50 protein-coding genes and 3 tRNA genes (1 of these 53 running past the window's edge) are annotated in these 56,984 nt (G+C 70.0%); 34 read left to right on the top strand and 19 right to left on the bottom strand.

Going from position 1 to position 56,984, the window contains the following annotated elements; translation table 11 throughout:
* Positions 1-907, bottom strand: partial view of an aspartate aminotransferase family protein gene (locus EDJALFJO_RS20575; RefSeq protein WP_198950494.1) — the 5' portion only. The gene continues 368 nt to the left of window position 1, outside the view; 907 of the gene's 1,275 nt are visible here — the first part of the coding sequence; the start codon lies at positions 905-907; its stop codon lies beyond the left edge, outside the window.
* Between the two features lie 258 nt (positions 908-1,165).
* Here EDJALFJO_RS20575 and EDJALFJO_RS20570 point away from each other — a divergent pair, with 258 nt between their 5' ends.
* From EDJALFJO_RS20570 to EDJALFJO_RS20540, 7 genes are all read left to right on the top strand, one after another.
* Positions 1,166-2,338: a PotD/PotF family extracellular solute-binding protein gene (locus EDJALFJO_RS20570; RefSeq protein WP_088288183.1), complete on the top strand. Its 1,173-nt coding sequence runs from the start codon at positions 1,166-1,168 to the stop codon at positions 2,336-2,338.
* Positions 2,339-3,415 carry an ABC transporter ATP-binding protein gene (locus tag EDJALFJO_RS36130; protein WP_088288182.1) on the top strand — a complete coding sequence of 359 codons (1,077 nt, stop codon included), beginning with the start codon at positions 2,339-2,341 and terminating at the stop codon, positions 3,413-3,415. It begins immediately after the preceding gene.
* Positions 3,408-4,310 (top strand): ABC transporter permease, encoded by a 903-nt coding sequence (locus EDJALFJO_RS20560; protein ID WP_143448683.1) that lies wholly within the window; start codon positions 3,408-3,410, stop codon positions 4,308-4,310. Before EDJALFJO_RS36130 ends, EDJALFJO_RS20560 begins: the two co-directional genes overlap by 8 nt.
* Positions 4,303-5,163 (top strand): ABC transporter permease, encoded by an 861-nt coding sequence (locus EDJALFJO_RS20555; RefSeq protein WP_088288180.1) that lies wholly within the window; start codon positions 4,303-4,305, stop codon positions 5,161-5,163. The genes EDJALFJO_RS20560 and EDJALFJO_RS20555 overlap by 8 nt, the downstream gene beginning before the upstream one ends.
* A 70-nt stretch (positions 5,164-5,233) precedes the next feature.
* Positions 5,234-5,968: an SDR family NAD(P)-dependent oxidoreductase gene (locus tag EDJALFJO_RS20550; protein ID WP_088288179.1), complete on the top strand. Its 735-nt coding sequence runs from the start codon at positions 5,234-5,236 to the stop codon at positions 5,966-5,968.
* A 47-nt stretch (positions 5,969-6,015) separates the two neighbouring features.
* Positions 6,016-6,783 (top strand): SDR family NAD(P)-dependent oxidoreductase, encoded by a 768-nt coding sequence (locus tag EDJALFJO_RS20545; protein ID WP_088288178.1) that lies wholly within the window; start codon positions 6,016-6,018, stop codon positions 6,781-6,783.
* A gap of 10 nt (positions 6,784-6,793) precedes the next feature.
* Positions 6,794-8,500 carry an NAD(P)/FAD-dependent oxidoreductase gene (locus tag EDJALFJO_RS20540; RefSeq protein ID WP_088288177.1) on the top strand — a complete coding sequence of 569 codons (1,707 nt, stop codon included), beginning with the start codon at positions 6,794-6,796 and terminating at the stop codon, positions 8,498-8,500.
* 30 nt (positions 8,501-8,530) lie between these two features.
* Here the strand turns inward: EDJALFJO_RS20540 and EDJALFJO_RS20535 are convergent, their stop codons facing one another.
* The 5 genes from EDJALFJO_RS20535 to EDJALFJO_RS20515 all read right to left on the bottom strand — a co-directional run bounded on the left by EDJALFJO_RS20535 (position 8,531) and on the right by EDJALFJO_RS20515 (position 14,596).
* Positions 8,531-10,264, bottom strand: coding sequence for an IlvD/Edd family dehydratase (locus tag EDJALFJO_RS20535; RefSeq protein WP_088288176.1), 1,734 nt, complete (start codon positions 10,262-10,264; stop codon positions 8,531-8,533).
* On the bottom strand, positions 10,261-11,226 hold the full coding sequence (locus EDJALFJO_RS20530) for an acetylxylan esterase (protein WP_088288175.1): 966 nt from the start codon (positions 11,224-11,226) through the stop codon (positions 10,261-10,263). The genes EDJALFJO_RS20535 and EDJALFJO_RS20530 overlap by 4 nt, the downstream gene beginning before the upstream one ends.
* A gap of 62 nt (positions 11,227-11,288) precedes the next feature.
* Positions 11,289-12,491: a LacI family DNA-binding transcriptional regulator gene (locus tag EDJALFJO_RS20525; RefSeq protein WP_233149971.1), complete on the bottom strand. Its 1,203-nt coding sequence runs from the start codon at positions 12,489-12,491 to the stop codon at positions 11,289-11,291.
* 69 nt (positions 12,492-12,560) lie between these two features.
* Positions 12,561-13,622, bottom strand: a complete 1,062-nt coding sequence (locus EDJALFJO_RS20520) for a serine hydrolase (RefSeq protein ID WP_088288173.1) — start codon at positions 13,620-13,622, stop codon at positions 12,561-12,563.
* A 230-nt stretch (positions 13,623-13,852) separates the two neighbouring features.
* Positions 13,853-14,596 (bottom strand): FadR/GntR family transcriptional regulator, encoded by a 744-nt coding sequence (locus EDJALFJO_RS20515; protein WP_158220504.1) that lies wholly within the window; start codon positions 14,594-14,596, stop codon positions 13,853-13,855.
* 136 nt (positions 14,597-14,732) lie between these two features.
* Between EDJALFJO_RS20515 and EDJALFJO_RS20510 the strand changes: the two genes are divergently transcribed.
* The 4 genes from EDJALFJO_RS20510 to EDJALFJO_RS20495 are packed head-to-tail and all read left to right on the top strand — an operon-like array spanning position 14,733 to position 18,637.
* Positions 14,733-15,371, top strand: coding sequence for a bifunctional 4-hydroxy-2-oxoglutarate aldolase/2-dehydro-3-deoxy-phosphogluconate aldolase (locus EDJALFJO_RS20510; RefSeq protein ID WP_198950493.1), 639 nt, complete (start codon positions 14,733-14,735; stop codon positions 15,369-15,371).
* Complete coding sequence (locus EDJALFJO_RS20505; RefSeq protein WP_088288170.1) at positions 15,368-16,468, top strand: sugar kinase; 1,101 nt, start codon at positions 15,368-15,370, stop codon at positions 16,466-16,468. The genes EDJALFJO_RS20510 and EDJALFJO_RS20505 overlap by 4 nt, the downstream gene beginning before the upstream one ends.
* Positions 16,465-17,361: an SMP-30/gluconolactonase/LRE family protein gene (locus EDJALFJO_RS20500; protein WP_088288169.1), complete on the top strand. Its 897-nt coding sequence runs from the start codon at positions 16,465-16,467 to the stop codon at positions 17,359-17,361. The genes EDJALFJO_RS20505 and EDJALFJO_RS20500 overlap by 4 nt, the downstream gene beginning before the upstream one ends.
* On the top strand, positions 17,351-18,637 hold the full coding sequence (locus tag EDJALFJO_RS20495; protein WP_369812561.1) for an MFS transporter: 1,287 nt from the start codon (positions 17,351-17,353) through the stop codon (positions 18,635-18,637). Before EDJALFJO_RS20500 ends, EDJALFJO_RS20495 begins: the two co-directional genes overlap by 11 nt.
* On the opposite strand, the gene EDJALFJO_RS20490 is transcribed toward EDJALFJO_RS20495, so the two are convergent.
* Together EDJALFJO_RS20490 and EDJALFJO_RS20485 are read right to left on the bottom strand one after the other, a co-directional pair.
* The gene (locus tag EDJALFJO_RS20490; protein WP_088288167.1) at positions 18,638-20,650 is read right to left on the bottom strand and encodes a TIM-barrel domain-containing protein; all 2,013 of its coding nucleotides are present in this window, start codon (positions 20,648-20,650) and stop codon (positions 18,638-18,640) included.
* Positions 20,651-20,731: 81 nt separating this feature from the next.
* On the bottom strand, positions 20,732-21,766 hold the full coding sequence (locus tag EDJALFJO_RS20485; protein ID WP_088288166.1) for a LacI family DNA-binding transcriptional regulator: 1,035 nt from the start codon (positions 21,764-21,766) through the stop codon (positions 20,732-20,734).
* Between the two features lie 238 nt (positions 21,767-22,004).
* On the opposite strand from EDJALFJO_RS20485, the gene EDJALFJO_RS20480 reads away from it, so the two are divergent.
* The 6 genes from EDJALFJO_RS20480 to EDJALFJO_RS20455 all read left to right on the top strand — a co-directional run bounded on the left by EDJALFJO_RS20480 (position 22,005) and on the right by EDJALFJO_RS20455 (position 30,427).
* Positions 22,005-22,388 carry a hypothetical protein gene (locus EDJALFJO_RS20480; RefSeq protein WP_088288165.1) on the top strand — a complete coding sequence of 128 codons (384 nt, stop codon included), beginning with the start codon at positions 22,005-22,007 and terminating at the stop codon, positions 22,386-22,388.
* Positions 22,389-22,390: 2 nt separating this feature from the next.
* Positions 22,391-24,163: an amylo-alpha-1,6-glucosidase gene (locus EDJALFJO_RS20475; RefSeq protein WP_088288164.1), complete on the top strand. Its 1,773-nt coding sequence runs from the start codon at positions 22,391-22,393 to the stop codon at positions 24,161-24,163.
* Positions 24,160-26,304 (top strand): DUF6259 domain-containing protein, encoded by a 2,145-nt coding sequence (locus EDJALFJO_RS20470; RefSeq protein WP_088288163.1) that lies wholly within the window; start codon positions 24,160-24,162, stop codon positions 26,302-26,304. The genes EDJALFJO_RS20475 and EDJALFJO_RS20470 overlap by 4 nt, the downstream gene beginning before the upstream one ends.
* A gap of 215 nt (positions 26,305-26,519) precedes the next feature.
* Positions 26,520-27,809, top strand: a complete 1,290-nt coding sequence (locus EDJALFJO_RS20465) for an extracellular solute-binding protein (protein ID WP_088288162.1) — start codon at positions 26,520-26,522, stop codon at positions 27,807-27,809.
* A gap of 210 nt (positions 27,810-28,019) precedes the next feature.
* Positions 28,020-29,501: an ABC transporter permease subunit gene (locus EDJALFJO_RS20460; protein ID WP_158220502.1), complete on the top strand. Its 1,482-nt coding sequence runs from the start codon at positions 28,020-28,022 to the stop codon at positions 29,499-29,501.
* Positions 29,501-30,427 carry a sugar ABC transporter permease gene (locus EDJALFJO_RS20455; RefSeq protein ID WP_088288160.1) on the top strand — a complete coding sequence of 309 codons (927 nt, stop codon included), beginning with the start codon at positions 29,501-29,503 and terminating at the stop codon, positions 30,425-30,427. Before EDJALFJO_RS20460 ends, EDJALFJO_RS20455 begins: the two co-directional genes overlap by 1 nt.
* A gap of 3 nt (positions 30,428-30,430) precedes the next feature.
* On the opposite strand, the gene EDJALFJO_RS20450 is transcribed toward EDJALFJO_RS20455, so the two are convergent.
* From EDJALFJO_RS20450 to EDJALFJO_RS20435, 4 genes are all read right to left on the bottom strand, one after another.
* Complete coding sequence (locus EDJALFJO_RS20450; protein WP_088288159.1) at positions 30,431-31,177, bottom strand: FadR/GntR family transcriptional regulator; 747 nt, start codon at positions 31,175-31,177, stop codon at positions 30,431-30,433.
* Between the two features lie 115 nt (positions 31,178-31,292).
* The gene (locus EDJALFJO_RS20445; protein WP_088288158.1) at positions 31,293-32,495 is read right to left on the bottom strand and encodes a mandelate racemase/muconate lactonizing enzyme family protein; all 1,203 of its coding nucleotides are present in this window, start codon (positions 32,493-32,495) and stop codon (positions 31,293-31,295) included.
* Positions 32,492-33,307 carry a FadR/GntR family transcriptional regulator gene (locus tag EDJALFJO_RS20440; protein ID WP_088288157.1) on the bottom strand — a complete coding sequence of 272 codons (816 nt, stop codon included), beginning with the start codon at positions 33,305-33,307 and terminating at the stop codon, positions 32,492-32,494. The genes EDJALFJO_RS20445 and EDJALFJO_RS20440 overlap by 4 nt, the downstream gene beginning before the upstream one ends.
* Positions 33,291-34,073 (bottom strand): SDR family NAD(P)-dependent oxidoreductase, encoded by a 783-nt coding sequence (locus EDJALFJO_RS20435; RefSeq protein WP_088288156.1) that lies wholly within the window; start codon positions 34,071-34,073, stop codon positions 33,291-33,293. The genes EDJALFJO_RS20440 and EDJALFJO_RS20435 overlap by 17 nt, the downstream gene beginning before the upstream one ends.
* A 111-nt stretch (positions 34,074-34,184) precedes the next feature.
* On the opposite strand from EDJALFJO_RS20435, the gene EDJALFJO_RS20430 reads away from it, so the two are divergent.
* The 3 genes from EDJALFJO_RS20430 to EDJALFJO_RS20420 all read left to right on the top strand — a co-directional run bounded on the left by EDJALFJO_RS20430 (position 34,185) and on the right by EDJALFJO_RS20420 (position 37,743).
* The gene (locus EDJALFJO_RS20430; RefSeq protein WP_088288155.1) at positions 34,185-36,488 is read left to right on the top strand and encodes an alpha-amylase family glycosyl hydrolase; all 2,304 of its coding nucleotides are present in this window, start codon (positions 34,185-34,187) and stop codon (positions 36,486-36,488) included.
* A gap of 31 nt (positions 36,489-36,519) precedes the next feature.
* Positions 36,520-37,371 carry a fumarylacetoacetate hydrolase family protein gene (locus tag EDJALFJO_RS20425; protein ID WP_088288154.1) on the top strand — a complete coding sequence of 284 codons (852 nt, stop codon included), beginning with the start codon at positions 36,520-36,522 and terminating at the stop codon, positions 37,369-37,371.
* A 153-nt stretch (positions 37,372-37,524) separates the two neighbouring features.
* Complete coding sequence (locus tag EDJALFJO_RS20420) at positions 37,525-37,743, top strand: hypothetical protein (RefSeq protein ID WP_088288153.1); 219 nt, start codon at positions 37,525-37,527, stop codon at positions 37,741-37,743.
* A 695-nt stretch (positions 37,744-38,438) separates the two neighbouring features.
* On the opposite strand, the gene EDJALFJO_RS20415 is transcribed toward EDJALFJO_RS20420, so the two are convergent.
* Positions 38,439-39,059: a TetR/AcrR family transcriptional regulator gene (locus EDJALFJO_RS20415; protein WP_198950492.1), complete on the bottom strand. Its 621-nt coding sequence runs from the start codon at positions 39,057-39,059 to the stop codon at positions 38,439-38,441.
* 183 nt (positions 39,060-39,242) lie between these two features.
* Between EDJALFJO_RS20415 and EDJALFJO_RS20410 the strand changes: the two genes are divergently transcribed.
* From EDJALFJO_RS20410 to EDJALFJO_RS20380, 7 genes are all read left to right on the top strand, one after another.
* Entirely contained in the window at positions 39,243-40,712 is a 1,470-nt protein-coding gene (locus EDJALFJO_RS20410) for an APC family permease (protein WP_158220501.1), read from the top strand.
* Between the two features lie 143 nt (positions 40,713-40,855).
* The gene (locus EDJALFJO_RS20405; RefSeq protein ID WP_088288151.1) at positions 40,856-42,997 is read left to right on the top strand and encodes an FAD-dependent oxidoreductase; all 2,142 of its coding nucleotides are present in this window, start codon (positions 40,856-40,858) and stop codon (positions 42,995-42,997) included.
* A 46-nt stretch (positions 42,998-43,043) separates the two neighbouring features.
* Positions 43,044-44,174: an aminomethyltransferase family protein gene (locus tag EDJALFJO_RS20400; protein WP_088288150.1), complete on the top strand. Its 1,131-nt coding sequence runs from the start codon at positions 43,044-43,046 to the stop codon at positions 44,172-44,174.
* Positions 44,175-44,293: 119 nt separating this feature from the next.
* On the top strand, positions 44,294-45,154 hold the full coding sequence (purU, locus tag EDJALFJO_RS20395; protein WP_088288149.1) for a formyltetrahydrofolate deformylase: 861 nt from the start codon (positions 44,294-44,296) through the stop codon (positions 45,152-45,154).
* Positions 45,155-45,181: 27 nt separating this feature from the next.
* Positions 45,182-46,057, top strand: coding sequence for a bifunctional methylenetetrahydrofolate dehydrogenase/methenyltetrahydrofolate cyclohydrolase (locus tag EDJALFJO_RS20390; protein WP_088288148.1), 876 nt, complete (start codon positions 45,182-45,184; stop codon positions 46,055-46,057).
* An 11-nt stretch (positions 46,058-46,068) separates the two neighbouring features.
* Complete coding sequence (locus EDJALFJO_RS20385; protein ID WP_088288147.1) at positions 46,069-46,860, top strand: electron transfer flavoprotein subunit beta/FixA family protein; 792 nt, start codon at positions 46,069-46,071, stop codon at positions 46,858-46,860.
* A gap of 38 nt (positions 46,861-46,898) precedes the next feature.
* Positions 46,899-47,870, top strand: coding sequence for an electron transfer flavoprotein subunit alpha/FixB family protein (locus EDJALFJO_RS20380; RefSeq protein WP_088288146.1), 972 nt, complete (start codon positions 46,899-46,901; stop codon positions 47,868-47,870).
* 580 nt (positions 47,871-48,450) lie between these two features.
* Here EDJALFJO_RS20380 and EDJALFJO_RS20375 read toward each other — a convergent pair.
* The gene (locus tag EDJALFJO_RS20375) at positions 48,451-49,104 is read right to left on the bottom strand and encodes a TetR/AcrR family transcriptional regulator (protein WP_198950491.1); all 654 of its coding nucleotides are present in this window, start codon (positions 49,102-49,104) and stop codon (positions 48,451-48,453) included.
* Between the two features lie 160 nt (positions 49,105-49,264).
* On the opposite strand from EDJALFJO_RS20375, the gene EDJALFJO_RS20370 reads away from it, so the two are divergent.
* On the top strand, positions 49,265-49,585 hold the full coding sequence (locus EDJALFJO_RS20370; protein WP_088288145.1) for a putative quinol monooxygenase: 321 nt from the start codon (positions 49,265-49,267) through the stop codon (positions 49,583-49,585).
* Between the two features lie 146 nt (positions 49,586-49,731).
* Positions 49,732-50,970 carry an NAD(P)/FAD-dependent oxidoreductase gene (locus EDJALFJO_RS20365; RefSeq protein ID WP_088288144.1) on the top strand — a complete coding sequence of 413 codons (1,239 nt, stop codon included), beginning with the start codon at positions 49,732-49,734 and terminating at the stop codon, positions 50,968-50,970.
* A 573-nt stretch (positions 50,971-51,543) separates the two neighbouring features.
* On the opposite strand, the gene EDJALFJO_RS20360 is transcribed toward EDJALFJO_RS20365, so the two are convergent.
* The 3 genes from EDJALFJO_RS20360 to EDJALFJO_RS20350 all read right to left on the bottom strand — a co-directional run bounded on the left by EDJALFJO_RS20360 (position 51,544) and on the right by EDJALFJO_RS20350 (position 51,818).
* Positions 51,544-51,617: transfer RNA gene (locus tag EDJALFJO_RS20360), tRNA-Phe, on the bottom strand.
* Between the two features lie 24 nt (positions 51,618-51,641).
* A tRNA-Asp gene (locus EDJALFJO_RS20355) sits at positions 51,642-51,715 on the bottom strand.
* 30 nt (positions 51,716-51,745) lie between these two features.
* Positions 51,746-51,818: transfer RNA gene (locus EDJALFJO_RS20350), tRNA-Glu, on the bottom strand.
* A 219-nt stretch (positions 51,819-52,037) separates the two neighbouring features.
* On the opposite strand from EDJALFJO_RS20350, the gene EDJALFJO_RS20345 reads away from it, so the two are divergent.
* Both EDJALFJO_RS20345 and EDJALFJO_RS20340 read left to right on the top strand, forming a co-directional pair.
* Positions 52,038-52,904 (top strand): aldo/keto reductase, encoded by an 867-nt coding sequence (locus EDJALFJO_RS20345; RefSeq protein ID WP_088288143.1) that lies wholly within the window; start codon positions 52,038-52,040, stop codon positions 52,902-52,904.
* Positions 52,905-52,933: 29 nt separating this feature from the next.
* Positions 52,934-53,284 carry a metallopeptidase family protein gene (locus EDJALFJO_RS20340; RefSeq protein WP_198950490.1) on the top strand — a complete coding sequence of 117 codons (351 nt, stop codon included), beginning with the start codon at positions 52,934-52,936 and terminating at the stop codon, positions 53,282-53,284.
* A 63-nt stretch (positions 53,285-53,347) separates the two neighbouring features.
* Here the strand turns inward: EDJALFJO_RS20340 and EDJALFJO_RS20335 are convergent, their stop codons facing one another.
* Entirely contained in the window at positions 53,348-53,710 is a 363-nt protein-coding gene (locus EDJALFJO_RS20335) for a DoxX family protein (RefSeq protein ID WP_088288142.1), read from the bottom strand.
* A gap of 116 nt (positions 53,711-53,826) precedes the next feature.
* Here EDJALFJO_RS20335 and EDJALFJO_RS20330 point away from each other — a divergent pair, with 116 nt between their 5' ends.
* Positions 53,827-54,360 carry a MarR family winged helix-turn-helix transcriptional regulator gene (locus EDJALFJO_RS20330; protein ID WP_088288141.1) on the top strand — a complete coding sequence of 178 codons (534 nt, stop codon included), beginning with the start codon at positions 53,827-53,829 and terminating at the stop codon, positions 54,358-54,360.
* Here EDJALFJO_RS20330 and EDJALFJO_RS20325 read toward each other — a convergent pair whose 3' ends face one another.
* On the bottom strand, positions 54,361-55,191 hold the full coding sequence (locus EDJALFJO_RS20325) for an oxidoreductase (RefSeq protein ID WP_088288140.1): 831 nt from the start codon (positions 55,189-55,191) through the stop codon (positions 54,361-54,363).
* Positions 55,192-55,331: 140 nt separating this feature from the next.
* On the opposite strand from EDJALFJO_RS20325, the gene EDJALFJO_RS20320 reads away from it, so the two are divergent.
* Complete coding sequence (locus tag EDJALFJO_RS20320) at positions 55,332-55,949, top strand: TetR/AcrR family transcriptional regulator (RefSeq protein WP_088288139.1); 618 nt, start codon at positions 55,332-55,334, stop codon at positions 55,947-55,949.
* Positions 55,950-55,997: 48 nt separating this feature from the next.
* The coding region (locus EDJALFJO_RS20315) for a DUF2157 domain-containing protein (RefSeq protein WP_088288138.1) at positions 55,998-56,984 on the top strand (987 nt) is incomplete at its 3' end.

Here is a 56,984-nt window from a genome sequence, read left to right as displayed (position 1 = left end):
CCACGATGGCGGCGCACGCGAGGACGTTGGCGTTGAACGTGCCGGAGTGGTTCGTGCCGGAGGCGAACTCGGACATGAGCTCGGCGCTGCCCGCGAGGACGCTGGCAGGGAAGCCGCCCGCGACCGCCTTGCCGTAGATCGCGAGATCGGGGACGACACCGAACCTGCCGACCGCCCCTCGCGGGCCCAGCCGGAAGCCGGTGATCGTCTCGTCCAGGATCAGGAGGATCCCTCGGGCCGAGCACTCGGCGCGGATCGTCTCGAGGAATCCGGCCTCGGGCAGGATCGCACCGGCGTTGAGCATCATCGGCTCGGTGATGACGGCGGCGATGCGGTCGCCGTGCCGGTCGAGCGTGCCGCGGAGCGAGGCGACATCGTTCCACTCGATGGTGATGCTCTGGTCGAGAGCCTCCGGGAGCTGGCCTCTGCTCGCAGGGGCAGGGGTCGGCTCCGCCGGGCTGATCAGGACGTTGTCGAGCCAGCCGTGGTACTGCCCGCGGAAGCGCAGGAACAGCGGCCGCCCGGTGCGGGTGCGGGCCAGGCGGAAGGCCGCCTGCACCGTCTCGGTGGAGGTCATGCCGATACGCACCATCTCGGCCCAACCGAGCGCGTCGATCAGTGCCTCGGCGGCAAGGAGCTCGACCTCGCTCTGCGCGCCGAACGTCATGCCGTGCGCGATCTCGGCCTGGACGCGCGCCAGGATCCGCGGGTGCGCGTGGCCCAGGAAGGCAGGGCCCTGCCCCAACACGTAGTCGACGTAGTCGTTGCCGTCGACGTCCCAGATGCGTGCCCCGAGCCCGCGGGCGACGAAGCGGTCCGCGACCTCGAGGCGCACGTTGGAGTTCACACCACCGGGGACGACCCGGGCCATACGTTCGGCCATCGACGCCTGGACGGATCCTGCCACCACGGTCACCTCTCTCACTTCAACGTTCGAGCACCGTAGGAGCCCGCGTCGAAGGCGGTCAACGCGATGGCTCCGGATGCACGGACGCGACTTGGTTGACGGTCAACCAAGTCGTGAGAACCGTTCCAGCTCAAAGTCTTGAACGAGTCAAGGCGTCACTGCGACAGTCCCGGCATCCGGGTCCGGCGCGTATCGCGAGCCGGCATCGCAGGGATCGCCGACGACGGCCAAGTCGTCAGGCCGAGCGAGAGGCTGAGCATGCGAACTGGGTCCATCGGCTACTCGACATCGACGTCCGCAGCGCTCGACCGCCGCAGCTTCCTGCGTGGTGCCGCGCTGGTGAGCGGCGCGGCTGCCCTGTCGGCGTGCGGGCTCTCCTCCGGTGACGGCGGGACGAGCGCCCCGGCGAGCGCCGGCGGCACCGCGGCCCTCGAGGCCGACACGGGAACCGTCAGGGTCCTGACCTTCGAGGGCTACACGCAACCCGAGTGGCTCGACGAGTACAAGGCGAAGTCGGGTGTCGAGGTCGTCGTGACGACAGCCGGCTCCGTCGACGAGATGTTCGCCAAGGCCAGGACCGCAGGGAACGGGCTCGATCTGGTGCAGTTCGACCTCGGTTCGATCCCGCGGTACATCGAAGCCGGCCTTCTCGTCCCGTTCGACCGATCGCAGGTCGCCAACGTTGCCAACATCTCGCCGGGGCTTCCGTGGGAGCCGGGCCTGACGATCGACGGCAAGCTCTGGGGCCTACCGTACAACTGGGGCACCGAGCCCCTGATGTGGAACGCGGACGTGGTCACGAAGGCACCGACGAGCTGGCGCGTGCTGTGGGACCGGACCTTCCGAGGAAAGGTCACGCTGCCGGACGACTCGTACATCGGGATGCCGATGATCGGTTTCGCCTGGGGCGTCAAGGACCCGTACAACATGAACGACCAGGACTTCGACACCGTGAAGAAGGCGCTGTCCGACCTCCGGCCGCAGCTGAAGACGCTGACCACCGGCTTCAACGACGCCGTCAACCTCTACGGTGCGGGCGACTGCGTGATCGGCTACTGCCAGAACGTGTCGGTGGTCAACGACCTGACCACCCAGGGGAAGAACTTCGCCTACGGCTACCCGGACGAGGGCACGCCGTTCTGGATCGACAACTCGCTGCTGCTGCAGGGCGGGAACCGCAAGGAGGTCTACGACTACGTCAACGCGACGATGGACAAGGCCTGGCAGGGTCGTTTCATCGAGGCGTCTGGCAACGCGGGCATCATCAGCTACGACGACGCCAAGGCGATCGTGGCGGCCGACAAGCTCGCTGCGACCGAGGTGAAGAACCAGACGGGCAGCACCTTCTGGGCGAAGATGCGCCCGATGGTCCCGCCGAACCGTCTCGACGACCGTCTGGCCCTCTGGAACGAGTTCAAGGCGGGCCTGTAGGTGTCGGCAACTCAGCAGCGCGCGGCCGTCGTCTCCCTGGACGACGTCACGAAGGGCTACCCGGGAACGGATACGAAGGCCGTCGACCGGGTGTCGCTCGACATCCGCGAGGGCGAGTTCTTCTCGCTGCTGGGCCCGAGCGGCTCCGGCAAGACCTCCACCCTCCGGATGATCGCCGGATTCGAGGAGCCGACCCAGGGCCGCGTCCTCCTCGACGGCCTGGACGTGAGCGGGCTCCCGCCATATCACCGGGACGTCAACACGGTGTTCCAGAACTACGCGCTCTTCCCCCACATGACCATCCAGCGCAATGTCGAGTTCCCGATGCGGATGAAGGGCGTCCCGAGCCGCGAGGCAGGGGCGAGGTCGACCGAGGCCCTGGAGTCCGTCGAGATGGCGGAGTACGGCGGACGCCTCCCTCACCAGCTCTCGGGTGGGCAGCGGCAGCGGGTCGCCCTCGCACGCGCTCTCGTGGGCCGGCCCCGTGTCCTGCTGCTGGACGAGCCTCTTGGTGCTCTCGACCTCCGCTTGCGTCAGCAGATGCAGCTCGTGCTGAAGCGGCTCCAGCGCGAGGTGGGCATCTCCTTCGTGTACGTCACCCACGATCAGGGCGAGGCCCTGTCGATGTCCGACCGCATTGCGGTGATGAACAAGGGCAGGGTCGAGCAGCTCGGGTCGCCGGCCGAGATCTACCACCGCCCGTCCACGCGCTTCGTCGCCTCGTTCATCGGCCGGTCCAACCTCCTCCCGTGCGCAGTGGAGGCCCTGGGCGACTCGTCGTTGGCGCACTGCGGTGACGGCATCACCGTGATGCTCCCCGCCGGCACGCCGGCCGGCCAGGCGCTGCTGTCGGTGCGGTACGAGTCGGTCGCGCTGACGGAAGGCGGAGCATCGGGAGGCTTCCCGGTGACCGTCGACGAGGTCGTCTTCCTCGGCGACGCCGTCGAGATCATCGGCCGGACGGGCGCGACGGTGCTGGTCGCCCGGACCGGCGGTCAGCGTGGGCTCCGGGTCCAGCGCGGTGACTCGGTCGAGTTCGCGATCCACCCGACCGGAGCGGTGATCCTGCGTGACTGACGTCGACGTGCGCGTCGAGGCGGACCAGCCTCCTGCAGTGGGTCGGCACCATGCCCAGCGCCGGCCGTCGGTGTCTTTCGTGGCAGTCCTCGCCTGGGTGGCCGTCCTGGTCGTCGCACCGAACATGCTCCTACTGTTCTACAGCGTTCTCACCAACCGGTCGGGCAGGGCCACGACCCAGCTGACACTCGACAACTACGTCTCGGTCGTCACGTCGGATGTCACGCCGCTCCTGCTCGGTCGCACGCTCGTGACCGCGGTCGCTGCGGCCGCCCTCGCCACGGTGATCGCCTATCCTGCGGCGCTGTTCGCCCTGCGCAACCTCGGGCGTCACCGCACGCTGGCCGTGCTGCTGATGGTCGTGCCGCTCTGGATCAGCTACCTCGTGCGCGTCTACGCCTGGAAGATCATCCTGGGCGACAGCGGTGTCATCAACTCGACCCTCGCGGCGGTGGGACTGACCGACGAGCCGTTGTCGTTCCTCCTCTACTCGCGCTTCGCGGTCCTCATCACACTGACCTACGTGTCGATCCCGTTCGTCTTCGTCACCTCGTACACGGCATTGGAGCGCATCCCCCCGTCGCTCCTCGAGGCCGCCGAGGACTCCGGCGCGTCGCCGTTCCGAGTGGTACGCCACGTGATCTGGCCGCTGTCACGGCAGAGCGCGGCTATCGGCTTCTCGCTCGCGCTGCTCATCGCCGTCGGTGACTACCTGACGCCGTCACTGGTCGGTGGGCTGCGGGGGACCATGTACGGCTCGCTCGTCGTGTCCCAGTTCGGCATCGCCAACAACTGGCCCTTGGGTGCAGCGCTGTCCGTCGTGCTGATGGTCGTGGTCGGCGCCCTGCTCCTGGCCGTCGCGAGGCTCACCCGGACGGAGGGCCACCTTGAGTGAGACCTCGGTCGTGAGGCCGGTCCACCGTCGCTCACCTGCCGCGATCCTCGGGCGAGGCGCATCCTGGGCAGGCTTCGGCGCCGTATACCTGTTCCTCTACGCGCCACTGGTCGCGATCACCGTCTTCGCGTTCAACGACTCCACCATTCAGGCGCTCCCGTGGGCAGGATTCACGACGCGCTGGTTCGAGGCGATCCCGAAGGACCGGCTCCTGATCTCGGCGCTCGTGTTCAGCTTCACCGTCGCGATTGCCGCTGTGGCGATCGCATCCCTGCTCGGCACGTGGTTCGCGTTCGCCCTGCACGAGCGGACCGGCCGGGTGGCACGCGCGGCGCGGGGCCTGATGGTGGTCCCGGTGGTGGTTCCGGGGATGGTGCTCGGTCTCAGCCTCGCCATCACCTTCCGCTCGTTGGGGCTGACGCCCGGCTATGCCACCGTCGTCCTCGGCCACCTGGTCTTCGACGTTCCGGTGGTCACCCTCCTGGTCCTGAGCCGGCTGCAGCGTCTCGACCCGTCGCAGGCGCAGGCGGCGATGGATCTCGGCGCGGGTCCGTGGCGGACACGAATTCTCGTTGTCCTGCCGCAGGTGCGCACGGCGATCCTCGCCGCGGCCCTGCTCACCTTCACGTTGAGCTTCGACGAGGTCATCGTGACGTTCTTCCTCGTCGGGGCCCAGCAGACCCTCCCGATCTTCATCTGGAGCCAGACACGGTTCGGCTTCACACCCGAGATCAATGCCGTGGTCACGATCATCGGGCTCGTGTCGATGGTCCTGATCGTCGTCGCGACGCGAGTCATCACACGTGACATCGAGCCCGACAACTACGACCGCCCCGACGGGGGTGGTGCATGAGAACCCCTCTGCCTGAACGGATCCCTAGGACAGCCGACGACCGAGTCGGCTCCACCACCGAAGGAGCGTCATGACCGCGTACAAGGCCATCGTCACGGGAGCGTCGTCCGGCATCGGGCTCGCGACGGCGCGACGCATCCACGCGGACGGCGGGACCGTCGCCCTGCTCGCTACGCGCGCAGGGCTCCTCGAGGACATCGCGGGTGAGCTGGGGGAGCGTGCGTTCGCCGTGCCGACCGACGTCTCGGACCCGGCGCAGGTATCAGCATCGATCGAGAGGTGCTTCGACCTTCTCGGCGACGTCGACCTGGTCGTGAACGCGGCGGGTGTTGACGGTCCCTCGCACCTCCTGGAGATGAGCGACGAGAAATGGGGCCGGACCATCAGTGTCAACCTGTCGGGCCCGTTCTACGTGAGCCGTGAGAGCGCCCGGCGGCTGAAGGCCGGCAGCTCGATCGTCAACATCGGCTCCGAGCTGTCCTTCATGGGCATGGGCCTCTACGTGGACTACTGCGCCTCCAAGGCCGGCCTCATCGGGCTCACCAGGGCGATGTCGGCCGAGCTGGCCGAACGGAACATCCGGGTGAACGCCATCTGCCCCGGTCCCGTGGACACGCCGATGATGGAGGCGGAGATCCAGTGGTTCCCGGACCCCGAGGCGATCCGCGTGCTGGCGGTCGACCGCGTTCCGCTGAAGCGGTGGGCGAGCCCGGAGGAGATCGCCGACGCCGTCGTGTACATGGCAGGCAGCACGTTCGCGACCGGCGCCGCCTGGTCCATCGACGGCGGCACCACGGCCATCTGACGCACCCGTACCGCCAACCACGATCGAGACGAGAGAAGGACTTAGTCATGCGCGTTCAGGGAAAGATGGGCCTCGTCACCGGAGCGTCCTCGGGCCTCGGCTACGAGACGGCGAAGCTGCTCGCGGCGGAGGGGGCGCACGTGCTCTTGGTGGACGTCGACGTCGAGGGTGGCGAGCGTGCCGCCGCGGAGATCCGCGATGCAGGTGGGGACGCCGTGTTCCGCAAGGTCGACGTGACCGTGGAGCAGGACATCATCGACGCCATCGCCGAGGTGCGGGAGCGCTGGGGTGGCTTCAACTTCATGCACAACAACGCCGGCACCCAGCTCGAGGTGCCTCTGCACGAGACGACGAACGAGGGCTGGGACCGCATCAACGACGTCAACCTCAAGGGCGTCTTCTGGGGCCTGAAGCACGGCGTCATCGCGATGCGTGAGACGGGCGGCGGCTCGATCGTGAACACGGCGTCGGCGCTGTCCCTGGTCGGTGACCCGTTCCTTCCCGCATACACCGCTACCAAGCACGGCGTCCTCGGGCTCACCCGTGCCGCAGGTGCGGCGTACGCGCTCGACGGGATCCGCGTGAACTGCGTCTGCCCCGGCGACATGGAGACGCCGATGATCATCAAGTACTGGGAGGCCACCGGTGACCCCGAGCAGGCCAAGATTGACATGGGTGCGGCGTACCCGGCGAAGAAGATCGGCCACCCGCGCGAGGTCGCGCAGATGATCCTGTTCCTCGTCTCGGACGAGTCGTCCTACGTCAACGCCTCCTACATGGTGGTCGACGGCGGTCTTCTCTCGAAGTGCTACTGAGGGCTGACGCATGAGCCAGTACGACGCGATCGTCATCGGGTCGGGGCACAACGGCCTGATCGCAGCCAACTACCTGGCTGACGCCGGGAAGAAGGTTCTCGTCGTCGAGCGGCGCAGCCGCATAGGCGGCGCAACGGTGACCGAGGAGTTCCTGCCCGGGTTCCGTGCGTCGTCCTGCTCGTACGTCTCGGGCCTGCTGCACCGCAAGATCCTCAAGGATCTCGAGCTGCATCGCTCGGGCCTTCGTCTCTACCAGACCGACGTGGGCGCGTCGAACGTGCTCCGGGATGGTCGGCACCTGTTCCTGTTCAACGAGCTCGGTCGCACCCTCCGGGAGATGGATCGCGTGGCCCCCGGAGAGGCCGATCGACTCACTGCTTTCGGACTGCGTCTCGAGCGCTTCGCGCAGATCTTCAACCAGTGGCTGCTGGTCGACGAGCCGCCGTCGCTCGACGAGGTCGTCGCGACCTTCATCGACTCTGGTGAGCAGGACCTGTTCACCGAGTTCTTCACCTACAGCGGACTCGACCTCGTCGACCGCTACTTCGAGAGCGACATCGTCAAGGGACTGCTCATGTTCACCGCGATGGTGAGCGTCTGGGGCGGTCCGCGAACCCCGGGCTGGGCCTACGTCTACGGCCACCATGCGATCGGCGAGTACGACGGTCACATGGGCCAGTTCGCCTTCCCCCGCGGCGGTATGGGCTCCATCGCCGAGTCGCTGGCCACCCGGGGGCGGGCCCGTGGTGTCGAGGTGCTCACCGACGCCGCGGTGCAGAGGATCACCACCACCAAGGGCGCGGTCGCCGGTCTCGTCCTCGCCGACGGCCGCGAGTTCACGGCACCGTTCGTGCTGTCCAACGCCGATCCGCAGCGCACGCTGCTGGGGATGGTGGACGGCGCGGACCTGCCCGACGAGTACCGGGTGGGGGCCGAGCGTTTCGACGCGCGCGGCTCGATGGCTCGGGTGCTCCTCGCGCTCGACGCGCTCCCCGACTTCGTCGGTCTTCCGCCGGGCGAGGGCCCGCAGCACCGCGGGCTCACGATCCTCGGCGCGGAGGTGGAGGCCTTCGAGCGTGTGTCGGACGCGCAGCGGTACGGCCGGATCCCCGACGACTTCCCGATCGAGTTCATCATCCAGTCCGTGCACGACGACACGATGGCCCCGCCGGGCAAGCATGTGCTCAGCACCGGGATCCAGCAGCTCCCGTTCGAGCTCGCCGAGGGCACATGGGACACCGAGAAGGGCCGGTTCACGGCGCGGGTGCTCGACGTCCTGGAGACCTACTCGCCCGGCATCAAGGACCGCGTCATCGGCACCCACACCATCACGCCGCTCGACCTCGACCGCGAGTACGGACTGCCGCAGGGCAACATCTTCCACGGGGCGATGACGCTCGGGCAGATGTTCGACGCGCGACCGGTGCCGGGCTGGGGGTCCTACCGCACTCCCGTCGCCGGCCTCTACCTCTGCGGCGCAGGAACGCACCCGGGTGGTGGCGTGATCGGCGCGCCAGGTCACAACGCGGCCCACGCCCTGCTGCGCGATGAGGCGGCGGGAGGGTGGTCGCCGTCGCGTGAGCCGAGCGGCCGCGCCGTCGGTCGTGCGCCGCTCCTGCAACGCCTCATGTCGAGGCCCGCGGTCCGCAAGGTGGGCCTCACGCTCGCCAAGCAGCCCGGCATCGGCAAGGCGGCCGACAGGTTCTCCAAGCGCTGACGCGACCATCGCGCCGGCGATCGGCGACCCTCAGTGCGACTCGCGGCTCACGACCGACCCGCTGGACCCGAGGAGGAAGTCGAGGTCGGCACCGGTGTCGGCCTGCAGCACGTGGTCGACGTAGAGCTTCTCCCACCCGCGCAGGGGTCGTGCGTACGCCGCGAGCGCCTCCGCCGACGGCTCCCGCGCGGCCAGCTCGTCGTCGCCGAGCTCGATGTCGATGCGGCGTCGCGCCACGTCGAGCACCACGACGTCGCCGGTGCGGATGCGGGCGAGCGGCCCGCCCGCCGCTGCCTCCGGAGCGACGTGGAGCACGACCGTCCCGTACGCCGTGCCGCTCATCCGGCCGTCGCAGACCCGCACCATGTCGCGGACCCCCTGCTCGAGCAGCTTGGCCGGCAGGGGCATGTTGGCCACCTCGGGCATCCCGGGGTAGCCGCGCGGCCCGCATCCGCGCAGCACCAGCACCGTGTCCGCGTCCACGTCCAGGTCCGGGTCGTCGATGCGTGTGTGGAAGTCCTCGACGGAGTCGAACACCAGCGCCCGCCCGCGGTGCTGGAGCAGGTGCGGGGAGGCCGCGGCGGGCTTGATGATCGCGCCGTCCGGGGCGAGGTTTCCGCGCAGCACCGCGAGGCCGGCATCGGCGAGCACGGGTTCGCCGCAGCTGCGGATCACATCTGCGTCCCACACGCGGGCGTCGTCGAGGTGTTCCACGAGCGGACGGCCGTCGATGCACATCGCCGTGGGGTCGAGCAGGTCGCGGACCTCGCGGAGCACGGCGAGCAGGCCGCCCGCGCGGTGGAGGTCGTCCATGAGGAAGCGCCCAGCCGGCTGCAGGTCGACCAGGCACGGGACGCCACGACCGATCCGGTCGAGATCGTCGAGCGTCAGCGGCACACCGAGACGACCGGCGATGGCGAGCAGGTGCACCACGGCGTTCGAGGAGCCGCCGATCGCGGCCAGCGTGACGATCGCGTTGTGGAACGACGCACGGGTGAGTACCTGGCTCGGTGTGCGACGGCGCTTCACCAGCTCGACCGACAGGCGCCCCGTGGCGTTGGCGGCGACGAGCAGCCTCGAGTCCGGCGCCGGAGTGCCGGCGACGCCGGGGATCGTCATGCCGAGCGCCTCGGCGAGAAGACCCATCGTCGACGCCGTGCCCATGGTGTTGCAGTGGCCGCGGCTGCGGATCATCGACGACTCGGACGACCGGAACTCCGCGGCGCTCATCGTCCCGGCACGCACCTCTTCCGACAGCCGCCAGACGTCCGTGCCGCAACCGATGTCGTCGCCACGGAACGACCCTGTGATCATCGGCCCGCCCGGTACGACCGCGGCCGGCAGGTCGACCGACCCGGCTGCCATGAGCAGCGAGGGGATCGTCTTGTCGCACCCGCCGAGCAGCACGACTCCGTCGATCGGGTTGGCGCGCAGGAGCTCCTCGGTCGCCATCGCAGCCATGTTCCGCCACAGCATCGCGGTCGGCCTGACCTGCGTCTCGCCGAGCGAGACCACGGGCAGCTCGAGGGGGATCCCGCCTGCCTCGAGGATGCCGTCGCGGACCGAGGCTGCGACGTCGGACAGGTGACGGTTGCACGGTGTGAGATCAGACGCGGTGTTCGCGATGGCGATGTGCGGGCGGTCCTCGAAGGCGTCGTCCGGGAGCCCGCGTCGCATCCAGGCACGATGGATGTAGGCGTTGCGGTCGTCGCCGCCGTACCACTGGGCGGAGCGCAGACCGTCCGCGGACGTCTGCTGCGTCATCCCGCGCGCCCGGCCAGCTCGTCGAGCCACCGCAGCGCCACCAGAGTGTGGTGGGAGTCGCCGCCCTCGTGGCCGCTCCAGTGGTACTCGCGCACCTCCTTCGGCCCCGCCCACGCGTTGTACGCCGCGTAGCAGGTGGACGGTGGGCAGATGTCGTCCATCAGGCCGATCTCGAACAGCGCAGGGCTGGTCGCCAGACCGGCGAGGACGACGCCGTCGACGTACGACAGCGTCCGACGGACCGCGTCGAGGTCGTAAGGCCGAGCCTTGAGGTAGAACGCCAGCTCGTTGTACGGGTCGCCCGCAACGAGGGTCGAGGCGCGTTCGACGTCGCACCAGAACGGCACGCCCACGAGCGAGCCGAGCACGTCCGGCACCAGCGCCGACGCCCCGATCGTGATGGCCCCGCCCTGGCTCCCGCCGCCGACTGCGACGCGCGCGGCGTCGATGCCGGGCAGCTCGCGGGCGACGTCGACGGCGCGCGCCGCGTCGACGAATACGCGCGCGTAGTACTGCGTGGACGGGTCGAGGATGCCGCGCGTCACGAAGCCCGAGGTCTGCGGGTTCGCGGCATATCCGGGGTCCGGGGTGTCGGCCCATCCCTGCCCGCGTGTGTCCATGACCAGCGTCGCCCACCCGGCCGATGGCCAGAGCGTCCACTCGTGGGCGAGGCTTCGGCCTCCGCCGTACCCGATGTACTGGACCAGGCAAGGCAACGGTGCCTCGACGCCCACGGGGGTCAGCAGCCACGCCTTGATCCGATGGCCCTCGGCTCCGCTGAACTCGAGGTCCTGGACCGAGATCCTGGTGAGCGGCGAGTCGACGGGAGCCGATGTCACCGGCGTCGCGGCCGCCCTGGCGGTGGCCAGACGATCCGCCCAGAACTCCTGGACGTCGGCCGCAGGGGCCACGGCGCTGCGGAACTCACGCAGCTCGTCGAGCGGTAGGTCGGTCCAGGGCATGGAGTCTCCTCAGGGTGGGTCGCGATCGATTGTGCCGACAGCCGGGGTCGAGCCGAAGCAGGTCAGGCCGATCCGCGCAGTCGCAGCTCGACGGGCAGCAGGACCTCTCGCTGGGCGATGCGACGTCCCGACAGTGCGGTCAGCAGGAGGCCTGCTGCGGCCCGCCCCATCTCCCACGCGGGTACGGCCACGGTGGTGAGCGGCGGATCCATGTGCGGCGCGAACACGAAGTCGTCGAAGCCGCACACCGCGACATCGCGGGGCACGCGCAGCCCGCGGTCGAGCAGGTGGCGAACGACTCCCAGCGCCATGAGGTCGCTGCCGCACACGACCGCCGTCGGAGGGTCGCTCAGCCCGAGAAGCGCCTCGACGTGAACACCGATCCCCGTTGGCTCCCAGCCGCCCTCGAACACGATCAGCCGCGAGTCGGCGACGAGGGAGGACTCGGTGAGACCGATGCGGTAGCCGGCGTAGCGCTCCTCGAGCACGGCCCACTCGGATCCGGCGGCGACGAACGCGATACGCCGATGGCCCTGTGCAGCGAGATGCCGAACCAACTTCCGCGATCCGTCACGCTGGTTCGCGATCACCGTGAGGTAGCCGGCGTGGCTGCGCGGGACGACCTCGTCGAGCAGCACGAACGGCACTCCGGATGCGGCGACACGCTCCGCGACGCGCTGCCGCCGGCCGCGAGGGCCGGACAGCAGCAGGCACACGCCGGTGACCTCTCGGTCGAGCACGGGTCGCAGGAGGTCGTCGTCGGTGTCCAGCGAGCTGTGCACGAGAACGCTCATGTCGTGCGCGCGTGCGACGTCACCGATCCCCGACAGGTAGAGCGAGGTCAACGGATCGGCGAGGAACCGGTCGCTCTCGTCGAGAACCAGGAAGCCGAGTCGGCGGGATCGGAGGTGACCTGGCTGGCCGGACGAGCGCGCCGGCCGGTAGCCGAGCTGCTCCATGGCCGCCTGGACGCGCCCCCTCGTGCCCGAGGAGAGCTTGGCAGTGCGACCGTGCACGTAGTTGCTCACCGTCTGCGTCGAGACGCCGGCCAGGTCAGCGACGTCGCGCATGCGGGGCGGCGTTACTCGCGTGTCACGCACGATGATGGCCACCGCCTCCCTGCATACGCTCCTCGGTCCGTGCCGGTGCCCACCGGTGCGGCCGACCGCATCTTCATCATACATATGATGTTGAATTTGGGGAAGGTTGGCCGAACGGACCCGGCCGACATCCTCGACGAACTCACCCGATGGCTCGGCAGTCATGCCCACCGGTCGCCGCTACGAGTACGTGCTCCCTCCCTTTCGGCGGGCTGTGGTACCGGCCCCTCGCTGTCACAAGCACGCAGTTGCCAGATCGCTCACCTCGCATTCGAACTCCTGGATCCGACGACCGTCCGTCATGAGCCCGTTGGACACACAGGCGAAGGACAGTCCGGTGGCGGGGTCTGCCCAGGCGATCTGACCGCCGGCACCGCCATGACCGAACGCCTGCTCGGAGTTCCGTCGACCGAAGCCGCGATGGGCTGCTTCGTGTCTCGGGCCGGCTATGGCGAAGCCCACGGATCTGTTCGCGCTGACCCCCGCGTAGTCGTCCATGAACCTGTTGACCACCTCGGACGTGGCCTGAGCGAGGATGTCAGGCCGCCACAGGCCGCTTCTGTTGCGAAGGAACTCCTGGTAGGTGGAGGCGACTTCGGTGGCGGTCATGACGCAGCCCGCGCCTGGGAGGCCTGCGCTCATCACGGGTTCGCTCCCGACGGCGAGAAGCCACGCCCACGAGGCGGTGTCGTCCGGCGTCGAACTCGTCGGCAGGACCGGCGGGAGGTAGTCGGACGGAGACGTGACGCCCAGGACACGTTGGGGGAGCCTGAGGCTCGTGGTGACGAGGCGGTGAAACGCGTCGCCGTGCTCCTCACCGGTGAGCGCGCTCAGGACGGCTGCCAGCACCCAGTGAGCTGAAACGGCGTGGTAGACGTATCGGCTCCCGGGCTCCCACTCCAACTCCCATTCAGCGATGGCCGCCAGGCGAGTCCGGGAGTCTCCGAGTCGCGTCAAGTCCGCGGAGGCGTTCGGGAAGCCTCCCGTATGGCTCATGACATCGCTCAGCCGCACACCCCCGATGGGGCACGACGTCAGCTCGGGGACCAACTCGGCGATGCTGGTACTGAGCTCGAATCCCTCGGTGCCGGCCAGTCGCCATATCGCGGAGGCGAAGAGGGGCTTGCTGATGCTGTAGACACAGAACCGGGTCGTGTCCCCACACCCGAAGGACATGGTGAGGTTGTGCGGCCCGCGCGCCAGAGCCAGTTGAAGAGCCGGCAGAGACTCCCGGCGCACGTGTCGAGCGGCGTAGGCGCGAAGGTCCCGCAGCGCCTCGGCTTTGAACGGCTCCATGAGGCTCCCAGGCTCTCTCGTCGTGAGGTTCAGGTCCCCTGGGGTACGACGCGTCGGCGGTTCGGAGACCCGCTGTACCCGACCCTCACCGGAATCGGGGTTCGAGCAACGTAGGAGCGGCCCCTGTCGTATCGGTCCACGGTGCCGGCAACCCGAACAGGCGAGCCGCCTTGTGGAAGGCCGCGGCGAGGGACACGGGTCGATCGCCTACCGCACGAGTGGATCGGGCCTCAGGTGCGGCGGGGTGGAGCAGCCGGCAGTACCAGCCGGTCGGTCGACCATTCGAGCTGGGCGAGCCGGTCCTCGGCCGACTGCATATGCTCGTACATCGCTGCGCTCGACGCGGCCCCGTCGCGCGCGAGGATCCCGTCCAGGATCGCGCGGTGCTGCGCGTGCGCGATCTCCTGGCCGCCTGGGATCAGGGCCGTGCCCCGTCGGGCGAGCGTGAAGGGTTCGGCCATGAGGTCGAACAGGTCCCGGGCGATCACCACGCCGGACATCTCTGCGATCTCCGCGTGGAAGTCGCCGTCGGCGAGGACGTAGGAGGCTGGGTCGTCCTTCCATCGCTCGAGGTCGTCGAAACGTCGCTGCAGGCTGGCGCGCTGCTCGTCGTCCGCAGCCAGCGCGGCCATCGAGGCGAGCACCGGCTCGATCCCCTTGCGCAGAATGAGCAGCTCCCGGACGACGACCTCGCCGCCAGGGTGTCGCAGCCGTGCCGCCAGCAGGTCGGGATCGAACGTCCGCCAGTGCTTCGCGGGCTCCACGATGGTGCCGCGGCCCCGCCAGGTACTGACCAGTCCCTTCTCGGTGAGCACCTTCACGCTCTCGCGCAGCACGGTTCGGGATACGTCGAACTCGGCGCCCAGCTGTCCTTCGGAGGGCAGTGCGCTCCCCTCGGGGTAGGCCCCGGTGACGATGCGGTCCAGCAGTTCGTGCATCACCGGGACCCACATCGGGCCCTTGGGAGCAATCATGCGCATCTCCACGCCTCGCCGGGTTCGTCGGGACCGCCACGCTATCGCCACGGCCGGTAGCGCCGGCCGTGGCGTTGAGAGTAGAGATCATACGTACTATCTTAGGTCGTCGCCATTGATCCCGAGGAGGTCCACGGTGCCTGAGGGCTCCGAGCAGCTGGTGCTCGACGGTCTGCGCCACGTCGGCGTCGTACCGGTGGTCACGGTCACCGACGCCGCGACGGCCCCCGAGCTCGTGGGCGCCCTCGCCGCTGCTGGTCTGCGCTACGTAGAGATCACCCTTCGGACACCGGCCGCGCTGGACGCGCTCGCGGCTGCGCGCAGCGCGGGAGTGCTCGGCGCCGGCACCGTGACCACGGTCCGCGACGCTGAGAGCGTACTCGAGGCCGGCGTCCGCTTCGTCGTCTCGCCCGGCCTCGACGAAGGCGTCGTGCGCATCTGCCAGGAGGCCGGTGTGCCGGTTCTGCCGGGTGTCGCGACGCCCACCGAGGTCATGGCCGCGCGCGCTCTTGGTCTGCGCTGGGTCAAGGTCTTCCCCGTCGCGCACCTCGGTGGGGCAGGGTTCGTCCGCGCGCTGTCGTCGGTCTGGCCGGACATGACCTTCCTCCCCACGGGTGGTGTCTCGCGCGACAACGCGCGCGAGTACCTCGACATCCCCGCTGTCGCCGCGATCGGAGGGAGCTGGATGGTTCCCGCCGGCCTCGTCGCTGCCCACGACTGGCCCCGGATCGGGCAGCTCGCCCGCGACGCCGCCGAGCTCAGGAGCTTTTCATGACCCTCACGCTCCGCGCGATCGACGAATGCCGGTACGACGCCGTCGCACTGGGCGAGGTCATGCTGCGGCTCGACCCGGGCGAGGGTCGGGTACGCACGGCGCGCAGCTTCCGAGCCTCGGAGGGCGGTGGCGAGTACAACGTCGCCAGAGGTCTGCGGCGCGCGTTCGGCCAGCGCACGGCCGTCGTCACGGCGCTCGGTGACAACGAGGTGGGGCTGCTCCTGGAGGACCTCATCCTGCAGGGCGGCGTCGATACGGCTTACCTCGTGTGGAAGGAGGCCGACGGGATCGGGCGTGAGAACCGCAACGCACTGAACTTCACCGAGCGCGGTTTTGGGGTACGTGGCGCGTTGGGGGTGTCCGACCGGGCGCACAGCGCCACCGCCGCGCTGGCCCCCGACGACGTCGACTGGGACCGCCTCTTCGGGGTGGACGGCGTGCGTTGGCTGCACACGGGCGGCATCTTCGCCGGGCTCTCGGCAGCGACCGCCGAGGTCGCCGAGGCGGCGATGACGGCGGCACGCGCCCACGGCACCGTCGTGTCGTACGACCTGAACTACCGCCCGAGCATCTGGCGCGAGCAGGGCGGTCAGGCTCGCGCGCAGGAGGTGAACCGGCGGCTCGTCGCGCTCGTCGACGTGCTGTTCGGGAACGAGGAGGACTTCACCAGCGCTCTCGGCTTCGAGGTTGACGGCGTCAACGACGCTCTCACCGCGCTCGACCCGTCGCACTTCGAGGCGATGATCGCGTCGGTGACCGCGGCGTTCCCGCAGCTCGAGGTGGTGGCCACGACGCTGCGTGAGGTGCACACGGCCTCGGTCAACGGCTGGGGAGCGGTCGCCTGGTCGGCGGCCGCGGGGTTCGCGAGGGCGACGAACCGTCGGGAGCTCGCCATCCTCGATCGGGTGGGTGGTGGTGACTCGTTCGCGTCGGGTCTCGCGTTCGGTCTGCTCGAGGGGCGCTCGCTGCTGGAGGCGGTCGAGCTGGGGGCGGCGCACGGTGCGCTGGCCATGACGACTCCCGGAGACACGTCGATGGCGAGCCGGTCCGAGGTCGAGAGCCTTGCTGCCGGGGGATCCGCGAGAGTCCAGCGGTGAGCGCCTACGGCTGGGAGGTCGCCGCGGCGGTCCGCGCGGATGTCGGCGAAGGCCCCGCGTGGGACGGCCGCGACGGGGTGCTGTGGTTCGTCGACGTGACGCCGGGCGACCTCTACCGGCTCGACCCGGTGTCCGGTCAGGTCGCGCGCCGATCCGTCGCACTGCCGACGGGGGCAGTGATCCCCTCCGCCACGGGCGGTCTCGTCCTCGCGATGGAGGACGGCGTCCACACGTACTCCTGGGACGACACGAACTCCACGCTCGTCGTGCCCCTCGAGGCGGACGACCACACCGTGCGGATGAACGACGCGAAGTGCGATCCCCGCGGTCGCCTGTGGGGCGGGACGATGGCGTACGACTACGCGCCCGGTCGTTCGACGCTCTACTCCTTCACGCCCTCCGGGCCGGTCGCCGTCGCACCCGGATGCACCATCGCGAACGGCACCGGCTGGAGCCCGGACGGATCGAGGATGTACTTCATCGACACCGCGACCGGGCGGATCGACGTCTTCGACTACGACCTAGAGACGGGTGCGGCCGCCGGCCGGCGTCCGTGGGTGGCCATCGATCACGGTGATGGGAGTCCCGACGGCATGACGGTCGACTCCGAGGGAGGCGTCTGGGTCGCTCTCTGGGGCGGCAGCGCCGTACGCCGGTACTCGCCCGACGGCGAGCTCGTGGCCGTCGTGGATCTCCCCGTGACACAGGCGGCCAGCGTCTGCTTCGGCGGGTCGTCGCTCACCGAGCTCTACGTCACGACGGCGGCGTACGAGCTCTCGGCCACCGAACTCGACGAGCAGCCGCTGGCCGGGGCCACCTTCGTCGTGGCGACCGACGTGGTCGGGAGCCCCACCGTGGCTGTCGATCCGGTGTCCCTGGGGCTTGGGTCGTGACCGCGGGCCGGGCGGAGGTGACCCGGCCTTGACCGCCGCACGGGATCCTCGGTGGCCCCTTCTGCTGCCGCTGTGCGACCCCGCGGTCCGTCGACTTGCCGCTGCTCGTTTCGCGGCACTTCTCGGATCTAGCCTGCTGCCCACCGCACTGGCGTTCGCCGTGCTGGGGATGACCGACACCTCGGCGTCGACGCTCGGCGCGGTGGTGGCCGCCGCTGTCGGTGGACAGGTCCTGGCGCTGTTGCCGGGCGGCGTGGTCGCTGACCGAACGAGTCGGCGACGGCTCATGACCGCGGCGGAGCTGGCGGCTGGTGCGGCGACGCTGGTCATGGGGACGCTGGTGCTCCTCGGTCACGCCACGGTGCTCCAACTCGCGATCCTCGCCGCCGGCGGTGGCGCCGCCACGGGGTTCTTCTACCCCGCGTTCACCGGATTCGTCCCGGAGGTCGCGGCGCCGGAGCAGCTGCAGTCGGTCAACGCCCTGCTGCGCTTCTCCGTGAATGTCGCGCGCATCCTGGGGGCAGCGCTCAGCGGTGTGCTGGTGGCGTCCCTCGGGGCGGGTGTGGCGATCACCGGCAGCGGGCTGGCGAGCGTGACGGCGGCCGCACTCATCGCGTGGGTGCCACCTCGCCACTCAGTGCCCCGCGCAGCCGCGTCGCGTCCGCTCGGGGACTTCCGAGAGGGCTGGCGCGAGTTCCGCAGCCGTCGGTGGGTCGTCGTGATCGTGATCCTCGGGGCCGTGTCGAACCTGGGAGTCGGAGCGGCCCTCGGAGTCCTCGGCCCGCTGCAGTCGAAAGCGTCGCTCGGCGGTGCCACCGCCTGGGCGACCATCTCGTCGGCGCTGGCCCTGGGCACCGTCCTAGGAGCCTTCGTGGCCGTCCGGATCCGTGTGCACCGTCCCCTGGTCGTGGCCATGCCCGCTCTCGGGCTCTTCGCCCTTCCCCTTGCTGCGCTTGCAGTCCCGACGTCGATGCTTGTCATTGCCGGTTCAGCCTTCGTGGCCGGAGTCGCGCTCGACGTCTTCTCCGTGCTGTGGGACACCTCGCTGCAGCGCTACGTGCCCCACGAGGCGCTCTCGCGTGTGTCCGCCTTCGACTGGCTCGGTTCCTTCGCGCTCTCGCCGCTGGCACTGGTGGCCGCAGGACCGCTGGTCGACGCATTCGGCATCGCACCTGTGCTGTGGGTGGCCGCCGGTCTCGCGGCCATGCCGCCGCTCGCCCTCCTCGAGGCGCAGGTGCGTCAGCTGGGCGCACGGCGGGGATCGTCTGAACGCTGATCAGCCCACGAACCAGCTCGCGTCCATCTGCAGCGCGCCGCCCACTCGGACGAAGACCGGCACCACGTCGATCGGGGCCTCGACGTTCACCCATCGGCCCCCGTCATGGGTCGTCCCCGCGCGCGGGTCGCGCCAGGACGAACCGTCCGGCAGGTAGACCTTCCGGCTGCGCACGCCTGCGTCGGTCACGGGGGCGACGAGCAGGTCGGGTCCCAGCAGGAACTGGTCCGAGATCCCGACAGCGACCACGTCGTCGGGGTGCTGGAACCACATCGGTCGTACCGGTGGTGTGCCCTCGCTGGCCGTCACGTCGAGAACGTCGTGCAGGTAGGGACGCAACCGCTCCCTGAATGCGAGCAGCCCCCGCATGATCTGGTAGGCCGGCTCGCCGAACGACCACACCTCGTTGGGTCCACCGGCTGAGAAGATGCCGGCGCCGAAGAAGTCCGGGTGACGGTTTCCGTGCATCCTCAGCACCGGCCAGAAGACCGCGAACTGGAACCATCGCACGAGCAGCTCGCGGAAGTCATCGCTGTCCCGGTCGGCCCCGAAGAAGCCGCCGATGTCCGACGTCCACCACGGTATGCCGCTCACCATCATGTTGAGCCCGGCCCCGACCTGCAGCCGGAGGCTCTCCCACGTCGACTGCACGTCACCCGACCACACGGCGGCGCCATAGCGCTGGCTGCCGGCCCAGGCCGACCGGACAAGGAGCATCGACTCGGTGTCGTCGACGCCGTCGAGCCCCTCCCGGACAGCCTGCGCGTCGAGCAGTGGGTACATGCTCGACACCTCGGTCCCGTGGCCCAGGTGGTAGCGCGCCGAATCCTCGAACAGCGCACCGCGGCCGGCCGTCAGCTCGGGCTCGCAGGCGTCGAGCCAGAACGCGCGCACACCGATCCGGTGGTAGCCCTCCTCGATCCGCTCCCAGTAGAAGCGGCGGGCCGCAGGGTTCGAGAGATCGAGCAGCGCGAGGGCGACTCCCTCGGGTGCCTCACGATCGGCGAAGGAGAACAGTGCCGGGCCGCCGTCCGCAGAACCGACGAGCAGTCCGTTGTCGTGCAGGTGGCCGAAGTGCTTGCTGCGCGGGCTCACGTGCGGCCACACCGCCACCATGAGCCGTACGCCGGCGGCATCGAGCTCAGCAACCATCGCGGCGGGGTCGGGCCACGCCTCGGCGTCCCACTCCCACTCGCCGAGACGCGTCCAGTGCATGTAGTCGACGAACATCGCCGTCAAGGGAAGGTCACGCGCGAGATGCTCCCGCGCCACCGACAGCAGCTCGTCCTGCGAGGTGTAGTAGCTGTTGCTCTGCCAGTATCCGCTCGCCCACCGCGGTAGAGGCGGCGGATACCCGGTGAGGTCGTGGTACCGCCGCAGCACATCGGCCGGCGTCTCCCCGGCGTAGACCACGTAGTCGAGCTGCGCCGCCCGGTGGGCCACCCACCGTGTGTGGTTGGCGCCGAGCTCGACACGTCCGACCGCGGGCGAGTTCCAGAGCAGGCCGTAGCCGCGCGACGAGACAAGCGCGGGCACGGCCACCTGGCTGTTGCGCTGCCACAGGTCGACGACGCAGCCCTTGAGATCCAGTCGACCCAGCGTGTGCTGACCTAGGCCGTAGAAGCGCTCCTCGTCGTGAGCGGCGAAGGTCGCCTCCGCACCGTGGCGGCCGTCGGCGAGGACGGGGTACCACCGGTGCGGACGCAGGGGCGGCTCGTCCGGGTCGAACGCGGGCTCGCCCAGGAGCACTCCGTCGCGTCCTTCGAAGGTGAGTCGTCCAGACCGCTCGACGACAGCGCACAGGGATCCGCTGGCGACGCGCAGCGACCCCGTGCGCTCGTCGAACTCGACGCGCGCCTGCGTCGGCGACGACACGACGGCCTGTGCGACCTCGGTCGGTTCGGGTTCGACCGCGCCGCGCACGCGCAGGGTGTCGGCGCCCCAGGCGTCGATGCGCAGCGTCTCGCCGGCCAACCGCACCGTCACGCCGGTGGTCCGCCGCTCGAAGCGCATGAGGTTCTCCTAGTCGTGATCGCGCGCCGACGGTCGCGGCGTCGCGCTGAGGCTGGCAGAGCCGCTCTGTTAGCGCAAACATCAGCCACGCCCTCGGTGTCGGGGCGCTGCGGTGCTGGAGCGCACCACGAGGGTCGGGGTGATGAGCTGCTTGTTCTCGACCACGAGAGAAGGGTCGGCGACGCGCTGGTCGAGCAGCGCGACGGCGACCTCGCCGAGCCGGCCGAAGTCCTGACGGACGGTGGTGAGGGCTGGCGTGTAGTACGCCGATTCCGGCGTGTCGTCGAAGCCGACGATGCTCACCTCGTCCGGGACTCGGAGGCCTCTCGCGTGGAAGGCGTGCAGCAGGCCCAGGGCGATCTGGTCGTTGGCCGCGAACACAGCCGTGACGTCGCCCTGCTCGACCAGGCGCACGCCTGCGGCGTACCCCGCCGCCGCCGACCAGTCCGTCTCGATCGGGGGTGGCGCCGCGAGCGCCGCGCTGGCGAGCTCGTCGCGCCAGCCCGCGACGCGCAAGCGGGACTCGATCCAGTCGTCCGGGCCGGCGACGTGGTGGACGGTCCGGTGCCCCAGGCCGAGGAGGTGCCGGGTGGCCAGACGGGCACCGTGCCCCTGGTCGATCCCGACGATCGGTGCCTCTCCCGGATGTCCCGCTTCCGCCACTACGACAGGGGTTGTGCCCTCCAGGTCCCGTAGCGCGCCGGCGGTGGCGACGAACGGCGCGATCACGACGAGGCCGTCGACCTGGTGGTCGTGCAGCGACAGGACGGCGTCGCGCAGCGCGTCGTGGTCCGGTCGTGCGATCGCCGCGATCGCCACGCCGTACCCGCGCTCGCGCGCTGCCCGCTCGATGCCCAGCAGCGTAGAGGCAGGCCCGTACTGGGCGGTGTCGAAGGTGACGACGCCGAGCGTCTGTGTGCGGCCGCCGGCGAGCCCTCGTGCGAGCGGGTTGGGTCGGTACCTCAGCTGCTGCATCGCGAGGCGCACCCGGTCGGCGGTCGGGCGACTGACCTTGCCCTGCTCGTTGATGAGGCGCGACACCGTCATTGCTGACACGCCGGCCAGACGGGCCACGTCGGCGAGCGTCGGGGGACGCCGGGGGCCGGCCGGATCCATGGCTCCTCCGTGTCATCCGTGGGCGTGCTGGCGACCGAAGGGTAGAGCACGCGTCTGCTGAGACGCGCGCCCGCACACAGTCTTCCGGTTCATATGATGTTTGCGCTAACCTCGCGACGTGGCCAGGGCGCGCGGCTTGGGGCGCGGCACACGGGACGCCGAGGTGCGGGTCGTGGCAGGGCCGGCCAGTCGTCTCGGCCCGCACCGTCCCTGCGGAGGACCGGACAAGGAGGTTCACGTGCGCGCGGTGACCATCGGCATCCACTTCGGCACGCTGTCGGGTCGTGCCGTCGTGGTGGACGTGGCCGACGGGTGCGAGCCCGGGAACGCAGTGCACGAGTCCGCATGCGGCGTCATCGACGACCTCCTCCCGACAGGTCGGGCGCTCCCGCCGCTGCGGGTGCCGCAGGACACGGCGGACTGGCGCCAGTGCTGGGCCCGCGCGGTGCCGGACGCGTTGCGCACGCGCGGGGTCGACGCCTCCGACGCCTCCGAGGTCGTCGGGGTGGGCGTCGACGCGACCGCGTGCACCGTCCTCCCCGGTCCGCGGACGGCACCCGAGGGTCTGCGCGACCGACTGCGCTGCAACGCGGCGTACCACCGACTGGGGCAAGGACTGTGACCATGACCCACTCAGACGTCCTCCCCGAGCTGGACCTGTCTGCGGTCGCCTGGAGCCGTCGTGGCTCCTACATGACGTTGTCGACGAACGTCGGCAAGCGCGATCACCCGGGCCGTGACCACGACATCGAGGCGGGGCTCTACCTGTGCGACGTCTCGGGTGCGCGGCTGTGGCGCTGGAACGGCGTGTTCCGCCTGCGCGGCCTCGTGGGCGACGTCGCGGTCGAGCCGACCATCGAGAGCGCTCGAGCGGATCTGTTGGTGCTCGGTGTCGGAGACGGTCGCATCGAGATCACGTGGGACGGCACGAACACGATGCGGATGCGCGCGCACGGCGCGGGTATCCGGCTCGAGCAGAGCGTCATCGACCCGCTGGACGCCGCCCTCGCTTTCCCGCGTTCGCCCGACTCGTGGCGACTGCAGATGGGCGAGGACGCGCACTACGTAGTCACGCGGATCTCGGGCGAGCTGAGTGTGGACGCCCCTCGTGTGCGCACCGGCGCCGCGGACACCCTCGACCGCAAGGTTGTCGATGCACGGCCCCACGCGCGAGGGACGGTCGAGATCGCGCTCACCCAGTACGAGGCCGGCTACGCGGCGCCGGAGGCGTGGCGGCCGTTCGACGAGTGCCGCGCCGACGTGGCCGCCGAGCTGATGTCGTGGCTGAGCCGGTTCGCCGCGGTCGACGACGAGTTCCGGCCCACCGCGCGCGCTGCCGCTGCGCTGCTCTGGTCCAACACCGTCGCACCCCGGGGGATCCAGACGCGTTCCGGCGTCCTCATGTCGAAGAACTGGATGAACGCGATCTGGTCGTGGGACAACTGCTTCGTCGCACTCGGTCTCGCCGTGGGCGACCCGGGGCTCGCCTGGGACCAGTTCCTCGTCGTGTTCGACCACCAGCACCGCGACGGAATGCTGCCCGACATCGTCCACGACAACGGACGCATGTGGGGGTTCTGCAAACCACCCGTGCACGGATGGACACTGCGGGCGCTGCTTGCTGCCGGCGCCGTGCCCGAGGATGGCCTCGAGCAGGTCTACCCGCCGCTCGTGGCCTGGACCGACTGGTGGTTCCGGTTCCGCGACGACGACGGCGACGGCCTGTGCGAGTACTTCCACGGCTGCGACAGCGGGCAGGACAACTCCGCAGCCTTCGACGCGGTCGGCTTCCCGGCGGCGGCGCCCGACCTCGCGGCCTACCTCGTGATTCAGATGGACGTGCTGGCCGACATCGCCGCACGGCTCGGTCGGCAGGAGGAGTCGCGCGCCTGGTCCGCGCGAGCGGATGCGCACCTCGACCTGTTCCTGGGCAGGCTCTGGGACGGCGACCGGTTCGTCGTGCGCCGCGGCGGCGACGACGTCACGGGGCGCAGCGGGATGAGCCAGCTCTTCGTGCTGCCCATGCTGCTCGGAGCGCGGCTCCCGGACGCGGTCCGGGAGTGCCTCGTATCGGAAACCCTCGCGAACCTCACCGAGCACGGCGTGGCGAGTGAGAGCCCCTCGAGCACGCTGTACGAGCCCGACGGTTACTGGCGCGGACCGATCTGGGCGCCGACGACCTACATCGTCACCGAAGGGCTGCGCGCGTGCGGACACCCGGACCTCGCGGACGATGTCGGGCTGCGGTTCCTGCGCACCTGCCGGGACGGGGGCTTCGCGGAGAACTTCGACGCGCTGAGCGGAGCGCCGCTGCGCGACGGCGGCTACAGCTGGACCGCCGCAGTAGCGCTCGTCCTCGCGGGCGAGTTCGCGCGGAGCCGTGGGGAGGTCGGATGAGCGACGAGACGGTGCTGGTCGGCTGCCGCAGTCTGGTGGCCGAGCTCGCGCGCGCCGACGGGTCCATCGTCGGGCTGTGCACCGCGGACGGGTCGTGGACCCTGCTCGGCGACGAGGCCCTCGGACTCGGGTTCGCGCTGCGCGTGCCGCTCGACGAGCGACGTCACAACGTCGCCGACTCACGGGCGCAGGATGCCCCCGTGTGGAGCGAGCTGCCTGACGGCGACGGCGTCCAGGCCGAGTGGCCCTCGCTCGTGTCCGAGCACGGTGGACGTCACAACATCGCGGTGCGCGTCTCCGTCCGAGCGATCGAGGACCGGCTGGTGCTGGGCATGGAGATCGACAACCAGTCGGACCTCGTCGTCGAGGACGTCCGGTTCCCCTGGCTCGGCGACGTCGCGCATCGCGATCCCGAGCGGCCCCTGTTCAGCGTCGCGCCGGGCTACGCCGACGCGCAGCGGCGTCCCTTCCGACCCACGTTCGTGGACTCCGTGCCCTACTTCGGGGTCGACACCCCGACGTGGCTCAACGGGCCGATGCGACAGCACGCGACGACACCGTCGACCCCCTTCGTCCTCGTCGAGGACGGTGAGCACGGCTTCTATCTCGGCGTCGACGAGAGCGCCGACGCGATCGTCGGGTGGGTGGCCGAGCTGCGACCCGGGTACGGCGACTCGCTGCGCATGCAGGTGCCCGCCGCGGACGTTGCGGCACCCGAACCCACGTGCCTCCGCGTCGCCGCCGTCCACGTCCCCTACCTGCAGCCGGGGGAGCGGACCCGTCTCACGCCGATCGCGCTCGCGTCCTTCGTCGGGGGCTGGCAGTCCGGCGCCGCGATGTACCGGGATCGTCGACGCTCGTGGTCCACGCCCGCGACCCCGCCGTCGTGGGCAGCGGAGCCGGACGCGTGGCTGCAGCTTCAGGTCAACTCGCCCGAGGACGAGCTGCGCCTGCCCTTCTCGCGCCTGCCGGAGGTCGCGGCGTCGTGCGCGGCTCACGGCGTCCGGACCATCCAGCTCGTCGGCTGGAACACCGGGGGGCAGGACCGCAACAACCCGGACCACACACCCGACGCGAGGCTCGGCGGTGCGCCGGCCCTGCGTGAGGCCATAGCGCGGTGCCACGAGCTGGACGTGCGTGTCGTGCTGTTCGCGAAGTTCACCTGGGCCGACCGCACCACTCGCCGCTATCGCGACGAGCTGGTGCACGAGGCGATCAAGGACCCGTACGGCGACCCGTATGTGTTCGAGGGCTTCATGTACAACACCGTCACCCAGATGCTCGGGATCAATCTGCGCGGACTCGTCCCGATGTGCTTCGGCTCGGAGACCTACCGAGCGATCTGCGAGCGCGACGTGGAGGGAATCGTGGACCTCGGCGCCGACGGGATGCTCTTCGACGAGTGCCTCCACCACGGGCAGGCGCTGCTGTGCTTCGACACGTCGCACGGGCACCGGCGCGCCGCTCCCGTGTTCGCGCACGACATCCCGCTCGCGCGTCGCTTCGCCGATCTGGCAGCCGCCCGGCGACGGGACTTCCTGCTGGCCGGGGAAGCCTGCTACGACACCGAGTTCGAGGCCTACCAGCTGAGCTACCACCGCAGCTTCGCCGTCGACCACGTGCCCCTGACCCGCTTCCTCCACCCGCACGCGGCGCTCATGACGGCGGTGATCGGCTTCGATGACCGCGACCTCGTCGGGCAGGCGCTGCTCTACCGCTACGTCCTGAGCTACGAGCCGTACCACTTCCAGGGGCGCCTAGAGGACTTCCCGCTCACCGTGGCGTACGGCCGAGCGATGGACGACCTCAGGACGAGGTGGCGACGCTGGTTCTGGGACGGCGAGTACCAGGACACCCTCGGCGCTCGCGTCGTCGACGTGGACGGGACGGCGCACCATCCGTACTCGGTGTTCCGGCCGGTCGACGAGGGTCCGCTCGGCGTCGCCGTCGCCAACTACGGCGAACGGCCGGTGCGCCTGTTGGTGCAGGTCGGCGACTGCGACCAGCCGCTCTCCTCGCACGTCGTGGACGGCGCGGGATGGGTCCGCGGAGAGCAGGACGGCACGGGGACGTGGATCGAGCTGCCGACCAGGTCCGCTGCGCTCGTCCTCCCCACGACGACCGTGGAGCGGCGGTCGTGACGGGCCGGGCGCCGGCCCGAGCAGTCCCGTGACCGCATCGTTACCTGGGGATCGGTCGAAGCTCTTGACTCTTTAAGTCATACATACGATGTTTACTCGTGCGAGGCGTGCGGGATCCCCAAGAGTGGGCACGGCACTCTCTGCATCTGCACCACCGGCCAGACGCAGTCCCTAGACTCGACGGTTGTTCTCCAGGCCTTCAGAAAGGTCCCGACATGGCATCCAGTCAGAGGCGCCGGTTCCTCGGCGCCGGTTCGGTCGGCCTCGCTGCCGCCCTCCTGCTCTCCGCGTGCGGCAGCGGATCCTCGACGTCGCCGTCGTCCAGCACCGGCTCCCCGTCGGCCGCGACCTCGAGCGCCCCCGCCGTCTCTGGCGCACTCACGATCTGGACCGAGGACTACTACGTCAAGATCTTCGAGCCGATCGTCAAGCCCTGGGCGGCGAAGAACGGCCTCACGGTCACCTTCGTCACGAAGGACTTCGGCCAGATGGGCGACCAGTTCGTGGCCGCCGTGCCGGCGGGCAAGGGCCCGGACATCTTCATCTCGCCGGCGAGCACGAACAAGCTCGTGAGCAACGGTGTCGTGGCGCCGGTCGAGCTCGGAGACACGGCGAACGCCTTCTCGAAGGAGTCGATCAGCGCGGTCTCCCAGGACGGCAAGATCTACGGGGTGCCGTTCACGGTGGAGAACCTCGCGATGTTCCGCAACACGGCGCTCGCCCCCACTGCACCCACGAGCTTCGACGACGCCTTCAAGACGGGGCAGGCCCTCGTCAAGGCCGGAAAGGCCAAGATCCCCTTCGCCGTGGGCCTGGACCCCAAGGGCGGCAACCCGTACATGCTGATGCCGCTGCAGTCGTCGTTCGGCAGCACCATCTTCGGCACCGACGCCAACGGCAACTTCAACCCCGACGACCTCACGATCGGCAACGAGCAGGGGCAGGCGTTCGCCAAGTGGCTCGCTGAAGCCGGGAAGTCAGGTGCGATCAGCAACAACACCACGCTCGATATCGCCCTGCAGACGTTCAAGGACGGCAAGACCCCGTACCTCATCACCGGTCCCTGGGACCTCGGCGGTATCAAGTCGTCCGGCGTCAAGTTCTCCATCGACCCGGTGCCGTCCGCCGGTGGCCAGGTCGCCGCTCCGTTCGTGGGCAACTACGCCGTGTACCAGAGTTCGCAGTCCAAGAACCCCCTGGCCGCGAGCCTGTTCCTGACCGACTTCATGACGCAGAAGGACACCCAGGTGGCCATCTGGAAGGAGGCCCAGAACCCGCCGGCTCTCACGGCCGCGCTCGACGAGGTCTCCGCCGACCCGAACATGAAGGCGTTCGGCGAGATCGGTGCGACCGCGGTCCTGTCGCCGAGCATCCCGGCGATGGACCAGGTGTGGGGCCCGTGGGGTCTTACACAGGTCGCTATCCTCAACGGCCAGGGCGACCCCGTGGCGCTGTGGAAGGCCATGGCGGCCAAGATCGAGGCGGCCATCACCAAGAGCGGCTGATCTGCGGCACCGGGCAGGGCGCCTTGCGAGGCGAGCCCTGCCCGGTGCTGTTCCACCGGCCGTCCGTCCACGTCCTCACCGGAGCGAGGGGTCCGAGCCATGGCGATCGCACCGCCGCCGCCGACCGAGTACAGCCCGCGCGACCGCGTCCGGCCCGACAGTACGAGAGCGCCGCTCGCCGTCATCGTCATCACGACCGTCCTGGTCGCCGTGGTCGACGCGTTCGGTGTCTTCCTCGTGCTCGCCTTCGCCCGGACCGACCAGAATGCCGGTGCCGTCATCGCCGCGCTGATCCTGGTCGCGATCAACGTGACGTACTTCCGCAAAGGCGGCCTCCCGGCCAAGTACCTGTTGCCGGGTCTCGTCTTCCTGCTCGTCTTCCAGCTGTTCGTGATCATCTACACGGTGTACGCGTCGTTCACCAACTACGGGTCCGGCCACAACATCGACAAGTCCGCGGCCGTCACTCAGATCCTCACCAACTCCGTCGACCGCGTACCCGGCTCCGCGGCCTACCCCGTGGCCGTGCTGAGCAAGGGGGGCACCCTCTACCTCCTCGCCACCGCACCGGACGGGACAGCGAAGATCGGCAGCGCCGGCAAGAGCCTCGAGACGGTGACCGACGCGACCTTCGACAACGGGAAGGCGGCGTCCGTACCCGGATACACCACGCTGACCCTGCCACAGCTTCTCGCCCAGCAGCAGACGGTCACCGCCCTCTCCGTACCTGTGTCGGCCGACCTCAACGAGGGGCTGCTCAAGACGGCTGACGCTCGCAACGCCTACGTGTACCGGAGTCGGCTCGTCTACTCCGAGCAGGACGGCACCATGACCGACTCCAAGACGGGTGTGGTCTACGCCGACAACGGCAAGGGGAACTTCGCGAACGGGAAGGGGAAGGTGCTCGAGCCCGGCTGGAAGGCAGGCGTGGGGCTCAGCAACTACGCGACGGCGTTCGGTGCCAGCGGTGACACGCAGATCCTCGGGGTCATCGCCTGGACCTTCATGTTCGCTCTGCTGTCGGTCTTCCTGTCCTTCGCCCTGGGAACCTTCCTCGCTGTCACGTTCAACGAGCCGAAGATGCGCGGGCGGCAGATCTACCGCGTGATCATGATTCTTCCCTATGCGTTCCCGGTGTTCCTGTCCGGTCTCATCTGGTCGGGACTGCTCAACACGCAGTTCGGGTACGTGAACCAGGTCCTGCTCGGCGGCGCACAGATCCCGTGGCTGACCGACCCTCTTCTGGCCCGTCTGAGCGTCGTCCTCGTCAGCGTGTGGTTCGGGTTCCCCTACTTCTTCCTGGTGTCCACCGGCGCGCTGCAGGCCATCCCGGAGGACATCCAGCAGGCCGCCCGCGTCGACGGCGCCACGGCCTGGCAGCTGTTCCGCCGGATCAAGCTGCCCCTGCTGCTCGTGTCGACGTCGCCACTGCTCATCGCGGCGTTCGCCTTCAGTTTCAACGACTTCAACACCATCTTCATGCTGACCGGCGGCGGCCCGACCGACCCCACGTCGCGGATCAACGCGGGTGGGACGGACATCCTCATCACCGTGGTCTACAAGCTGGCTTTCGTCGGCGGGTCCAAGGACTACGGGCTGGCGAGTGCCTTCGCCGTGATCATCTTCTTCATCGTCTCAACGATCTCGATCGTGCTGTTCCGCCGGACGAAGTCGCTCGAGGAGGTCTACTGATGGCGACGTACCCGATCGCGAGGACGGTCCCCGTGGAGCCCGCGGCGCAGGCGACCACGGCTCGTCGTCGTCGCGGGTTCGGTCGTTGGTTCATGGCCACCGGATGGCGCCATGTCGTCGGCATCGTCACCTCAGCCATCGCTGTGTTCCCGTTGCTCTACGTCGTGTCGACGTCGTTCGCCACGAGCGGCACCCTCACAGGATCCAACCAGCTGTTCCGCAGCTTCACGCTCGACAACTACGTGAAGCTCGTCAGTGACCCTGGGCGCCCGTTCGTACGGTGGTGGTTCAACACGATGTTCGTCAGCCTGTTCACCGCGGTGGCCTCGGTGTTCCTCTGCACGCTGGCGGCGTACGCCTTCTCTCGCCTGCGGTTCTCGGGCCGGCGCATCGGCCTCGGCACTCTCGTGATCACGCAGATGTTCCCCCAGTTCCTGGGGGTCGTGGCCATCTTCCTGCTGCTGGTCTCGATCGGGAACGCCGTGCCCTCGCTCGGGCTCGACACGCTCCCGGGCCTCGTCCTCGTGTATCTCGGCGGTGCGCTCGGGGTGAACACGTACCTGATGTACGGGTACTTCAACACGATTCCTCGAGAGCTGGACGAGGCCGCCAAGATCGACGGCGCCGGTCACGCCCGCATCTTCTTCACCATCATCCTGCGCCTCGTCGGGCCGATCCTCGTCGTCATCGGGATGCTGGTCTACATCGGTGTCGCGGGCGACTTCGTCATCGCGTCGGTCGTGCTCAGCGACCCCCGGTCCCAGACCGCGGCCGTCGGTCTCTTCGGCATGATCTCGCTGTTCCGCAACGACAACTGGGGCACCTTCTGCGCCGGCGCGGTCCTCACCGCCCTGCCCGTGATGATCCTTTTCCTGTACACGCAGAAGTACATCGTCACCGGTCTGTTCGCCGGCAGCGGCAAATAGCGCTCAGCGTGCCCGTCGACGCTTGCTCGCACCCGTGCCTGTGCCGTTCGAGGCGGTGAGCACACGGTCGAGGCGGTCCTCGGCCCAGCGGATGTGGTCGAGCATGGCCACCCGGGCCCGCTCCGGGTCGCGGTCGACGATAGCGAGGAACACCGCGTTGTGCTGGCGGTGCGTCTCCTTGGTGCTGGCGCCGGGGATCTTGCCGGTGAGCTCGCGCTGGATCGCGACAGGGTGCTCGAGGAAGCGTGTGACGTCCCGCAGAAGGCTGTTACGACCCAGCTCCGCCACCCGCGCGTGGAACTCGGCGTCGAGACGCATGTAGGCCTTGGTGTCTCTCTGTGCCGCTGCAAGAGTGCTCATGAACTGGGTCAGGTCCGCGAGCTCATCGTCCTCGGCGAGCTCGGCGGCACGGGCCGCGAGCTCGGGCTCGATCGAGCGGCGCAGGACGAGCACCTCGCGCAGGACGGTCGACCTGTCCCCGTGCTCGAGGCGGGCGGCGAGCACGTCCGGGTCGAACGTGCGCCACTCTGACGGGTCGAGCACGCGCGTCCCGAGCCCCCGGCGACTGAGCAGGAGGCCTTTGTCTGCGAGCACCTTCGTACCCTCGCGGACGACGGTGCGGCTGACGCCGAACTCCTCGCCCAGCTGCGTCTCGGTGGGGATCAGTGAGCCGGCCGGGTAGCGGCCGGACACGATGCGGACGATGAGCTCCTGGGCGAACGGCATCCACATCGAGTCGTGGTTCGGCACGGTCGCTCCTTCCTCGCTCCAGTCCCCGTGCGCAGGCTATCGGCCGGACGGCCGGCGGTGGGTGAGGGCGGCGATGCCGGCGCGGGACGCGCCAGGTCAGGCGCCGGCAACGCGGTCAGGTGCCGTGCGTGGTGAGCCGGGTGGTGATGCCCCGACGGGTCCGGATGTCGGGCTGCAGCGCCGTTCCCAGACCCTGGCCCTCCGGAGGGCGGATGCGCCCGTTGGCCACCGGCGGGAGCTCGGTGACGAACTCCTGGTACCACGTGCGCAGGCTCGCCCTGACTGTCTCCTGCACGAGCACGTTGGGCACGCTCACCGCTAGGTGGGTAGCGGCAACGAGCGCCACGGGACCGGTGCAGTCGTGCGGAGCCACCGCCCGGCCGTGTGCGTCCGCGAGCGCGGCGATGCGCAACGCGTGAGTGATGCCGCCGCACCAGACGACGTCCACCGTGGCGACGTCGATCGACCGAGCAGCCAGGAGCGGCACATAGCCCGCCACGGCGGCCACTGTCTCGCCTGCGGCAATCATCGTGCCGGTGCGCTCCGCGGCCACGTGTACCTCGTGCAGAGCCCCCAGCAGGTCCGAGCGCACCGGGTCCTCGACCCAGAACGGGGAGTAGGGCTCAAGGGCACGCACGATCGAGGCCGCGGCGGGTGCGCTCCACAGAGCGTGAAGCTCGATCATGACGTCCATCCGGTCCCCGACGGCCGCACGAATCTTGCGGATCGGGTCCAGACCGGCCTGCATCTGCTCGCGGGTGATGCTCATGCCCTGCGACGCCTCCGCGAACGCGTCGAAGGGCCAGATCTTCATGCCGGTGATGCCCTCGGACAGCAGCTCCTCCGCAAGGCCGCCGGCGTCGGACATGAAGCGATCGAGGTCCTCCCACCGACCGTCGACGCCTCGGCCGTAGTTCTGTGTGGCCTGGCCGTCGCGTCGCACGTAGTGGGTCCCGGCGCAGGTGTTGTAGACACCGATCGAATCGCGGGTCCGCCCACCCATGAGGTCGTGCAGCGGGAGCCCCGCGCGCTGCCCGGAGAGATCCCACAGCGCGACGTCCACCGCTGACCGCGCGCGCGTCTCGACGCCGCTACCGGCATACCCGACGTACCCCTCGAGCGACCGGTTGATCGCCACGATGCGGCGCGGGTCCTGGCCGACGAGCAGGGGCGCGGCTACGGAGTGGAGGTAGGACTCCACGGCCTCGGCACCGTAGAACGTCTCGCCGAGCCCGACCAGCCCCTCACTGTGGACGAGGACGAAGAGCAGGTTCGGGAAGCCCTCGTGCCGGACGGTCTCGATCGCGTCGATCTTCATCGGGACTGGCCCCTTCCGCCCGTGTAGGTAAGGAGGGCGTCTGCCACGATCTGCTCGAGGGCGACGTTCGGTCCGTACGTGCGCCGTAGGACGTGGTCGACGAGGTCGTCGAGGCGTGCATCGAGGTCATCGCCGTAGGTGCTCTCGGCGACGCGGATGTGGCGGGTCATCGCCTCGGCCGCGCCCTCCGCGTCCCGGCTCTCCAGGGCGTGGAGAACGGCATGGTGGAGGGGGGCGCCGCGGTGCACCGTGCTGGCGTCGGCGAGCGACCGCAGCATCTGCTCGAACACCAACGTGCTGATCGACTCGAACATCGTGGACAGCACCGGGTTGTGCGAGGCCCGCGCGACCAGCGAGTGGAACGCGATGTCGGCCAGTGCCTTCGCCACGAGGCTGTCCGCGGCCTCGAAGTCCGTGAGTGCCCGGCGGATCGCGTCGAGGTCGTCCTGCGTCGCGCGTCGTGCCGCGAGGGCGCAAGCCTGTGCCTCCAAGGTCGCCCTGGCCTCCACGAGGTGTCGGGCCGTTGGGTTGCCGGCGGCGAAGACGTCGCGCATGGCGCGCGCGGCGTCGGCGGCGCTGGGATCCCGTGCGTAGGCGCCCTTGCCCGGGACGACCTCGAGCAGGCCACGCTGCTCAAGACCTCGGAGAGCTTCCCGCACGAGCGACCGCGAGACGCCGAGGGATTCGGCCAAGGATCGCTCGGACGGCAGCGGTTCGCTCGTTCGCTGCGATGCCGGCAGGAACGCGCTCTCGATGTGGTCGGCCAGGGAGTCGCGGGTCCACAGGCGCGTCGGTTCAGTGGCGGTCGGCATCGGGGACCTCCTCCGGGTCCATCGGGTAGAGGCTGGCGCCGCCGTCGACGACCAGGGTGGATCCGGTCATGTAGGCGGAGAGTGGCGAGCACAAGAAGGTGAGCGCGTCGCCCACCGACTCCGCAGACTGCAGCTCCCCCAGGGGCACCGCGCGCCGGGCACGGCGTTGGTAGTCGGGGTCGGTGTCCCACTGGTGCTTGGCCATACCCACCTGGACGATCCCGGGCGCGAGGATGTTGGCGCGGATCCCGTCCGCGGCGAACTCGCGTGCGAAGGATCGGGCGACGGAACGCACCGCCGCCTTGCTGGCGGCGTACGGTGCGATACCCGGCCAGGGAACGTCCTGGACCCATGAGCTGATGAACACCAGGTGGCCGGGGATGCCGTTCTCCCGCCAGCGCCGGACGCTGGCCTGGGCGGTGAGGATGGAGGCGAGCACATTGGTGTCGAAGGTGGCGCGCATGTCGTCGGCGGTCTGCTCGAGCAGTCCGCCGGTGCGCACGATGCCCGCCAGCAGCACGACGTCGGTGAGCTTTCCCACCGCGTCCTCCGCCGCGGCCACCACCGTGGCTGCGCCGTCGGCGGTCGTGCCGTTCCCCTGCACGTAGTGGATGCGGCCGTCGTCGATCCGCACCGCCGCGTCGCCAGGGGCGAGCAGATCGTTGACGACCACCTGTGCTCCGGCGTCGGCCAGTCGGCGCGACGCCACCGAGCCGATGGCGCCGGCGCCCCCCGTCACGAGAATGCGGCGTCCCTCCGAGATCACAGCTGCTCCTGGGCTTGTGCTGGAGGACGCCTTGACACGTCCCGCGGGCGACGACCAAAGTACACACGTATCACCGGTCAGACCAGTACTATGTCATACACAGGAGGCACCGTGGGTGCGGACCAGCCCAGCCGTGCGAACGTGGCGCTGACCAGCGAGTTCAGCGATCTCGTCGTGGAAATCGACCCCGTCGACGGCTCGCCGGTCGCGCTGGTCCGCGGCGATCAGCGACTGCCGCTCGAAACCCGCGTCACGCTCGTCACGGGGGGCACCGAGGCTCGCGCGCCCCAGGGTGGTCTGGACTACCTCGGAACCGTCGAGGTCGCCCTCGCGGCGGGCGCCGTCTACGACCGCGAACACCTTCACCTCGACTCGCGGACGCACTCGATCGACGTCGCGACGACCAGCCACGACTGGCGAGTTGTCTGGCACTACGACATGCGTCAGGCGACGCCTGCGCTGGCATTGCGCCTCGAGGTCGTCTGCCTGCGCGCTGGCGCGGTACTTCGCAACGTCCGGGTCGAGATGACAGTGCGCGTCGGCGAGGTCGATGGCTGGAGACTGCAGGCGCCCGGGAGCAAGGTGCGCGCGGACCTCGACCTCCGTGACCTCGCCTACGTCACGACGGTGCAGACGGTGGCAGGAGTGGAGTCGTCTTCGGGTCTGGTGGTGATCGAGCGGGCCGAGGAGCCACTGTCGTTCCTCATGTGGCCGCTGTCGCTCTCGAACTACGGCGAGATCGCGCTCGGGCCCACCGCGGGCGGGGCATTGATGCAGTGGACGACCGATGTGGCGGGCGCGCCCACTGCCGGAGGGTCGCTCGTGGCCGGCCCGCTCATGCTCGACGTGGTACCCGAGCCGTTCGACGACGTCCTCTCCACCGTGCCCTCGATGCTCGCCGATTCGGGGATCGCCGGTCCCGACGATCCCCCGTCGTGGGCCGCGGAGGTGAACCTCTACGAGGTGCAGATCGGCTTCGGTGTCTTCCGAGGGGGCTGGAGGTACGAGCCGTACCCGACGCCGCAGCACCTGCTCGACGACCTCGACCGCATCGTCGGACTCGGGTACAACTGCTTGCAGATCATGCCGCAGCAGCCCTACCCCAGCTACAACGTCCACGACTACGACGACATCAGCACGAGCTGGTGCGACGAGGCGATGCTGCGCCGCATCGTCGACGGCTGTCACGCGCGCGGCATGCGGATCATCCTCGACATCCTGATGCACGGCGTCATCGACAACGAGGCCATGGACGCCGCCGTCGCTGCGATCGACGCCGGCCCGTACGTCGCCCGGCTCGAAGAGACGACCCCTGACGTCACGACCCTCGAGCGTGACGAGATGCACTACTACTTCGTCGCCTGGAGCCGGCACGTCAAGGACTTCGAGCCCTTCTGGCGTGCCGGCTCGCCGAACAGGCACCCACTCGTGGATGAGCATCCGGAGTGGTTCACCCGGGACTCGGCGGGGGCGATCACCGGCGTCTACACGCAGGCGTTCGACCTGGCACACCCGGGCTGGCAGGACTACTTCGTCGAGAAGGCCGTGGGCATCATGCAGCGGCTGGGCATCGACGGGTACCGGTTCGACGCTCCTTCTTACAACTACTTCATGAACTGGTCGGAGCGGACCCGTACCGACGCATCGGTGTCGATGCTCGGATGCCTGCCGATGTTCGCGAAGCTGCGTTCGGCCATGCGTGCCGCCAATCCGGAGTCCTTGCTCTACACCGAGCCGTCGGGCGCCCTCTACCGAGTATCGATGGATCTGGCCTACAACTACGACGAGCAGTTCCTCGTGCCTGCTGTCGTCCAACGCGGAGCCGGGAAGTCGCACTGGATCCGAAACGCCCGAGAGCTCGGACGCTGGCTCGAGGTGCGCGACGCGACTCTTCCGCGGGGCTCGCTGACCGCCCATCACCTGGACAGCCACGACACGTTCTGGTGGCCCGAACCCGGGCAGAAGTGGCGTCGGGAGCAGTTCGGTCTGCCTGCCACCGCAGCGCTGATGGCGGTCTTCTGCCTCAGCGGCGGGCCGTACATGACCTATGTCGGCGGCGAGGTGGGCATCGAGGACGAGGTGGCCGCCACCGCCAGGATCCGCAGGGAGCACCGCAACTTCGCTCGAGGACGTTCGGACTACAGGTCCGCGACGGCCGGGCACGACGACGTGTACGCCGTCATCCGGGAGTCGGAGGACGGCCGCGGGCTGCTGCTGGTCAATCTCAGCGACGAGCGGGTTGTCTCGACCGTGGTGGTGAGGTCGCCCGACGCGATCGCCGCACAGGTCGTCACGGCGGACCTCATGGGCGGCAAGGCCCTGGCGTGGGCGCGAGGCCCCGGCGGCCTCTGGGCGGCGGAGATCGTTCTCGATGGCTACCAGGTGGCGGCTTTCGACCTGAAGCACCTGTCCTAGCAGTCGTCGGCCCTCGCGCGGGAGATCGAACATGAAGCTCGGCCACGTCGGAGAACCGGGCGCGGAGTCGCCGGTCGCATTCGTCGGTCCCGACACCGTCGTCGACCTGTCGGCGGTCACGTCGTCGGTCGATGGCCGCTTCCTGGCCTCCGGTGGCCTGGTCCGGGCGGCGGAGGCGATCGGTCACCTGGAGCCCGAGCCGCTGGGCGGTCGGCGGATCGGCGCTCCGATCGCCCGTCCGCACCAGATCCTGTGCATCGGGCTGAACTACAGCGACCACGCGGCGGAGACGGGGCAGGAGGTGCCGGCGGAGCCGATCGTGTTCACCAAGGCGCCCAATACCCTGATCGGCCCGGACGATGCCGTGCGGATCCCGCGTGGCGGTACCAAGACCGACTGGGAGGTCGAGCTCGGGATCGTGATCGGCCGCCGCACCAGTTACCTGGGCTCGCCGGAAGAGGCGGCGGACGCGATCGCAGGGTTCTGCGTGGTGAACGATGTCAGCGAGCGCGCCTTCCAGCTCGAGCGCGGTGGGCAGTGGAGCAAAGGGAAGTCCGCCGAGACGTTCAACCCGGTCGGGCCCTGGTTGGTCACGCCCGACGAGATCCCGGACGTGCGCTGCCTCGGGATGTGGCTGGAGGTCAACGGCGTGCGCCGCCAGAGCGGGTCGACGTCCAAGATGATCTTCGATCCCTACGTCATCGTGCACTACCTGTCGCAGTTCTTCGTCCTGGAGCCGGGCGATCTCATCAACACCGGTACGCCGCCCGGTGTCGGCATGGGCCTGCGGCCGCCGGTATTCCTGCGGGCCGGCGACGTCATGGAGCTGGGAATCCAGGGGCTCGGCTCGCAGCGGCAGACCGTGGTCGGTCCACGTGCTTAGGAAGCCTGCTGCACGCGCCGGGGTCCGGCTCACCCGCGTCGTCCAGGCTGAGCTGCTGGCTCGCCAGGGGAGCGCAGGATGACCTGCGTCGCCCACGCGTGGCGTGCAGGTTGTCGGGCAGGGACGCCTGGAAATGGCTGAGGGGAGGGCTGGATGACGGCCGACGAAGAGTCGCGTCCCGTGACGGCGGTGGTGGTCGGTGCTGGTGTGAGAGGAAGGCTCTACGCCGACTTCGCGCTCCGCCATTCGCATCTGCTCCGAGTCGTTGCAGTCGCGGAGCCGGTCCAGCATCTCCGCGACGCGCTGGCCGACGAGCACGGCGTGGCAGTCGAGCTGCGCTTCACGGACTGGCAGGCGGTGGTGCGGGTGTGAACCCTTCACTATCAACGTCGCAACGATCACCTGAATCCCGCCGTCACCTTGATCCGGCAACTTACCGTTCCATGTCGTGCGCCCCCGAACACTGCTCCGGATCCGATGGAGCGCCGGAGATGCTCTGCCGTTCGGATGGGCGCCGGCGTAGCGGGAGCGATCTTCCGACACATCGTCGGACGATCGTTTTCGGGCGGGTCCGAACGATCAGGTGCATCGCTGCTGATCAGGGGCCTGTCGCTCTCTCACGTCTGGGCGCGGCGACCTGGCACTTGGGCAGACAATGGGCAAGTCTTGGGCGTTCGGAGGCTCTCGGGTGTCCGGCGGACCACGGCTGTCATCGGGCGTCGCGGACACCGCACAACGACGAAGGGCCTTTGAACTGGAGGAATCGGTTGCGTTTCCCCAGTTCAGAGGCCCTTTTCGGTGGCCAGGGGCGGGGTCGAACCGCCGACCTTCCGATTTTCAGAAGACCACCCGGACTACGTGAACCGGGGTCTGACCTGGGGTGATAGGTACTGGGGTCGTTCCTCGGGAGGTTCTGGGCGGGTCCTGGGCGAGAATGACCGCAACCAACTGGAGGTATTCGAAGACATCCGGACTGAGCGGTGGCACCACAGGGCTGCCGAGGAGCGAGCCAGTACCTGAGCCGACGGTGCCGCCCGGTCATCCGGCGTCGGACCAGGGTCCGAAGGCTAGTCGCGGGCCGGCGGGGCGTCTCTGGCCGCCAGCAGCATGGTCCGCAAAGCGTCGACCGACCTCCGGGTGTTCTCGGGAGAGGCGACCGAGATCTGCTGGAAGACGAGGCCGTCGAGCGCGGCATAGGCGACGTCGGCGAGTGCGGGGTCCTGGATCCCGAGCCGGGCAAGCTCGCGGCGCGCTGCACCGCGGTAGTAGTCGTAGAGCTCCTCGACGTAAGGCCGCAGCTCGGGGCGGCGGCGGGACTCGAGGATGAGCTCGTACTGGAACGCTTGGACGTCGGGCTCCCTGTCGACGAACTCGGGCAGGTCGCGGGCGAAGTCGTCGATCTGCCCGGTGCCGGACTCCAGTGAGCTGGTCTCGACGCTGAGCTGGAGGCTGTAGCGGAGGGCTTCCTCGAGCAGGGTGTCGCGTGAGCCGAAGTGGTGAGCGACGAGGCCGTGCGTGACGCCCGCCTCGCGGGCGACCGCCCGGTAAGTGAGGTTGCGCAGCCCGGACGTCGCGACGACTCGGATGGCGGCACGCAGGAGCGCCTCGCGGCCCTCGCCGTAGCGGGGCCGGTCTCGGCCCTCGCCGTCCTCGGCTGTCAGGCCGGTGCCGACGGGCTCTGCGGTCACGGTGCTCCTCCCTGTCGGACCCCATTGTGCTCAGGGCCCGTGTGTCTCCCACCCGGGACCTCGAGAACTAGCCTATTGACAAGTTATCCATGTGGATAGATTCTCATGGTCACGCCGGCACGGCGCCAGCAGTCCGCCCGAGCAGTGCTGCCCGGGTCGGCCTCCGCCTCCAGGAGTGTGGTCGTGAGCGACACCGTGAACACCCAGCCCGTGCAAGAAGGTCTGCAACGCAACGCCATCAGCAGTACCGGGGTGGTGTTCCTCGTCCTGGCCGCGGCCAGCCCGTTGATCGGGCTTACCGGTGCGGTCCCGACCGCCATGGTCCTCGGCAACGGTCTGGGTGCCTCGGCCGCGTACATCGTGGTCGGGCTGATCCTGGCCCTGTTCGGCGTCTCCTACGTGGCGATGTCCCGGCAGGTGACCAACACGGGTGCGCTCTACGCGTACGTGGGGCGCGGCCTCGGGCTGCGGATGGGGCTCGGCGCGGGGAGCATCGCGATCTGGGCCTACGTGACCGTGCAGATCGCCGTCTACGGGTTCTTCGGAGCGGTGGCCTCCGGCGCGGTCGCCGAGTGGTTCGGGGTGTCGGTCCCGTGGTGGGCATTGACGTTCGGGCTGATGCTCCTCGTGCAGGTCTTCGGGTACCTCCACGTCGAGGTCGGCGCCAAGCTCCTCGGCGTCCTCATGGCCCTGGAGTGGGGCACGATCATCGTCCTGAGCGTGGTCATCTTCGCCAAGGGCGGCGCCGGTGAGGGCTATGCCGTCGGTGACGTGTTCAGTCCGTCGGCCGTCCTCTCCGGCGCCCCGGGGGTCGCGCTGGTGATGGCGTTCGCGTCGATGTTCGGGTTCGAGTCGACCGCGATCTACGGCGAGGAGGTCCGCGACCCCAAGCGGTCCATCCCGCGGGCCACGTTCACCGCGCTCGGCGCGATCACGCTGTTCTTCGCGTTCAACTCCTGGGCGCTGGTCGTCGGCTACGGCCCGAGCAAGGCCATCGAGGTCGCGGGCAAGACCCTGGAGAGCGGCAACCCGGCGGCGTACGTCTTCGACGCCGGCGGCACCTACCTCGGAGCCTGGGCCCCGCACGCGATGACCGTCTTCGTCATCACCTCGATGTTCGCGTGCAACCTGGCCTTCCACAACGGCATCGCCCGGTACCTGTGGACGCTGTCCCGCGACGGGGTGCTGCCCGCACCGCTGGCCAAGGTGCACCCGAAGACCAAGGCCCCGTACATCGCCTCGTTCACCCAGACCGCGATCGCCGCCTTGCTGGTCCTGCCGTTCGCGATCCTCGGCAAGGACCCGGTGCTCACCCTGTTCTTCTGGGGTTCGGGAATCGCCGTCGTGGGCGTCGTGACCCTCTACATCCTTGTCGCGGTCGCGGCGTTCGTCTTCTTCCGCAACAACCCGACCCTGGACGGCCGGGCGTGGAACACCAAGATCGCGCCGGTGCTCGCAGCGGTCGCCATGAGCGCAGCGTTGGTCCTCATCATCGCCAACTTCGACGTCCTCATCGGCAGCACCGGCGGGCTGCCGACGATCCTCGCGCTGACCGTGCCGACAGCGTTCATCGTCGGACTGATCCTCTTCGCCGCGACGGAGTCCCGGATCGGCGCCACCGCCCTGGCCGACCTGGACAGCGAGCTCACCTGAGCACCGCCCCACGAAGGCCGTCCCCGCGAAGCCCGACCCCGCGAACCGCCACCCGGCCGGACGTCTGAGCCACGCGCCGGCCGGGTGGCACCCATCCGCCAATCCCGCCCATGACCCGCCCATGACCCGACGGGGGTTCCGCCATGCCTCGCGAGGCCAAGTATGACGTCCTGTTCGAGCCGATCCAGATCGGCCCGCACACCCTGAAGAACCGCTTCTGGCAGGTCCCGCACTGCAACGGCGCCGGGTCGGACCGGCCGGGCTTCCAGGCGGCGTTCCGCGGCATGAAGGCCGAGGGCGGCTGGTCGGCGGTCTTCACCGAGGTCTGCTCGATCGCCCCCGGCGGGGACGTCATGCCGTGGGTCGCGAGCAAGTTGTGGGACGCCGGCGACGTGCGCAACCTGCGGGAGATGACTGACGCGATCCACGCCCACGACGCCCTGGCCGGTGTCGAGCTGTGCCACCCGGGCGGCCTGGCCGCCAACGCCGAGACCCGCGCCCCGGCCAAGGTCGTCTCCCAGATCGCCAGCGACATCAACTACCTGGCCAACGGCCGGGCGCTGTCCAAGCGGGAGATCGCGGCGCTGCGCCGCGAGCACGTCGAGGGGTTCAAGCGGGCCAAGGACGCCGGCTTTGACCTGCTCACGTTCTACGCGGGTCTGGGCACCTTCCCGATCTACTTCCTGTACCCGTTCTACAACAAGCGCACCGATGAGTACGGCGGCTCCTTCGAGAACCGGATCCGGTTCACCCGAGAGGTCCTCGAGGACCTGCGCTCCGAGGTCGACGGCGTCGCGATCGGGATGCGGTTCGTCATCGACACCCTCGAGGACCCGTACGGCTACGGCGACCTCGGGGTCCGCGCGAACGGAGAGGGCAAGGACTTCATCGCCGCCCTGGACCACCTCGTCGACTACTGGGACCTCAACGTCGGCACCCTGAACTGGGGCGAGGACGCCGGCTCCAGCCGGTTCTTCGACACCAACCACGAGGCCGAGTACGTCAAGGTCGCCAAGCAGGCCACCAGCAAGCCGTGCATCAACGTCGGCCGCTTCACCGACCCCGACGTCATGATCGGCGTCATCAACTCCGGGCAGGCCGACATCATCGGCGCCGCCCGCCCCTCGATCGCCGACCCGTTCCTGCCCAAGAAGATCGAGGAAGGCCGGTTCGAGGACATCCGCGAGTGCATCGGCTGCAACGTGTGCGTCTCCCGCTGGGAGATGGGCGGCCCGCCGATCTGGTGCACCCAGAACCCCACCAGCGGCGAGGAGTACCGCCGCGGCTGGCACCCGGAGAAGTTCAGCACCGCCCGCAACGCCGACAAGCCCGTCCTCGTCGTCGGCGCCGGACCGGCCGGGATGGAGGCCGCCGTCGTCCTGGGCAAGCGCGGCTTCGAGGCCGTCCACCTCGTCGACGCCGGGTCCGAGATGGGCGGCCACCTCAACTGGATGACGACCATGCCCGGACTGCGCGCCTGGCGCCGGGTCGCGGAGTACCGCGAGCGGCAGATCTCCAAGCTCGACAACGTCCAGTTCATTCCCAACACCCGGATGAGCGCCCAGGACGTCCGCGAGTACGGCGCCGAGATCGTCATCGTCGCCACCGGCGCCCACTGGGCCGGCGACGGGATGAACACCCCCACCCACGATCCTATCGCCGGGGCCGACGCCACCCGCCCGGACGTCGCCACCCCGGAGCAGCTCGTCGTCGAGGGCAAGCAGCTCGGCGACCACGTCCTGGTCGTCGACGGCGACGGCTACCACATGGCCTCCACCACCGCCGAGTTCCTCGCCCGGCAGGGCAGACGAGTCACCTACGCCACCCACTGGGAGACCCTCGGCCCCTACCTGCGGTACACCCTCGAGGAGCAGCGGATGTACCAGCGGCTCACCGAGCTCGGCGTCACGATCCTGTCCCAGCACCTCGTGCTCTCCTACGAGCCCGGCAAGGCCCAGCTCGTGCACCTGTGGGGCGGCAACGAGGTCACCCTCGACGTCGACTCCCTCGCCCTGGTCACCGGCCGCTACAGCGACAGCGCCCTGTACGACGAGCTCGCCGACGACCAGGCCGCCCTCGACGAAGCCGGCATCAGCCAGCTCCACCTCGTCGGCGACGCCCACTCGCCCGGCATCATCGCCCAGGCCACCTTCTCCGGGCACCGCCTCGCCCGCGAGATCGACTCACCGAACCCCGACGTCCCGCTGCCGTACATCCGCGAACGCCGCCTCGTCGGCGCCACCGAGGACGACTACACCCTCGGCGCAGCAACCCTTCTCGGCTGACCGGCCCGACCTCGCGCCGACCCGCGACACCACACGAGAGGCACTCATGGCCATCCCGGAGAACCTGCGCCCGACGCCGTTCTCGCCCCGCTACGCCGACACCGTCACCGAGTGGATCGACGTCTACGGCCACGCCGTCCCACTGATCCTCAGCGAGTCGGGAGATCCCGGCGAGGAGTACGCCGCCATCCGCACCACGGTGGGGTTCAGCGAGTACTCCATGCTCCACAAGTGGTCCGTCGAAGGCCCGGACGCCGTCGCCGTTGTCGACGCGGTGTTCTCCCACAACGTCACCACGCAGCCGGTCGGGCGGATCGCGTACGGCGTCGTCACCGACGCCGACGGCTGCATGGTCGATGACGTCACCGTCTCGGTGCTCTCCGCCCGCGAGGTGCTCGTCGTCGGCGGCAACCCGACCACCGCCGAGCTCCTCCAGGACGCCACCGGGAACGGGACGACGGTGACTGAGCGCCGCGACGAGACCGCCGTCCTGACCCTGCAAGGGCCGCGCAGCCGAGACGTCCTGGCCCGGCTCACCGACGCCGACCTCTCGAACGAGGCGTTCCCGTACTACACGTTCCGCACCGACCTGACCGTCGCCGGCGTCCCGGCGCAGGTCAACCGGGTCGGCTTCACGGCCGAGCTCGGCTACGAGATCGTCGTGCCCCGCCAGCACGCCCTCACCCTGTGGGACGCCGTCACCGACACCGGCGCCGACATCGGTGCCCGCCCCTTCGGCGCCGCCGCCCTCATGATGTGCCGCATCGAAGCCGGCATGATCATGGGTGAGCTCGAGTACGACCACACGGTCACCCCGTACGAGTGCCGGATGGGCTGGGCCCTGGACTTCGACAAGGGACCCTGGCTCGGCAAGAACGCCCTGCGCGCCAAGAAGGGCACCGTCCGCGGCCGCGTCGTCACCGTCCAGATCGACGCCGCGCCTGAAGCCGCCGAAGGCGCCCGGCTTCTCCTCGACGGAACCGACGTCGGCCACGTGACGATGGCCGTCCCGTCACCGCACCTCGGCGGCGCCACCCTCGCCATGGCCCGCGTCGACCAGGACGCCGCCAAGCCCGGGACCACGCTCACGACCGTCGGCGTCGACGGCGCCACGACGTCCGCCATCGTGAAGGCAACCCCCGTCTACGACCCGGAACGCACCCGCGTCCGCTCCTGACGTCTGACACAGCCACGCCTCGAACACCCGCCACGCCGCCAGGTCCACCGCTGCCAGGTGGTCTTCAGGCGCGCACCGTCGTGCCGCCGCCCGGAACCACCCACGAACCCGGAGCCATCGTGCAGCAGTACATCCTCACCCTGACCTGCCCCGACCAGCCCGGCATCGTTCGTGCCCTCGCGGACGGCATCGTCGAGGTCAGGGGCAACATCGTCGAGAACGCCCAGTTCTCCGACCCGGTCACCGGCACCTTCTGCGTCCGCACCCAGTTCGACAGCCCGGACGGCGACGTCGACGGCGTCCGCACACAGATCCTGGACCGGGTCCGACGGTTCGACCCGGTCGTCACCCTGCGCCCCACCGGCCAGCGCAAGCGAGTCCTGCTCATGGTGTCCAAGTTCGACCACTGCCTCGTCGACCTGCTTTACCGGCAGCAGCTCGGCGAACTCGCGGTCGACATCCCGATCATCGTCTCCAACCACCCCGACACCCAGGAGATCGCCGACCGGCACGGCATCGGCTTCCACTGGATCCCCGTCACCCAAATGCCCGACGGCCCGACGAGCAAGGCCGCGGCCGAATCGCTCCTGTTCGATCTCATCGAGCAGCACACCGTCGACGTCGTCGTCCTCGCCCGCTACATGCAGGTGCTCTCCGACCACGCCTGCCGCAAGCTCTCGGGCAGGGTCATCAACATCCACCACTCCTTCCTGCCCGGCTTCAAGGGCGCCAAGCCGTACCACCAGGCCTACGAACGCGGCGTCAAGCTCATCGGCGCCACCGCGCACTACGTCACCGCCGACCTCGACGAGGGCCCGATCATCGAGCAGGACGTCGTCCGCGTCACCCACGCCCAGGACGCCGACACCCTCGTAGCCATCGGCCGCGACGTCGAACGCGTCGTCCTTGCCCGCGCCCTGCGGTTGCACGCCGAGGACCGCGTCGTCCTCGCCGGCCACCGCACCGTCGTCTTCCACTAGGACCCGACAGCACCGGGGAGGTAGACCGTGGTCACCGCGACCCTGCTCGATGGCAAGAAGGCGGCCGCAGCCATCAAGGCCGAACTCGCCGAGCGTGTCATGACGCTGCGCCTTGCGGGCCGCCAGCCGGGCCTGGGAACAATCCTCGTCGGCGACGACCCGGGCAGCCACGCCTACGTCGCCGGCAAGCACCGCGACTGCGAGCAGGTCGGCATCACCTCCACCCGGGTCGACCTCCCCGCCACCGCGAGCCAGGCACATGTCGAGGACGCCGTCCACCAACTCAACGCCGACGCCGGCGTGACCGGCTTCATCGTCCAGCTCCCGCTCCCGGCCCAGGTCGACACCCACACCGTCCTCGACCTCGTCGACCCGGGCAAGGACGCCGACGGCCTGCACCCGACCAACCTCGGCCGCCTCGTCCTGGGCATGCCCGGGCCCCAACCCTGCACCCCGCGGGGCATCATCGAGCTCCTACGCCGCAACGACATCCGGATCACCGGCGCGCAGGTCTGCGTCATCGGCTGCGGCATGACCGTCGGCCGTCCGCTCGGCCTCATGCTCACCAGACCCACCGAGCACGCCACCGTCACCTTGTGCCACGAAGCCACCGAAGACGTCGCCTCACACACCGCCGTCGCCGACATCGTGGTCGCCGCAGCCGGCGTCGCACACCTCGTCCGCCCCGAATGGGTCCGCCCTGGCGCCACCGTCCTGTCGGTCGGGATCACCCGCACCGTGGAAGGCATCCTCGGTGACGTCCACCCCGACGTCACCCACGTCGCCGGCCACCTCGCCCCAGCCACCGGCGGCGTCGGCCCCATGACCCGCGCGATGCTGCTCACCAACGTCGTCGAGACCGCCGAACGCCGGACGCCTGAACACTCATCCGTTGCACCGTAAGGAGTTCCGCTATGAGAATCGTCGTCTGTGTGAAGCACGTGCCGGACGCCCAGGGCGACCGTCGCTTCGCAGCCGACCACACGGTGGACCGGGCCGGGGTCGACGGGCTGCTGTCCGAGCTCGACGAGTACGCGGTCGAGGAGGCGCTCAAGCTGTCCGAGGCGAACGACGGCTCCACGGTGACCGTAGTGACGGTGGGTCCGGACGCGGCGTCGGACGCGGTGCGCAAGGCGTTGCAGATGGGTGCCGACGCCGGGGTCCACGTGGTGGACGACGCGCTGCACGGGTCGGACGCGTTCGCGACGTCGCTGGTGCTGGCGAAGGCGATCGCGACGCTGGAGTACGACGTCGTCGTGACCGGGATGGCCTCGACCGACGCCGGGATGTCCGTCGTGCCGGCGCTGGTCGCCGACCGGCTCGGGCTGCCGCAGGTGACGTTCGCGGGGTCGCTGTCGATCGAGGGTGACGGGCCGGGAGCGAAGGTCGTCATCGAGCGTGACGGTGACACCTCGACCGAGGTCGTGGAGTCGGCGCTGCCGGCGCTGATCAGCGTCACGGACCAGATCAACGAGCCGCGGTACCCGTCGTTCAAGGGGATCATGGCGGCGAAGAAGAAGCCGGTGACGACGCTGACGCTCGCCGACCTCGGCGTCGACGCGGGCGAGGTCGGCCTCGGCGCGGCGTGGACGACGGTCGCGGGCGTGACCCAGCGGCCGCCGCGCGCGGCCGGCACGGTCGTCACGGACGAGGGCGACGGCGGCGCGAAGCTGGTCGAGTTCCTCGCCGGCGCCAAGCTGGTCTGACGGTCGATCGAGAGAGCCTGGACAAGGAGAGAGCTGAGATGGCACAGGTTCTGGTGCTCGTCGACCACGTCGACGGTGCGGTGCGCAAGTCGACGTCGGAGCTGCTGACGTTCGCGGCGCGGCTCGGTGAGCCGGCCGCGGTGTTCGTCGGCGACGGCTACGACAACGCCGCGGGGTCGCTCGCCGAGTTCGGCGCCACCGCGGTCTACACGGTGCCGGCCGAGGTGAACGACTACCTCGTGCTGGCCAAGGCCGAGGCGCTCGCCGCGGTCGTCGAGGCCGCCGGCGGCGCGTCCGCGCTCGCCGCCGTGCTCGTCCCGAGCTCGGCGGAGGGCAAGGAGATCGCGGCCCGGCTCGCGCTCAAGCTCGACTCGGGCCTCATCACGGACGCGATCGACGTCCGCGCGGCCGACGGCGGCGGCGTGGCGACGAGCCAGGCGGCGTTCGCCGGCGGGTTCACCGTCGACTCCACCGTCACCCGCGGGCTGCCGGTCGTCACGGTGAAGCCGAACAGCGTGGAGCCGCAGCCCGTCGCGGGCGCTCCGGTCGACGCGACGCCGGTGTCGGTGACGCTGTCCGACCTCGCGAAGGCGGTCAAGGTCGTCGAGCGCAAGCCGAAGGCCAAGTCCGGTCGCCCGGACCTCACAGAGGCCGCGATCGTCGTCTCCGGCGGGCGGGGCACGAACGGCGACTTCTCCAAGGTCGAGGCGTTCGCGGACGTCCTCGGCGCGGCCGTGGGCGCGTCCCGGGCCGCGGTCGACTCCGGCTGGTACCCGCACTCCAACCAGGTCGGCCAGACCGGCAAGCAGGTCTCGCCGCAGCTGTACGTCGCGTGCGGGATCTCCGGTGCGATCCAGCACCGGGCGGGCATGCAGACGTCCAAGACGATCGTCGCGATCAACAAGGACGCCGAGGCGCCGATCTTCGAGCTCGCCGACTTCGGCGTTGTCGGCGACCTGTTCGCCGTCCTCCCGCAGGCCACCGACGAGGCCGCCAAACGCAAGGCCTGACACTACATCGATCTTCCGATCGTTCGTCGGACGATCACTTGCGGGCGGGTGCGAACGAGTCCGTCGTCGTGCCTGGTCAATGACTGTATGGCCGTTCCGGCGCGGGCGCTGAGACGGTGCTCGTGGGCGCACTATGGGTGTGATCTTGAGGGATAGCCTGTCCGGTGGCGTCCGGTTGTCTCCGGTGGTCGTCGACCGTCACGGGGAGCCTGAGAACGAGAAAGGGCCTGTGACCCAGCGGCGATGCTTCGCGTTTTCGCTGATCAGAGGCCCTTTTGTGGTGGCCAGGGGCGGGGTCGAACCGCCGACCTTCCAATTTTCAGAAGACGGTCGATTGCCAATCGGAGGCCCTCTGACCTGCGGCGATACGGCTGAGGTGGGTCGGGTTGGGGAGTCCTGGGCGTCTCCTGGGCGAGATCTGCCGCAACGACCTGGTGTTGGTCGTGGACAGCCGGACTCCGTCGCCTCGCGTCGCGTCCTGGTTCGGGGAGGTCGACGGCGCCGGCAATGGGTGTGAGCTCCATGGTGCTAGGGAGCCGCTGCTGAGCTCGGCTCCGGATCACGTTGTGGGGTGTGCCGTTCACCGCGGGGCGAGGTACCGCCTCACCATGACGGCCAGGGAGTCGACGAAGTCCTCGTCATCGGCGGCCGGCACTGCGAAGGTCGGCCCGTAGGCGGTACGCACCACCAGGGTGGAGAAGATCGTGTTGAACGCTGCCCGGACGCTGCGTTCGGGGTCGGGCTCTCCGGCAGCGGCGCCGGCACGCAGGAGCAGGGTGGTGAACTGGTCGCCGAGCTCGCGGCTGTATGCCCCGCCGCGGCGGTAGACCTCGGCGTGGGCGCCGGAGATGAGGACCACTGGCCGGAGGAACGCGGCGTGCCGGCGGAAGATGCCCGCCACCTCGCGCACCGCCCGGTCCATGACGTCCTCGGCCGACAGACCGGCCCACCTGGCCTCGTGGGTGAGTGCCGCCTGGTCGCTGCGGACGCGTTCCAGTCCGTGCTCGTAGACCGCGAGGAACAGTGCGTCCTTGGTGTCGACCCGTGCGTAGAGCGCCCGCGGGGCCACCTGGGCCCGTTCGCACACCGCGGCGATGGTGAACGCCTCGTAGCCGCCCTCCTCGAGGAGTTCCACGCCGGCGTCGAGGACGCGACCCCAGGCCTCCCGGCTGCGTCTCTGCAGGGGTGGGCGCACCTCCAGGGAGCCGGAGTCGTCGGGTGCCGGAGACGTCACGTCCTCATCCTCCTCGATGCCCGGCCACGGCTGGAACGTCGTCCGCGGGCACCAGGGTCCGGACGTGCCCGAGGAGTCCCCTCGAATCGGTGCTGGGGGTTGACAGCGGCGTGGGTCACACCGCACCCTCCCTCTGAACCGTAGCGCACGCTACGGTTCGATGACTGGCCACTCCAGAGGAGAAATGGTGCTCATCGTCCTCGGCACCGCCCGTGCCCTTCCAGGCCGCCGGGAGGACCTGGTGGCCGCAGCGGCCGACATCGCCGCCGCGACGCGCGGTGACGACGGCTGCCTGTCGTACGGCTTCTACGCCGCCCTGGACGACGCCGACACGATCGTCAGCATCGAGACCTGGCGCGACCAGGTGGCCCTGGACGCGCACATGTCACACCCGCACACCCAGCAGTTCATCGCCCGGGTCGGGGACCTGCTCGACGGCACGCCCCGGATGGCGTTCCATCACGTGCCCGATCCCAGCTGATCCCCGAAGACCCGATGGATCCCTACTGATCCCGCCGGTCGTCGTCCGCCCGGTCCGGTCCATCGCCGCCGCGGCTCTCGCGCCACCCGTTCCGGCGGGAGTCCTGCGCGCGAACGTCCCGTCCGTCCCTCAACGAGGAGGCCTCCGTGAGTCCCACCCCCAAGCGTGGCCGCGTCGCCGTGATCGGCGCCGGCCCGGCCGGCATGGCGTCCGCGTTGTCGGTGCACCAGGCCGGCCACGACGTCGTCCTGCTCGAGCGCTACCCGCAGGCCCGGCCCGCGGGCAACATCCTCAACCTGTGGCCGCCACCCATCAAGGCGCTCGGCCTGCTGGGCGTCGACACCACCGACCTCGGCGCCCCCTGCTACTCGGAGTTCCGGACCGCAGCCGGGCGGACCAGGGTGAGGGTCAACCTGCCGCAGGAGATCGTCGACGCGTACGGCGGCGGGTTCATCGGGCTGCTCCGGCCGGACCTGTACGAGCGGATGCTCGCGGCGCTGCCGCCGGGCGTCCTGCAGGTCAACCGCACGGTCGAACGGGTCGACCAGGACGAGACCGGCGTGAGACTGCACCTGGCGGACGGCGAGACCCTCGAGGTCGACGTCCTCGTCGGCGCCGACGGCATCGACTCCCTGGTCCGGCGCACCCTGTGGGGAGACGCCCCCAAGCGCGAGCACAACCTGCACATCTTCGGCGGGTACACCTTCGACGACGTCCCGGAGGCCGAGCGGGGGCTGTGCATCGTCTCCCACAGCCGCACCGTCCAGGGCAGCTGGACCTCCATCCGCAGCAAGGGCCGGCACGGCTACCAGTGGTGGGTGCTCGGCGCCCACGACGCGTCCCCGGACTTCAGCGGCGACCTGCACGCCACCGCGACCGGCATGGGCGCCGGGTTCGCCGCGCCGCTGCCGCAGCTGATCGCCGCGACCGAACCCGGCCACGTCCAGCGCTGGGTGCTGCGTGACCGACCCGCCCTGCCGCAGTGGTCCAAGGGCCGTGCGACGCTCGTCGGGGACGCCGCGCACCCCACCAGCCCGTACGCCGCCTACGGGGCAGGCATGGCCACCGAGGACGGCTTCTTCCTCGGACGCCGGCTCGCCGGCGTCGACCTGAGCGACCACGCCGCCGTCCGTGCGGCGCTCGACGCGTTCGAGACGCCGCGCAAGCCGCACACCGCCGCCCAGGTCCAGGCCGCCTGGGTGCTCGGCAAGGTGTTCCACCACGCCCCAGCGCCGCTGCGCCCGCTCCGCGACCTCGTCCTGGACCACACCCCCCTCCTGCAAAAGCAGGTCGGCGAGAAGTCACCCGGCGAGATCATCGCCCAGATCACCGCCATCGACGAGGCCGAGGCTCGCATGGCTTCTGTTCTCGGTCGAACCGACTAGACGACGCTGCCGCTCGGTGCACAGCCCAACGGCACAGTCACGAGGCAGTGTGAGGGTGGTTGGAGCAATACCTGGCTGACCCTCATGTCCGGCATCGCCCCGGACGCACGCAGCGTCGGTAGAGCGGTACGTCGCCATCATGGGATGCCTGCATCACGGTGTGTCCGCGGACGCCAGCCTTCTGCCCCGGACGGATCGGCATTCGTCGGCACTATCGATGTCCTGCCCTCACGAGAGCGCACCGACCTTCCCCTTCCGGGTCGGAAGGATTTCGTCCGTGGCGGCCGGCCGGGTCGTCGTCGGCCTGTGCCAGCGGAGTGTCCGCGGACGAGGCCGTTCGAGACGCCGCGTGGCCGGCCGAGCCGGGACGAACTGGCACGCGTCGGGACGTGGCTCGTGGTCGTGCCGAGAATCGGCTGCTGATCGGGCGGACTGGCGGCCAAAGCCGCAGGTCAACGGCCCAGATGAGGGAGGAAGCGGCGTTCGGCGCGGACATTCCGCGGACACTTTCGCGGGTCTGCGACCGGGCGCCAAAATGAAGAAACCCCTGCTCAGCAGGGGTTTCGGGGGTTGTGGCCAGGGGCGGGGTCGAACCGCCGACCTTCCGATTTTCAGTCGGACGCTCGTACCAACTGAGCTACCTGGCCGAACGAGCAGATCTCTCCGCTCAGCGACCCCGACGGGACTCGAACCCGCGACCTCCGCCGTGACAGGGCGGCGCGCTAACCAACTGCGCTACGGGGCCTTGATGGTGCCAAGGCCTTGCTACGTGCCGTGCCCCCAACGGGATTCGAACCCGTGCTGCCGCCTTGAAAGGGCGGAGTCCTAGGCCGCTAGACGATGAGGGCGTCGCTTCCGCGACGTAACCCCAGACGTCCAGGACCCGTCGAGGACTCGGTAAGCATAGGGGTAACCAGCCCCCACCTCCAAAATGGATACCCGGCGGTGCTCAGCGGGGCCTCGCGGGCCGCTCGGGACGATGTCCGGGGGCCGACCGGACGTGCTGCCCGAGGGGCCCCGGGGGAGGATGCTGCAGGCGGTCCGGACGACGAGAAGGAGACACCACTGTGCGCACCCGCATGATCGGCGACGTCGAGGTCTCGGCGATCGGGCTCGGCGGGATGCCGATGTCGATCGAGGGCCGGCCCGACCGGGCGCGGTCGGTCGCGACGATCCACGCGGCGCTCGACGCGGGCATCACGCTCATCGACACCGCCGACGCCTACCACCAGTTCGCGGACGAGGTCGGGCACAACGAGTCGCTCGTCGCGGAGGCGCTCTCGACGTACTCCGGGGACACGTCGGGTGTGCTCGTGGCGACGAAGGGCGGCCACCTGCGGCCCGGGGACGGGTCGTGGACGCTCGACGGCTCGGCCGCCCACCTCAAGGAGGCCTGCGAGGCCTCGCTCAAGCGGCTCGGGGTCGAGGCCATCGGGCTCTACCAGTTCCACCGGCCGGACCCGACGGTCGACTACGCCGAGTCCGTGGGGGCCGTCCGGGACCTGCTGGACGCCGGCAAGATCCGGATGGCGGGCATCTCGAACGCGAGCCCGGACCAGATCATGCAGGCGCGGGACATCCTCGGCGGCCGCCTCGTGAGCGTGCAGAACCAGTTCTCGCCGGCCTTCCGGTCCAGCGAGCCCGAGCTCGAGCTGTGCGACGACCTCGGCATCGCGTTCCTCCCGTGGAGCCCGCTCGGCGGCATCTCCCGGGCCGCGGGCCTGGGGTCGACGTTCAAGGCGTTCCAGGAGATCGCGGACGGCCGCGGGATCAGCCCGCAGCAGGTCTGCCTCGCCTGGGAGCTCGCGAAGTCCGAGGTCGTCGTCCCGATCCCCGGGGCGTCCCGGCCGAAGACGATCCTCGACTCGGCGAAGGCCGTGGACGTCACCCTGACGGCCGAGGAGCTCGCGCTGCTGGACGGCGCGGGGGCCTGAGCGGTCGGCCCGCGGGTCACACTGTCCCCGTGGTCGAGATGTCCCGCCAGGAGTTCGAGGACGCCGTCGCCGACGCCCTGGACGGCGTCCCTCCCGAGCTCTCCCGGCTCATGGACAACGTCGTGATCCTCGTCGAGGACGACGCCCCCGAGGACGACCCCGAGCTGCTCGGGCTCTACGAGGGCACCCCGCTCACCGAGCGCGGCGACGGTTGGGCCGGCTCGCTGCCGGACCGGATCACGATCTTCCGGAACCCGACCCTCGAGATGTGCGACTCGCGGGACGAGGTCGTCGAGGAGGTGCAGGTGACCGTGGTCCACGAGATCGCGCACCACTTCGGCATCGACGACGACCGCCTGCACGAGCTGGGCTGGGACTGACGGACGACGCAGGGGCCGCCACCGGGATCGGTGGCGGCCCCTGCGTGCGGACCGGGTGCGGTCTCAGAAGCGGCCGACCGCCACGAACACGCAGAGCGCGAGCAGGACGACGTTCATCCCGATCGCCTGGGTCTCCTTGCGGCGCCCGTGGGTGATGATCGCGCCGACCATGGTGATCGCCAGGCCGGTGGCCGCGAGCGGCGTGAGGACCGGGGCGATGTCGAGCGCCCACGGCAGGATGAGGCCGATCGCGCCGAGGATCTCGAGCACGCCGATCGTCTTGATGAGCCCGGGGGAGAAGTCCTCGGTCCAGGCCATGTTCGGGTTCTCCTGCAGCTTCGCCTTCGGTGTCGTGGCCTTCATGAAGCCGGCGCCGGCGAAGAGGAGGGCGAGCAGGCCTGCGACGACCCACAGGGCGATGTTCATGGGGGAGGCTCCAGGGGGACGGTGCCGCGCGATGCGGCGGGGAGGGTGGACTTGACTGTTCAACTAACGCTAGTGACGAACAGTTTAAGCGTCAAGTGATCGGGTACGATGACGCCATGACGGACGACGCCCGGTGGCTGAGCCCCGACCAGCTCGCGTCGTGGCTCGACCTCGCGGCGCTCATGATCCGGCTGCCCGCGGCCCTGGAGAGCCAGCTCCAGCGCGACGCCGACCTCTCCCAGTTCGAGTACTTCGTGCTCGCGCACCTGTCGGAGTCGCCCGGCCGCGAGGTGCGGATGAGCGAGCTCGCGGCGATGTCGAACGGGTCGCTGTCCCGGCTGTCGCACGTCGTCTCCCGGCTGGAGCGCAAGGGCTGGGTGCTGCGCCGGCCGAGCGCCGAGGACGGTCGCTCGACGATGGCCTGGCTCACCGACGACGGCGTCGCGAAGATCGTCGCCTCCGCCCCCGGGCACGTCGAGCGGGTCCGTGACCTCGTCGTCGACGCCCTGGCCCCGGAGCAGCTCGAGGCGCTCGGTGCCGCCTGCCGGGTCGTCCTCGACCGGATCGACGCCCGGGACGGCGAGAGCTGCGCGGGGCGGCCGGGGCGCCGTCCGCCCGGCCAGGCCCGCGGGTGCGGCGACGAGGCGTAGTCAGCGCAGCCGGTACGCCTGGCGCATCGCCATGTCCCAGACCCGGTCCCCGGCGAGCCGCCGGGTCTGCACCTGGAGCTTCGCGGCCGCCGTGACGACGTACCGGGTCCGCGGACGCCGGGCCTGCACCGCCTTCACGATGGTGTCCGCGACGACGCCCGGCTCGGCCGCGGCCCGCGACCGGTACGCGTTCGCCATGAGCTCGTCGGCGTAGGAGCGCAGCCCCCCGTACGCGGAGCCCTCGTCGCCGGCGGTCAGGCCGTGGGAGGCCGTGGTGCCGAACTCGGTGCGGATGAGCCCCGGCTCGACGACGACGACGTCGACCCCGAACGGCTTGACCTCCAGGCGCAGCGCGTCGCTCAGGGCCTCCACCGCGTACTTGCTCGCGTGGTACCAGCCGCCGGTCGGGAAGACGAGCCGCCCGCCCATGGAGGAGATGTTGACGATCCGGCCGCGGCCCGCGCGCCGCATGCCCGGCAGGACGAGCTGGCACATCCGCCCGAGACCGAAGACGTTCGTCTCGAACTCGGCGCGGACGTCGTCCAGGTCGACCTCCTCGACCGGGCCGTAGACGCCGTACCCGGCGTTGTTCACCAGGGCCCCCACGGCGCCGTGCTCGTGCTCGACCGCCTCGACCGCCGTCCGCATCGACGCCTCGTCGGTGACGTCCAGCGCGAGCACCCGGGCGCCGGCCCGGGCCAGACCGTCGAGCGTCTCGGGCCTGCGTGCCGTGGCGTAGACGGTGTGCCCCGCCGCCAGGAGCCGCTGCGTGGTGGCCAGGCCGATCCCGCTGCTGCAGCCGGTGACGAGCACCGGGTCGTTCGCTGCCATCTCGAGACCTCCGTCGGGCACCCGGCCCGTCAACTAACGACTGTTAAGCGATATGACAAGTTAACGAGTGTTAGTCTTCAGGTCAACCCGGGTCCGGGACGGCGTGCCGGACCGGAGCACGCTGCACCGACGGAGGGCGCATGGCGCGGACGGCGAACCCGCGGGGCCAGGGGTCGCGGCTGCGGGGCGAGCTCCTGGACGCCGCGAGCCGGCTCCTCGTCGCGGGCGGCCGGGACGCCGAGCTCACCCTGCGCGGCGTCGCCCGGGAGGCCGGGGTCTCGGCCCCGAGCGTGTACGCCCACTTCGCGGACCTCGACGAGCTCGCCGTCGAGCTCGTCCGCCGGCACGTCGCCGACCTCGCGGCGGCGTTGCACCGCAGCGCCTCGCGGACGACGTCCCGCCCGGCGCCCGACCGGCTGCGCTCGCTCGCCCGGGCCTACGTCCGCTGGGGGCTGGAGAACCCGGGCCCGTACACCGTCGTGTTCGAGGGCCGGGCGCTGCGCCAGCTGAGCGCCGAGGACGAACGTGCGCTCACCGCCGGCAGCGACCTGCTCGGGGACCTCGCCGCACTGCTCGTCGACCTCGACCCGCCCCCGGAGGACCCGGCCGCCGCGGCCCTCGGGGTGTGGACCGCGCTGCACGGCGTCGTCTCGCTGCGTCTGTCCAAGCCGGCGTACCCGTGGCCCGGGGTCGAACGGCACGTCGACGCGGCCCTCGGGGCCGTCGTGCCGGGCCGACACGCGCGGACCGGGAGCTGAGCCGCCCTACTCAGGCTCCCCGGCCCCGGCCGTGCGTACGTTGACGCCATGAGCACCCCTCTCGAGCAGGCACTCGGTCGGCTCGTCGCCGACGGAACCCTCACGGACGAACAGGCCCGCGCGGTCTCGCGCGAGCTCACGCCGCAGGCGACCGGCGTCCCCGGCGCCGTCCCCGGCCCCCGGTCCGCCGACCGCCCCGGCTGGACCACGCTGGTCGCCGAGATCGGCGGGTACGTCGGCGGGGCCTTCGTGCTCGCCGCCGCGATCGTCCTCACCGGCCCCCGCTGGGGCGAGCTCGGGCAGTCCGAGCGGATCGTCCTGCTCGGCGTCCCGGCGCTGCTGCTCCTCGCCGCGGCGGCCGCCGTCCTCGCACTGACCCCCGGTGGCTGGCCCGTGCGGCACCGGCGCGGCACCGGCGCCCGCCGCCGGCTCGCGGCCGCCCTCGTCGTCGTCGGCGGCGCCCTGCTCGCCGGAGCCGTCGCCGTGGCGGCGCGCGGCACCGGCGACTGGCAGGCCGTCTGGTACTTCGGTGCCGCCACCGTCGTCGGGGCGCTCGGGTACGCCGTGCTGCGCACCCCGCTGCTCCACGTCGCCACCGCGGTCGCGGCGGCCGCCGCCGCACCGATCGCCGCGAGCACGTACTCCGACACCTGGCAGCGCGAGGGCCTCTGGGCCGGGCTCGCCGTCGTCGCCGTCGCCGTCGTCTGGCTCGCCCTCACCGGTGCCGGGCTGCTCGCCGAGGCCGGACTCGGGCTGACCGTCGGCGGCGCGCTCGCCTTCGTCGGCGGCGAGATCGCCACGAGCGCCGAGGGGCTGGCCTGGGTCGGCTACCTCGTGCTCGCAGCCGTGGCCGTCGCGGGGCTGGTCGCCTACGTCCGGACCCGGCACGTCGGCGTGCTGGTCGTCGGTGTCGTCGCGCTCGCGACCGTCGTCCCGCAGGCCGTCATCGACTACACCGACGGTGAGCTCGGGGCGGCGGGCGCGCTGCTCGTCACCGGGCTGTCGATCCTCGGGGCGAGCATCCTCGGCCTGCGG

This window comes from Kineosporia sp. A_224 (assembly GCF_002198655.1).
In the GTDB taxonomy this organism is placed as follows: domain Bacteria; phylum Actinomycetota; class Actinomycetes; order Actinomycetales; family Kineosporiaceae; genus R-H-3.
This window is presented reverse-complemented; position numbering and strand designations above follow the sequence as displayed.

Excerpts from the sequence above, each read along its gene's own strand:
- EDJALFJO_RS20570 (WP_088288183.1), top strand. The coding sequence starts at position 1,166 with ATGCGAACTGGGTCCATCGGCTACTCGACATCGACGTCCGCAGCGCTC.
- EDJALFJO_RS20525 (WP_233149971.1), bottom strand. The coding sequence starts at position 12,491 with ATGACTGCCGAGCCATCGGGTGAGTTCGTCGAGGATGTCGGCCGGGTC.
- EDJALFJO_RS20320 (WP_088288139.1), top strand. The coding sequence starts at position 55,332 with ATGGCGCGGACGGCGAACCCGCGGGGCCAGGGGTCGCGGCTGCGGGGC.
- EDJALFJO_RS20540 (WP_088288177.1), top strand. The coding sequence starts at position 6,794 with ATGAGCCAGTACGACGCGATCGTCATCGGGTCGGGGCACAACGGCCTG.
- EDJALFJO_RS20505 (WP_088288170.1), top strand. The coding sequence starts at position 15,368 with ATGACCCTCACGCTCCGCGCGATCGACGAATGCCGGTACGACGCCGTC.
- EDJALFJO_RS20325 (WP_088288140.1), bottom strand. The coding sequence starts at position 55,191 with ATGGCAGCGAACGACCCGGTGCTCGTCACCGGCTGCAGCAGCGGGATC.
- EDJALFJO_RS20530 (WP_088288175.1), bottom strand. The coding sequence starts at position 11,226 with ATGCCCTGGACCGACCTACCGCTCGACGAGCTGCGTGAGTTCCGCAGC.
- EDJALFJO_RS20475 (WP_088288164.1), top strand. The coding sequence starts at position 22,391 with ATGACCCACTCAGACGTCCTCCCCGAGCTGGACCTGTCTGCGGTCGCC.
- EDJALFJO_RS20330 (WP_088288141.1), top strand. The coding sequence starts at position 53,827 with ATGACGGACGACGCCCGGTGGCTGAGCCCCGACCAGCTCGCGTCGTGG.
- EDJALFJO_RS20470 (WP_088288163.1), top strand. The coding sequence starts at position 24,160 with ATGAGCGACGAGACGGTGCTGGTCGGCTGCCGCAGTCTGGTGGCCGAG.
- EDJALFJO_RS20380 (WP_088288146.1), top strand. The coding sequence starts at position 46,899 with ATGGCACAGGTTCTGGTGCTCGTCGACCACGTCGACGGTGCGGTGCGC.
- EDJALFJO_RS20385 (WP_088288147.1), top strand. The coding sequence starts at position 46,069 with ATGAGAATCGTCGTCTGTGTGAAGCACGTGCCGGACGCCCAGGGCGAC.
- EDJALFJO_RS20425 (WP_088288154.1), top strand. The coding sequence starts at position 36,520 with ATGAAGCTCGGCCACGTCGGAGAACCGGGCGCGGAGTCGCCGGTCGCA.
- EDJALFJO_RS20465 (WP_088288162.1), top strand. The coding sequence starts at position 26,520 with ATGGCATCCAGTCAGAGGCGCCGGTTCCTCGGCGCCGGTTCGGTCGGC.
- EDJALFJO_RS20535 (WP_088288176.1), bottom strand. The coding sequence starts at position 10,264 with ATGACGCAGCAGACGTCCGCGGACGGTCTGCGCTCCGCCCAGTGGTAC.
- EDJALFJO_RS20335 (WP_088288142.1), bottom strand. The coding sequence starts at position 53,710 with ATGAACATCGCCCTGTGGGTCGTCGCAGGCCTGCTCGCCCTCCTCTTC.
- EDJALFJO_RS20400 (WP_088288150.1), top strand. The coding sequence starts at position 43,044 with ATGGCCATCCCGGAGAACCTGCGCCCGACGCCGTTCTCGCCCCGCTAC.
- EDJALFJO_RS20370 (WP_088288145.1), top strand. The coding sequence starts at position 49,265 with ATGACTGGCCACTCCAGAGGAGAAATGGTGCTCATCGTCCTCGGCACC.
- EDJALFJO_RS20445 (WP_088288158.1), bottom strand. The coding sequence starts at position 32,495 with ATGAAGATCGACGCGATCGAGACCGTCCGGCACGAGGGCTTCCCGAAC.
- EDJALFJO_RS20515 (WP_158220504.1), bottom strand. The coding sequence starts at position 14,596 with ATGATTGCTCCCAAGGGCCCGATGTGGGTCCCGGTGATGCACGAACTG.
- EDJALFJO_RS20545 (WP_088288178.1), top strand. The coding sequence starts at position 6,016 with ATGCGCGTTCAGGGAAAGATGGGCCTCGTCACCGGAGCGTCCTCGGGC.
- EDJALFJO_RS20490 (WP_088288167.1), bottom strand. The coding sequence starts at position 20,650 with ATGCGCTTCGAGCGGCGGACCACCGGCGTGACGGTGCGGTTGGCCGGC.
- EDJALFJO_RS20485 (WP_088288166.1), bottom strand. The coding sequence starts at position 21,766 with ATGGATCCGGCCGGCCCCCGGCGTCCCCCGACGCTCGCCGACGTGGCC.
- EDJALFJO_RS20420 (WP_088288153.1), top strand. The coding sequence starts at position 37,525 with ATGACGGCCGACGAAGAGTCGCGTCCCGTGACGGCGGTGGTGGTCGGT.
- EDJALFJO_RS20440 (WP_088288157.1), bottom strand. The coding sequence starts at position 33,307 with ATGCCGACCGCCACTGAACCGACGCGCCTGTGGACCCGCGACTCCCTG.
- EDJALFJO_RS20520 (WP_088288173.1), bottom strand. The coding sequence starts at position 13,622 with ATGGAGCCGTTCAAAGCCGAGGCGCTGCGGGACCTTCGCGCCTACGCC.
- EDJALFJO_RS20455 (WP_088288160.1), top strand. The coding sequence starts at position 29,501 with ATGGCGACGTACCCGATCGCGAGGACGGTCCCCGTGGAGCCCGCGGCG.
- EDJALFJO_RS20550 (WP_088288179.1), top strand. The coding sequence starts at position 5,234 with ATGACCGCGTACAAGGCCATCGTCACGGGAGCGTCGTCCGGCATCGGG.
- EDJALFJO_RS20405 (WP_088288151.1), top strand. The coding sequence starts at position 40,856 with ATGCCTCGCGAGGCCAAGTATGACGTCCTGTTCGAGCCGATCCAGATC.